At 67.9% G+C, this 56345-nt stretch carries 53 protein-coding genes (2 of these 53 cut by a window edge); 30 read left to right on the top strand and 23 right to left on the bottom strand.

The annotated features are described in order from the left end of the window. Positions 1 to 1828, top strand: partial view of a hypothetical protein gene (locus ACIBH2_RS30830; RefSeq protein WP_397123853.1) — the 3' portion only. It extends 329 nt beyond the left edge of the window; the window shows 1828 of its 2157 coding nt (coding positions 330-2157); the start codon falls outside the window, past its left edge; it ends in the stop codon at positions 1826 to 1828. A 649-nt stretch (positions 1829 to 2477) separates the two neighbouring features. On the opposite strand, the gene ACIBH2_RS30825 is transcribed toward ACIBH2_RS30830, so the two are convergent. Next, positions 2478 to 3656: a glycosyltransferase family 4 protein gene (locus tag ACIBH2_RS30825; RefSeq protein ID WP_397124297.1), complete on the bottom strand. Its 1179-nt coding sequence runs from the start codon at positions 3654 to 3656 to the stop codon at positions 2478 to 2480. A gap of 224 nt (positions 3657 to 3880) precedes the next feature. Here ACIBH2_RS30825 and ACIBH2_RS30820 point away from each other — a divergent pair, with 224 nt between their 5' ends. Further along, the gene (locus ACIBH2_RS30820; RefSeq protein ID WP_397123851.1) at positions 3881 to 4735 is read left to right on the top strand and encodes a class I SAM-dependent methyltransferase; all 855 of its coding nucleotides are present in this window, start codon (positions 3881 to 3883) and stop codon (positions 4733 to 4735) included. Here ACIBH2_RS30820 and ACIBH2_RS30815 read toward each other — a convergent pair. Next, a complete protein-coding gene (locus tag ACIBH2_RS30815; RefSeq protein WP_397123849.1) occupies positions 4732 to 5034 on the bottom strand; it encodes a hypothetical protein in 303 nt (100 codons plus the stop codon). The two genes, ACIBH2_RS30820 and ACIBH2_RS30815, sit on opposite strands and share 4 nt — an antisense overlap. A gap of 200 nt (positions 5035 to 5234) precedes the next feature. Further along, entirely contained in the window at positions 5235 to 5438 is a 204-nt protein-coding gene (locus ACIBH2_RS30810; protein ID WP_397123847.1) for a hypothetical protein, read from the bottom strand. Between the two features lie 311 nt (positions 5439 to 5749). Between ACIBH2_RS30810 and ACIBH2_RS30805 the strand changes: the two genes are divergently transcribed. After that, entirely contained in the window at positions 5750 to 7195 is a 1446-nt protein-coding gene (locus ACIBH2_RS30805) for an aldehyde dehydrogenase (protein ID WP_397123845.1), read from the top strand. A 19-nt stretch (positions 7196 to 7214) separates the two neighbouring features. Here the strand turns inward: ACIBH2_RS30805 and ACIBH2_RS30800 are convergent, their stop codons facing one another. Then, entirely contained in the window at positions 7215 to 8153 is a 939-nt protein-coding gene (locus tag ACIBH2_RS30800) for a GlxA family transcriptional regulator (protein ID WP_397123843.1), read from the bottom strand. Positions 8154 to 8238: 85 nt separating this feature from the next. Between ACIBH2_RS30800 and ACIBH2_RS30795 the strand changes: the two genes are divergently transcribed. Further along, positions 8239 to 8670: a DUF6010 family protein gene (locus tag ACIBH2_RS30795; protein ID WP_397123841.1), complete on the top strand. Its 432-nt coding sequence runs from the start codon at positions 8239 to 8241 to the stop codon at positions 8668 to 8670. 69 nt (positions 8671 to 8739) lie between these two features. Here ACIBH2_RS30795 and ACIBH2_RS30790 read toward each other — a convergent pair whose 3' ends face one another. From ACIBH2_RS30790 to ACIBH2_RS30780, 3 genes are all read right to left on the bottom strand, one after another. Beyond that, complete coding sequence (locus tag ACIBH2_RS30790; protein ID WP_397123840.1) at positions 8740 to 10566, bottom strand: phosphoenolpyruvate carboxykinase (GTP); 1827 nt, start codon at positions 10564 to 10566, stop codon at positions 8740 to 8742. A gap of 245 nt (positions 10567 to 10811) precedes the next feature. Next, the gene (locus ACIBH2_RS30785) at positions 10812 to 12692 is read right to left on the bottom strand and encodes a hypothetical protein (protein WP_397123839.1); all 1881 of its coding nucleotides are present in this window, start codon (positions 12690 to 12692) and stop codon (positions 10812 to 10814) included. A 29-nt stretch (positions 12693 to 12721) separates the two neighbouring features. Continuing rightward, positions 12722 to 13921 carry a hypothetical protein gene (locus ACIBH2_RS30780; protein WP_397123838.1) on the bottom strand — a complete coding sequence of 400 codons (1200 nt, stop codon included), beginning with the start codon at positions 13919 to 13921 and terminating at the stop codon, positions 12722 to 12724. Positions 13922 to 14270: 349 nt separating this feature from the next. Here ACIBH2_RS30780 and ACIBH2_RS30775 point away from each other — a divergent pair, with 349 nt between their 5' ends. The 4 genes from ACIBH2_RS30775 to ACIBH2_RS30760 are packed head-to-tail and all read left to right on the top strand — an operon-like array spanning position 14271 to position 20321. Beyond that, positions 14271 to 15593 carry a lipase family protein gene (locus ACIBH2_RS30775; RefSeq protein ID WP_397123836.1) on the top strand — a complete coding sequence of 441 codons (1323 nt, stop codon included), beginning with the start codon at positions 14271 to 14273 and terminating at the stop codon, positions 15591 to 15593. Positions 15594 to 15652: 59 nt separating this feature from the next. After that, entirely contained in the window at positions 15653 to 16441 is a 789-nt protein-coding gene (gene trmB, locus ACIBH2_RS30770) for a tRNA (guanosine(46)-N7)-methyltransferase TrmB (RefSeq protein WP_397123834.1), read from the top strand. Further along, positions 16438 to 17184: an NYN domain-containing protein gene (locus ACIBH2_RS30765; RefSeq protein ID WP_397123832.1), complete on the top strand. Its 747-nt coding sequence runs from the start codon at positions 16438 to 16440 to the stop codon at positions 17182 to 17184. The genes trmB and ACIBH2_RS30765 overlap by 4 nt, the downstream gene beginning before the upstream one ends. Continuing rightward, positions 17184 to 20321 (top strand): MMPL family transporter, encoded by a 3138-nt coding sequence (locus ACIBH2_RS30760; protein WP_397123830.1) that lies wholly within the window; start codon positions 17184 to 17186, stop codon positions 20319 to 20321. Before ACIBH2_RS30765 ends, ACIBH2_RS30760 begins: the two co-directional genes overlap by 1 nt. Positions 20322 to 20378: 57 nt before the next feature. Here the strand turns inward: ACIBH2_RS30760 and ACIBH2_RS30755 are convergent, their stop codons facing one another. From ACIBH2_RS30755 to ACIBH2_RS30735, 5 genes are all read right to left on the bottom strand, one after another. Continuing rightward, positions 20379 to 21209, bottom strand: coding sequence for an alpha/beta fold hydrolase (locus ACIBH2_RS30755; protein ID WP_397123828.1), 831 nt, complete (start codon positions 21207 to 21209; stop codon positions 20379 to 20381). A gap of 57 nt (positions 21210 to 21266) precedes the next feature. After that, positions 21267 to 21905: a DUF1707 domain-containing protein gene (locus ACIBH2_RS30750; RefSeq protein ID WP_397124295.1), complete on the bottom strand. Its 639-nt coding sequence runs from the start codon at positions 21903 to 21905 to the stop codon at positions 21267 to 21269. 114 nt (positions 21906 to 22019) lie between these two features. Continuing rightward, entirely contained in the window at positions 22020 to 22688 is a 669-nt protein-coding gene (locus tag ACIBH2_RS30745; RefSeq protein WP_397123826.1) for a response regulator, read from the bottom strand. Between the two features lie 11 nt (positions 22689 to 22699). Next, complete coding sequence (gene macS, locus ACIBH2_RS30740; RefSeq protein WP_397123824.1) at positions 22700 to 23875, bottom strand: MacS family sensor histidine kinase; 1176 nt, start codon at positions 23873 to 23875, stop codon at positions 22700 to 22702. After that, on the bottom strand, positions 23853 to 25061 hold the full coding sequence (locus ACIBH2_RS30735; RefSeq protein ID WP_397123822.1) for an AI-2E family transporter: 1209 nt from the start codon (positions 25059 to 25061) through the stop codon (positions 23853 to 23855). Before ACIBH2_RS30735 ends, macS begins: the two co-directional genes overlap by 23 nt. Before the next feature lie 101 nt (positions 25062 to 25162). Between ACIBH2_RS30735 and ACIBH2_RS30730 the strand changes: the two genes are divergently transcribed. Genes ACIBH2_RS30730 through ACIBH2_RS30720 form a run of 3 tightly spaced genes read left to right on the top strand, consistent with a single transcriptional unit; the run spans position 25163 to position 28245 of the window. Beyond that, positions 25163 to 26680 carry an adenylate/guanylate cyclase domain-containing protein gene (locus ACIBH2_RS30730; protein WP_397124293.1) on the top strand — a complete coding sequence of 506 codons (1518 nt, stop codon included), beginning with the start codon at positions 25163 to 25165 and terminating at the stop codon, positions 26678 to 26680. Between the two features lie 4 nt (positions 26681 to 26684). Then, positions 26685 to 27800: a YbhN family protein gene (locus tag ACIBH2_RS30725; protein WP_397123820.1), complete on the top strand. Its 1116-nt coding sequence runs from the start codon at positions 26685 to 26687 to the stop codon at positions 27798 to 27800. Positions 27801 to 27852: 52 nt separating this feature from the next. Beyond that, positions 27853 to 28245: a DUF3054 domain-containing protein gene (locus ACIBH2_RS30720; protein WP_397123818.1), complete on the top strand. Its 393-nt coding sequence runs from the start codon at positions 27853 to 27855 to the stop codon at positions 28243 to 28245. Positions 28246 to 28255: 10 nt separating this feature from the next. On the opposite strand, the gene ACIBH2_RS30715 is transcribed toward ACIBH2_RS30720, so the two are convergent. Next, positions 28256 to 29935 carry an NTF2-like N-terminal transpeptidase domain-containing protein gene (locus tag ACIBH2_RS30715; RefSeq protein WP_397123816.1) on the bottom strand — a complete coding sequence of 560 codons (1680 nt, stop codon included), beginning with the start codon at positions 29933 to 29935 and terminating at the stop codon, positions 28256 to 28258. A gap of 349 nt (positions 29936 to 30284) precedes the next feature. Here ACIBH2_RS30715 and ACIBH2_RS30710 point away from each other — a divergent pair, with 349 nt between their 5' ends. After that, on the top strand, positions 30285 to 30890 hold the full coding sequence (locus tag ACIBH2_RS30710) for a hypothetical protein (protein ID WP_397124291.1): 606 nt from the start codon (positions 30285 to 30287) through the stop codon (positions 30888 to 30890). Positions 30891 to 30967: 77 nt separating this feature from the next. On the opposite strand, the gene ACIBH2_RS30705 is transcribed toward ACIBH2_RS30710, so the two are convergent. Next, on the bottom strand, positions 30968 to 33217 hold the full coding sequence (locus ACIBH2_RS30705) for an ATP-binding cassette domain-containing protein (RefSeq protein WP_397123814.1): 2250 nt from the start codon (positions 33215 to 33217) through the stop codon (positions 30968 to 30970). 61 nt (positions 33218 to 33278) lie between these two features. Here ACIBH2_RS30705 and ACIBH2_RS30700 point away from each other — a divergent pair, with 61 nt between their 5' ends. From ACIBH2_RS30700 to ACIBH2_RS30680, 5 genes are all read left to right on the top strand, one after another. Beyond that, a complete protein-coding gene (locus ACIBH2_RS30700; RefSeq protein ID WP_397123812.1) occupies positions 33279 to 34340 on the top strand; it encodes a helix-turn-helix transcriptional regulator in 1062 nt (353 codons plus the stop codon). After that, positions 34333 to 34773, top strand: a complete 441-nt coding sequence (gene aroQ, locus ACIBH2_RS30695; protein ID WP_397123810.1) for a type II 3-dehydroquinate dehydratase — start codon at positions 34333 to 34335, stop codon at positions 34771 to 34773. Before ACIBH2_RS30700 ends, aroQ begins: the two co-directional genes overlap by 8 nt. Before the next feature lie 100 nt (positions 34774 to 34873). Continuing rightward, a complete protein-coding gene (locus ACIBH2_RS30690; RefSeq protein WP_397123808.1) occupies positions 34874 to 35803 on the top strand; it encodes an ABC transporter ATP-binding protein in 930 nt (309 codons plus the stop codon). Further along, positions 35800 to 36651: an ABC transporter permease gene (locus ACIBH2_RS30685; protein ID WP_397123806.1), complete on the top strand. Its 852-nt coding sequence runs from the start codon at positions 35800 to 35802 to the stop codon at positions 36649 to 36651. Before ACIBH2_RS30690 ends, ACIBH2_RS30685 begins: the two co-directional genes overlap by 4 nt. Beyond that, positions 36641 to 36877 (top strand): helix-turn-helix transcriptional regulator, encoded by a 237-nt coding sequence (locus ACIBH2_RS30680; protein ID WP_397123804.1) that lies wholly within the window; start codon positions 36641 to 36643, stop codon positions 36875 to 36877. Before ACIBH2_RS30685 ends, ACIBH2_RS30680 begins: the two co-directional genes overlap by 11 nt. An 18-nt stretch (positions 36878 to 36895) precedes the next feature. Here the strand turns inward: ACIBH2_RS30680 and ACIBH2_RS30675 are convergent, their stop codons facing one another. Next, positions 36896 to 37762 (bottom strand): NAD(P)-dependent oxidoreductase, encoded by an 867-nt coding sequence (locus ACIBH2_RS30675; protein ID WP_397123802.1) that lies wholly within the window; start codon positions 37760 to 37762, stop codon positions 36896 to 36898. 18 nt (positions 37763 to 37780) lie between these two features. Continuing rightward, positions 37781 to 38656 carry an NAD(P)-dependent oxidoreductase gene (locus ACIBH2_RS30670; RefSeq protein ID WP_397123800.1) on the bottom strand — a complete coding sequence of 292 codons (876 nt, stop codon included), beginning with the start codon at positions 38654 to 38656 and terminating at the stop codon, positions 37781 to 37783. A gap of 174 nt (positions 38657 to 38830) precedes the next feature. Here ACIBH2_RS30670 and ACIBH2_RS30665 point away from each other — a divergent pair, with 174 nt between their 5' ends. Then, entirely contained in the window at positions 38831 to 39154 is a 324-nt protein-coding gene (locus ACIBH2_RS30665; protein WP_397124289.1) for a winged helix-turn-helix transcriptional regulator, read from the top strand. Positions 39155 to 39162: 8 nt separating this feature from the next. Here the strand turns inward: ACIBH2_RS30665 and ACIBH2_RS30660 are convergent, their stop codons facing one another. Continuing rightward, positions 39163 to 40398, bottom strand: coding sequence for a glycerate kinase (locus ACIBH2_RS30660; protein ID WP_397123798.1), 1236 nt, complete (start codon positions 40396 to 40398; stop codon positions 39163 to 39165). A gap of 144 nt (positions 40399 to 40542) precedes the next feature. Here ACIBH2_RS30660 and ACIBH2_RS30655 point away from each other — a divergent pair, with 144 nt between their 5' ends. Beyond that, a complete protein-coding gene (locus ACIBH2_RS30655; protein WP_397123797.1) occupies positions 40543 to 40875 on the top strand; it encodes a GNAT family N-acetyltransferase in 333 nt (110 codons plus the stop codon). Between the two features lie 16 nt (positions 40876 to 40891). Here the strand turns inward: ACIBH2_RS30655 and ACIBH2_RS30650 are convergent, their stop codons facing one another. After that, positions 40892 to 41653 carry a lysophospholipid acyltransferase family protein gene (locus ACIBH2_RS30650; protein ID WP_397123795.1) on the bottom strand — a complete coding sequence of 254 codons (762 nt, stop codon included), beginning with the start codon at positions 41651 to 41653 and terminating at the stop codon, positions 40892 to 40894. Positions 41654 to 41771: 118 nt separating this feature from the next. On the opposite strand from ACIBH2_RS30650, the gene ACIBH2_RS30645 reads away from it, so the two are divergent. From ACIBH2_RS30645 to ACIBH2_RS30635, 3 genes are read left to right on the top strand one after another with little or no spacing between them, the layout of a single operon-like run. Beyond that, positions 41772 to 42386 carry a YqgE/AlgH family protein gene (locus tag ACIBH2_RS30645; protein ID WP_397123793.1) on the top strand — a complete coding sequence of 205 codons (615 nt, stop codon included), beginning with the start codon at positions 41772 to 41774 and terminating at the stop codon, positions 42384 to 42386. A gap of 50 nt (positions 42387 to 42436) precedes the next feature. After that, entirely contained in the window at positions 42437 to 42943 is a 507-nt protein-coding gene (locus ACIBH2_RS30640) for a sigma-70 family RNA polymerase sigma factor (RefSeq protein ID WP_397123791.1), read from the top strand. Continuing rightward, positions 42940 to 43659 carry an anti-sigma factor family protein gene (locus ACIBH2_RS30635; RefSeq protein ID WP_397123789.1) on the top strand — a complete coding sequence of 240 codons (720 nt, stop codon included), beginning with the start codon at positions 42940 to 42942 and terminating at the stop codon, positions 43657 to 43659. Before ACIBH2_RS30640 ends, ACIBH2_RS30635 begins: the two co-directional genes overlap by 4 nt. Before the next feature lie 62 nt (positions 43660 to 43721). Here the strand turns inward: ACIBH2_RS30635 and ACIBH2_RS30630 are convergent, their stop codons facing one another. From ACIBH2_RS30630 to ACIBH2_RS30620, 3 genes are all read right to left on the bottom strand, one after another. Continuing rightward, complete coding sequence (locus ACIBH2_RS30630) at positions 43722 to 44492, bottom strand: ABC transporter permease (protein WP_397123787.1); 771 nt, start codon at positions 44490 to 44492, stop codon at positions 43722 to 43724. Further along, the gene (locus tag ACIBH2_RS30625; RefSeq protein WP_397123785.1) at positions 44492 to 45442 is read right to left on the bottom strand and encodes an ATP-binding cassette domain-containing protein; all 951 of its coding nucleotides are present in this window, start codon (positions 45440 to 45442) and stop codon (positions 44492 to 44494) included. Before ACIBH2_RS30625 ends, ACIBH2_RS30630 begins: the two co-directional genes overlap by 1 nt. A 118-nt stretch (positions 45443 to 45560) precedes the next feature. Then, positions 45561 to 46076 (bottom strand): EXLDI protein, encoded by a 516-nt coding sequence (locus ACIBH2_RS30620; RefSeq protein ID WP_397123783.1) that lies wholly within the window; start codon positions 46074 to 46076, stop codon positions 45561 to 45563. 146 nt (positions 46077 to 46222) lie between these two features. On the opposite strand from ACIBH2_RS30620, the gene ACIBH2_RS30615 reads away from it, so the two are divergent. The 4 genes from ACIBH2_RS30615 to ACIBH2_RS30600 are packed head-to-tail and all read left to right on the top strand — an operon-like array spanning position 46223 to position 50762. Then, positions 46223 to 47941, top strand: a complete 1719-nt coding sequence (locus ACIBH2_RS30615; protein WP_397123781.1) for a thiamine pyrophosphate-binding protein — start codon at positions 46223 to 46225, stop codon at positions 47939 to 47941. Further along, complete coding sequence (locus tag ACIBH2_RS30610; protein WP_397123779.1) at positions 47938 to 48594, top strand: SRPBCC family protein; 657 nt, start codon at positions 47938 to 47940, stop codon at positions 48592 to 48594. The genes ACIBH2_RS30615 and ACIBH2_RS30610 overlap by 4 nt, the downstream gene beginning before the upstream one ends. A 9-nt stretch (positions 48595 to 48603) precedes the next feature. Then, a complete protein-coding gene (locus ACIBH2_RS30605; RefSeq protein WP_397123777.1) occupies positions 48604 to 49641 on the top strand; it encodes a 3-oxoacyl-ACP synthase III family protein in 1038 nt (345 codons plus the stop codon). After that, positions 49638 to 50762 (top strand): aminotransferase class I/II-fold pyridoxal phosphate-dependent enzyme, encoded by a 1125-nt coding sequence (locus tag ACIBH2_RS30600; RefSeq protein WP_397123775.1) that lies wholly within the window; start codon positions 49638 to 49640, stop codon positions 50760 to 50762. The genes ACIBH2_RS30605 and ACIBH2_RS30600 overlap by 4 nt, the downstream gene beginning before the upstream one ends. On the opposite strand, the gene ACIBH2_RS30595 is transcribed toward ACIBH2_RS30600, so the two are convergent. Further along, entirely contained in the window at positions 50713 to 51681 is a 969-nt protein-coding gene (locus ACIBH2_RS30595; protein ID WP_397123772.1) for a bile acid:sodium symporter family protein, read from the bottom strand. The two genes, ACIBH2_RS30600 and ACIBH2_RS30595, sit on opposite strands and share 50 nt — an antisense overlap. 107 nt (positions 51682 to 51788) lie before the next feature. Here ACIBH2_RS30595 and ACIBH2_RS30590 point away from each other — a divergent pair, with 107 nt between their 5' ends. From ACIBH2_RS30590 to ACIBH2_RS30580, 3 genes are read left to right on the top strand one after another with little or no spacing between them, the layout of a single operon-like run. After that, positions 51789 to 52085 (top strand): hypothetical protein, encoded by a 297-nt coding sequence (locus tag ACIBH2_RS30590; RefSeq protein ID WP_397123770.1) that lies wholly within the window; start codon positions 51789 to 51791, stop codon positions 52083 to 52085. A gap of 26 nt (positions 52086 to 52111) precedes the next feature. Then, positions 52112 to 52519, top strand: coding sequence for a cupin domain-containing protein (locus ACIBH2_RS30585; RefSeq protein ID WP_397123768.1), 408 nt, complete (start codon positions 52112 to 52114; stop codon positions 52517 to 52519). A 28-nt stretch (positions 52520 to 52547) separates the two neighbouring features. After that, positions 52548 to 52979, top strand: coding sequence for a GNAT family N-acetyltransferase (locus ACIBH2_RS30580; protein WP_397123766.1), 432 nt, complete (start codon positions 52548 to 52550; stop codon positions 52977 to 52979). Between the two features lies 1 nt (position 52980). Here ACIBH2_RS30580 and ACIBH2_RS30575 read toward each other — a convergent pair whose 3' ends face one another. Then, on the bottom strand, positions 52981 to 53391 hold the full coding sequence (locus ACIBH2_RS30575) for an SdpI family protein (RefSeq protein ID WP_397123764.1): 411 nt from the start codon (positions 53389 to 53391) through the stop codon (positions 52981 to 52983). A gap of 110 nt (positions 53392 to 53501) precedes the next feature. Here ACIBH2_RS30575 and leuS point away from each other — a divergent pair, with 110 nt between their 5' ends. Then, positions 53502 to 56345 carry the 5' portion of a leucine--tRNA ligase gene (gene leuS / locus ACIBH2_RS30570; RefSeq protein ID WP_397123762.1) on the top strand. It continues 24 nt past the right edge of the window, so 2844 of the gene's 2868 nt are visible here — the first part of the coding sequence; its start codon is at positions 53502 to 53504; the stop codon falls past the right edge of the window.

Below are 56345 nucleotides of genomic sequence, written 5' to 3'. Positions count from 1 at the left end.
GGCACAACTGGTCGCCGCCACGATCGCCATCTGGAACCCGTACGTGGCCGAGCGCCTGCTGCAAGGGCACTGGAGCCTGCTGACCGGTTACGCGGCGCTGCCATGGATCGCGCTGCTCGCCAACCGGATTCGCACGATGTCGGACATGGCCGCCGGTCGAACGCTCCGGGTTCATGGATTGGCTGCCGACGGTCGGACAGCGGGGAGCCGCGGGGCTGCGCACGCCACCACCGACCCGACGCCCCCGAACCACCGGACTCCACACGGCACCACCGTCCCAACAGACCCGGATCACCGTACTGCGCACACCGCCGCCGAACAGGCATCCCGGGCTCATAGGACTTCAGGTGCTTCCGACGGTGAGGCAGCCCAGCCCCAGGAGACCTCGGACACCGCCGACGATCAGACAGCCCGGAAGTGGGGGACCTCGCGCGTCGCGGGGGACCGGGTGAGTCGGGCTCGGGCGTGGTGCTTGCTCGCGGGGTTCATGGGTGCCGCGGGATTGACGCCTACCGGTTCGCTGTTGGCTGGACTGGTGGCACTGCTCCTGGTGGGTCGGCGCAATCTCCTTGGGACAGTGGCGCTGTGGGTGGCCAGCGCCGCGCCGTGGCTCATGGCTACGGCTTTGTCGGGTGCGGGTGCGGAGCCGTCGGATCCTGCGGGGGTGGCGGCGTTCGCGGCGCGTGCGGAGCCCGGGTTGGGGACGCTCGGCAGTTTGGCTGGGTTGGGGGGCATCTGGAACAGCACGGCGGTACCGGGTTCGCGCACAACCTATTTCGCGTTGTTCGCCACACTGATTCTGCTCGTCATCGTCGCCTTCGGCGTACGGCGGGTGGTAACCGGCAGCGACGAATTTCGTCGTCCCCGTCGAATCCTCGTGGCACTGGCGGTGTTCGCCATCGTCCTTCCGGCGTTGGGCGCGACCGGATGGGGTATCGCCGTCGGAGAATTCCTGGTCGCCCACATCCCCGGCACCGGGTTGCTACGCGACACCCAGAAGTACGTAGCCCTCGCCATGCCCGCCTTCGCGTTGTGCGCCGCCGCCAGCTGCCGCACCGTTGGCGAAAAACTCACCCGTGCAACCACTTCCGGTCGGGCCGCCCCGACTGATGCGGCCGATGCTCCCGCACCGTCGACCGCCACAACAGGTCTCAGCGCGACAAAGACAACCGAGACAGGCGCAGCCCCTCAGCCTGATCGCCGAACGCCCTACATCGCAGCGCTTTTCATAGCGCTCCTCATCGCCACCCTGCCGGATCTGGCATGGGGCGTCGGCGGCACGCTTCGCCCAGTCCACTATCCGCCCGCTTGGCAACGAGTCGCCGAATTGGTGGAACCCCCCGGCGATGTGGCGGTACTCCCCGGTGGAATGTTCCGCAAATTCCCCTATTCAGGTTCAGCTCCGGTCCTCGACCCGGCCCCGCGCATGCTCACCCGCGACGTGTTGCAAACCGGCGAACTCCCGGTCCGCTGGGCCACCGTCAGCGGCGAGGGCACCCGCGCCCGCGAGGTCGAACGCCTCCTCCTGCGCGGCGGATCGGCCGCCGAACTGGCCCACCTCGGCGTCGGCTGGGTCCTGGTGGAAGGCGGCACACCCGGCCCCCTCGGCGAGTCGAAAACCACACTGGCCCAACTGGAACCGGCCTTCACGGATCCGGATCTCCAGCTATACAGCGTCCCCGGCCCAATCGCCGACCACGACGCATCCCCCACCTCCCGCCGACTGGCTGGAGCCGCCCATCTACTCTGGGCGGTCCTCTTGGCGGGATTTCTCGTCACGATGACACCGAACAGGCGTACGCGCGGAACATCGAGCGCCAGAACATAACCGCGAAACAGCCAAACGTGCCACAAAGGCGAAGTCCGGATCTTCACTCCACGGCAACACCACGGGAGCTGCTGCCGCCGTGACGAATTGCGTGCACACCCGCGCGACCGACTACTGCACCGCGAACAGCGAGCTCGTCTGGATGCCACTCCGCAGAGGGCGGCGGTTCGGCCAATTGGTCCACCTTCGCACCACCAGAACGCGTATCGACGAGTGTCTCCAAGCCGCGACATCGTTGTCGAAGGCGCCGCACACAGGGACCCGCTGTGTCGAAAAGCCAACGGCGGGCGGAGGTTCCGGCCGGGGGGTTATGAGTGGTTCATCGGCGAGCTGTTGTCGCCGCCGCGACGGATTGCGTTCGCCGTCGCGACGATCGACCTCCCTAGCGCCGGGCTGACATCACGCGCGAAAATGCCTCGGGCGGCCTCTGTACTGATCCAGGAGAAGCGGGGTGAGTGGCCGCCGACCTACGGCGCTGCCGCCAGCTTCACCGGTACGACCCGGGGCGCGGGCGCTGACGCGGGGCGAACCCTCGTCTTCGGCAGGCGGAATGGCGGTTCGCTGGGCTATACGCCCACCAACAGGTGCGTTGTGCGTGCGACAAGCTGCGGCGAGAAGCCAACGACAGCAGGGGAGTCCGGCTGACGGGTTACGGGCGAGCCGCCGGGGTCGGGGTGACCAGGCCGGAGACGCGGTCGCCTCGGGAGACGGCGGCGAGGACCTCGTAGACTCCGTTTCCTGTTTGCTCCCAGGAGAATTCGCGGGAGCGGGTGCGGGCCTTTTCGCCGAGCATGGTGCGGGTTTCGGGTTCGGTGAGGAGTTCGCCCAGGGCCTCGGTCAGTTGGGTGGGGTCGTCGACGAGTAGGCCGGTGACGCCGTCGACTATCGAGTCGGTGAGGCCTCGGGAGCTGCGGTAGCCGACCGTGGGGACGCCGTGTTGGGCGGCTTCGATGACGGCCAGGCCCCAGCCCTCCTTGCGGGACGGGAGGGCGTGCACCCAGGCGCGGGAGAGCAGTTCGTGTTTGCGCTGTTCGTCGACGTGGCCGTGGAAGGTGACCGCGTCGGAGATGCCGAGGGCGGCGGCGTGGGCCTTCAGGTTGTCGGCCCACCAGCCGTCGCCGATGACATCCAGGTGCACGGCGGGAATGCTGGGTCGCAGGCTGGCGACCGCGGTCAGCGCGTCCTCGATCTGCTTGTGCGGCACCAGGCGCGAGAGCACCACGATGCTCGGATGCGCGGTCCGGGTGGCGTCGGAGCCGGGGGTGACCAGCGCGGGGACGGGTTCGGCGCCATTGCGCACCACGGCGACCCGGGACTGCTCCACGCCGAGCGCGGCCAATTCCTCCGCCGAGGGCAGCGACACCGTCAAATACTGGTTGCCGCGATGTACGCGCGGCGAGAGCCGGGACTCGATCCACCACCCGATCCGCCCGACCACTCTGCCCGCCACCGGCCACTGCTCCCGATGTCCGTGGTGCACCAGCACCACGGTCGGCGCGGCCGCGGCGGCCCGCGCGAAGAAGGGGATCCCGTTCTGGGTGTCGATCACCGCGTCGGGGCGCAGCCCCTTCAGCGGACCCACCCCGATGCGCCCGAGGGCGATGGCGGCCAGCGCCCTGGGATAGACCGTGAACCGGCCCCCACCTCGGCTGATGTCGATCCCGTCGACCTGTTCCCGCTTGGGAGCCCCGGGGTATCCGGCGGTCCGCAGGGTGACTTTCACACCTCGCGCGGCCAGGTGCGCCCCCACCTGTTCCAGGTACCGCTCGCTGCCGCCGCCCTGTGGATGCCCGGTGTCGCGCCAGCACAGCAGCAGCACTTCACGCACGGGGTTCTCCAGGTAGGTCTCACGGGGATGGGTGAACAACGGGGTCCACCATAACTGGCGGGCGGGTTTCAGGGGGTGGCAGTGGTCGGGTGACCAGGGTTGGGTGGATTTGGCCTGAACGGTCGCGGATCGCATCGACAGGGCAGAATTCCACGTCTTGACGCGAATTTCGACCGGTCAGGCCAAGCCAGCCGCCACCCACCCGTTATGCAAAACTGACCGCCATGCTCCAACCAACCCTCCACCCCGGAACCCCCCGCTTCGCCCGCCGGGCCACGCTGCGGCGGTCCCTCCGGCTGCTGGGGAGTTTCAAATTCGAGCAGACAGACCCCGCCGTGTTCTACGGCGGCGTAGCCGTGGACACGGCTGAACTGGTCGAAGACTTCTACAAGGATCTGACCGGACGGTCTTTGCAGGGCACCACGGTCCTCGATGTCGGTGGCGGACCCGGCTATTTCGCCGAGGAATTCGCCAAACAGGATTCGCGCTACATCCCGGTCGAACCCGATCCGTCGGAAATGCACGCCGCCGGATTGTCCGTCCCCGGGGCCGTGCGCGGCTCGGGCATGGCCCTGCCCTTCCGCGACAATGCCGTCGATATCTGTATTTCGTCGAATGTGGCCGAACATGTGCCGCACCCGTGGGTGATGGCCGACGAAATGCTGCGGGTGACCAAACCGGGCGGCCTGGTGGTGTTGTCGTACACCGTGTGGTCCGGCCCTTTCGGTGGGCACGAGACGGGCCCGTGGCATTACCTCGGCGGCGAATACGCGGCGCGGCGGTACCTGCGCAAACACGGGAAGGAACCGAAGAACCGGTTCGGGAAGTCGCTGTTCGCGGTGCGGGCGGCCGATGGACTGAATTGGGCGAAGGCCACTCCGGACGAGGTGGAGATCGTGGCGGTCTTCCCGCGCTATCACCCGCGCTGGGCCTGGTGGCTGGTCCGCGTGCCCGTCCTGCGTGAGCTCTTGGTCAGCAATCTCGTCGTGGTTGCCACCAAGCGGTCGGCCGCAACCGACCAGAATGCCACTTCCGGGACGAAACAGTCAGCGCCCGAACGGGATTCGCGCGCCAGCTAGCGTTCGAGCACTCCGCGCCGCCAGATGCGGCGCAATCCGCCGGTGCATTCCGGTTCGCTCCACGGTGACTCCTGGGTTGCGAGCCCAACGGTTTCCATGGCGGTGAGCCCGACTTGTCCGGCCAATGCTCGCACGGTGGCTACCGCTTCGGCGGCTTGCAATGCCGCGGTCGCCTGTTCGGTGGTGAGAGTCCGCCCGGGCAGAAAGGACACCACCCAGCCCCCGGCCCCGACGCTCTTCGCCTGATGCGGCGTGAGATCGCTGGTCATCAACGATCTGTCGATCACTTGCACCGCCATGACTCGGACTCCCCTGTGCGGTAACGGTTCATATTCAGAACGAGCTATCCACGGTAGCTATAAGCATGCTCGCCGTTATCGCAGAATGCAATAGTGCGTTTGACGAAAAGCGAACCAACAGGTCGGAATTCGCTATTCGCAATGCGAGGAGTTAGCCAAGAATGCGCGGAAGCGATTGCGCACCTTGAACTCTCGCGGCACTACTGATCCGACACCACCACCCGCAGCACCGGCTGCCCCGCCTGGCCGTTACGACGCGGACCCTCGACCACCTCCACTCGCCAGCCCGGCGGCAGCGCCCGCTGCAACTTGCCCGCAGCCCGATGCATGGGCGTACTGGCCGATACCGGGGAAATTCCGGTTATCGCCGGGAGAACGAAAGCGTCGAAGTCGAGATCCGTCATGCATCGCCTGCCTTTCGCGAGTCGGTTGCGCACCCGCCCGGCTGAACACGCATACCGAAGACGAGCGGCGACAACCTCAGTTGAAACGAACAGCTAGCCTCTAGCAACTGGGCCGACGGCCCGCGAGATCAGAAACACAGTGAGCATAAGCCACCGCTAGGCAAACCGAATCCAGAACCGCGCAGACGACCCGGCACCGGGCTGAACGAAAACCGAACTCGCAGTTGGATTTCGCGTTGTTCACATACTTCGGGACAGCAGTCCGGACCATGATCCGGACAATGGTCGGCCCGAAACTGTAACGTGTTCTCATGGAATACCAGAGTCTGTTCATCGGCGGTCGGTGGACCACGCCTGCCACCTCCGGCAGCGTCCCGGTCGTCTCCCCCGCCACCCTGGAAACCGTCGGCAGCGTGCCCGTGGTGAGTCGCGCCGACGTCGACGCGGCGGTCGCCTCCGCGCGGCGGGCCTTCGACAGCGGGCCCTGGCCCGCGACCCCGCCCGAGCAGCGCGCCGAGGTGCTCGCGCGTGTTTCACAACTGCTGGATCAGCGGGTGGGAGACCTGGTCAACGCCCTCAGCGCCGAAATGGGCGCGCCCGCCGTGACGGCCAATACGCTCAATTACTTTCCGGCCAAGGCGGCGCTCGACTTCTATGCCGGACTCGGAAAGTCGTTCCCGTGGACCGAGACTCGCACTGGCGTGTTCGGCACCAGCCGGGTATCGCGCGAGCCGGTCGGCGTGGTCGCGGCGGTCACCGCGTGGAATGTGCCGCTGTTCCTCGCCGTCAACAAACTGGCCCCCGCGCTGCTGGCCGGATGCACCGTGGTGCTCAAGCCCGCACCGCTCACACCGCTCACCGCGAACCTGCTCGCCGACCTCTTCGCGGAGGCGGGTCTGCCGGAGGGCGTGCTGTCGGTCCTGCCCGCCGAGGCCGAGGTCTCCGAGTACCTGATCGCGCATCCCGATGTGGACAAGGTGACGTTCACAGGCAGTACTGCGGTGGGCCGCAAGATCGCGGCGATCGCGGGAAGTCAGCTCAAGCGCTGTTCACTGGAGCTGGGTGGCAAATCTGCCGCTATCTTGCTGCCGGATCTGGATATCGCCGAGAGCATGCCGAAACTCGCCTTCTCCGGGCTGATGAACAGCGGCCAGGCCTGCGTGGCCCAGAGCCGCATTCTCGCGCCGCGCAGTCGCTACGACGAGATCGTGGAGGCGCTGGCCGAATCGGTGCGCGCCATGAAGACCGGCGAACCGTCCGATCCCGAGGCCACGCTCGGCCCGCTCATCTCCGAACAACAGCGTGGCCGCGTGGAGGGCTATATCGCCAAGGGCAAGGAAGAAGGGGCGCGCCTGATCCTCGGCGGCGACCGCCCCGAAGGCCTGCGCGGTTGGTTCGTGCGGCCAACGGTCTTCGCAGACGTCGCGAACAGCATGGCCATCGCCCGCGAGGAGATCTTCGGCCCGGTGCTGTCGGTACTCCCCTACGACACCGAGGAGGAGGCCATCGCCATAGCCAACGACAGCGACTACGGACTGGCCGGTTCCGTCTGGACCACCGATATCGACCACGGCGCGCAGGTCGCCGCCAAGGTCCGCACCGGCACCTACGCCATCAACTGGTACGCCTTCGACCCGTGCGCCCCGTTCGGCGGCTACAAGAACTCCGGTATCGGCCGCGAGAACGGCCCCGAGGGCCTCGACGCCTACTGCGAACAGAAATCGCTGCTCATGCCCATGGGCTACGCGGGCGAATAGGACGCGGCCGTGGCGGGTGTCAGCGGAACGTACGCCGATAGGTGTGCGGGCTGACGCCCGTCGTGCGCTTGAAACGGTCGCGAAAGGCCGTCGCGGAGCCGAAACCCGCTCGGGCGGCAATGGTTTCGACGGTGTGATCGGTCGACTCGAGCAGCTGTTGCGCGTACCGGATGCGCGCGGTGTGTAGCCAGCGCAGCGGGGTCGTGCCTGTCTGATCGCGAAAATGCCGAATCAGGGTGCGGGGACTCGTTCCAGCTCGCGCGGCGATATCGGTGAGCGTCAGCTCGCGAGACAGGTTCTTCAACAACCACTCCAGCACCGGCTCCAGCGTCGCGCCCCGCGGTGCGGGCGGATGCGGTCGCGCGATGAACTGCGCCTGTCCGCCTTCGCGCTCCAGCGGCATGACCGACAGCCGCGCCGCCTCGGCCGCCACCGCCGAGCCGTGGTCGCGGCGAATCATGTGCAGGCACAGGTCCAATCCCGCCGCGGCCCCCGCGGAGGTGAGCACCCCACCGTTGTCGACATAGAGGACATTGGGATCGACCTCGATATCGGGATGTCTGGTCGCGAGTAGTTCTGCGGCCGCCCAATGCGTGGTCGCCCGCTTGCCAGCGAGCAAGCCCATGGCGGCCAAGGGAAATGCCCCGGAGCAGATGGACGCGATGCGCGCCCCGGCCGCCGCGGCGGCGCATACCGCCTCCCGCACCGCCGCCGAGGGCACAGCCAACGGATTCGCGACGCCGGGAACGATGATCGTGTCCGCGTCCGCGAGCCCGTCCAATCCCCATGGCGCGCACAGCCGGAACGCGCCCGCGTCGACCTCCCGCGTCTCGGCACAGATCCGAACCTCGTAGCCGGGGCCGCCATCCGCCAGCCGGGTGCGCTCGAACACCTCGATCGGCGTCGCCAGATCGAAGGGAATCACCCCATCCAGGGCGAGTACCGCAACGGTGTGCACCTCCGCACCCTACCTGTCACTTTTCCGGTGCAGTATGGCGAAAATGCCACTGGGGCCGCGACAGTGCCGTGCCTAGCGTCGAGGCATGATCTATATCGCGCCGATTCTGATCGGAATCGCCTACGTTCTGCTGAATTCGGCCATCCCGCAGGAGCATCGCCGCCCCTTCAACGCCATCTTCGTCGCGGGTGCGGGAGCCGCGTATCTCAGCAGCGGCGCGGTGGGTCCGTGGGAACTGCTCATCACGGCCGCGATCACCTACTGCGCGTACCGGGGCCTGAAGTCGTGGCGGTTCATCGGGATCGCGTGGCTGCTGCACACCGCCGCCGACGTCCTGCACCACGTGAAGGGCAGTCCGATTCTCCCCTTCGCCCACGATTCATCGCTCGGATGCGCGATCTGCGACCCGGTGATCGCCCTGTGGTGCCTCACCGGCGGTCCGGACGTGATTCGCCTGGCCCGCGACCGCATTCGGCCCGCCACTATCGAAACAGCCCATCCCCCAGCGCAAATGTAGGAGTGCGCACGTAAAACGGCTGGCCCGCACCGGATTCGGTGCGGGCCAGCCGTGGTGTGACTCTGCGTATCAGCCCAGGCGCTGCTTGAGGGCCTCGAACTCGTCGCGAATGCCCGAGGGCAGCTTGTCGCCGACGAACTCGAACCACTCCTCGATCATCGGGATCTCCTTGCGCCACTCCTCGACGTTCACCGTGAGCGCCTCGTCGACATCGGCCGGGTTCACGTCCAGGCCCTCGAGGTCGAGGTTGGCGGCGTGCGGCACGGTGCCGATGGGGGTGGCCTCGCCCTCGGCGGAGCCCTCGATGCGGCCGACGATCCACTCCAGCACGCGCGAGTTCTCGCCGAATCCGGGCCACAGGAAGCGGCCGTCCGCGCCGCGCCGGAACCAGTTGACGTAGAAGATCTTCGGCAGCTTGTCCGCGTCGGCGTTCTTGCCCAGGGTGATCCAGTGGTTCATGTAGTCACCGACGTGGTAGCCCATGAACGGCAGCATGGCCATCGGGTCGCGGCGCACGGTGCCGACCTTGCCCTCGGCGGCGGCGGTCTGCTCCGAGGACATGGTGGCGCCCATGAACACGCCGTGCTGCCAGTCGAAGGACTCGGTCACCAGCGGGATGGTGGTCTTGCGGCGGCCGCCGAACAGGATCGCCGAGATCGGCACGCCCTGCGGGTCGTCCCATTCGGGAGCCAGCGTGGGGCACTGCGACATCGGCGTGCAGTAGCGCGAGTTCGGGTGCGCGGCAAGCGTTTCCGACTCCCGCTCGTACCAGTCGTTGCCCTTCCAGTCGATCAGGTGATCGGGCTGGCCCTCCAGGCCCTCCCACCACACGTCGCCGTCGTCGGTCAGCGCGACATTGGTGTAGACGGTGTTGCCCGCGTCGATGGTGGCCATCGCGTTCGGGTTGGAGGAGTGGTTGGTGCCGGGCGCGACGCCGAAGAAGCCGAACTCCGGGTTCACCGCGTACAGGCGGCCGTCCTTGCCGAAGCGCATCCAGGCGATGTCGTCGCCCAGGGTCTCCGCGCGCCAGCCGGGAACCGTCGGCTGGAGCATGGCGAGGTTGGTCTTGCCGCAGGCCGACGGGAACGCGGCGGCGATGTAGTACGCCTTGTTCTCGGGCGAGATGAGCTTGAGGATGAGCATGTGCTCGGCCAGCCAGCCCTCGTCGTGCGCCATGGCCGAGGCGATGCGCAGCGAGTAGCACTTCTTGCCCAGCAGCGCGTTGCCGCCGTAACCCGAACCGTAGGACCAGATTTCGCGGTCCTCGGGGAAGTGGGTGATGTACTTGGTGTCATTGCACGGCCACGGCACATCGGCCTGGCCCTCGGCCAGCGGCGCGCCCACGGAGTGCAGGGCCTTCACGAACGGCTTGTCGGTGCCCATCTTCTCCAGCGCGGCCTTGCCCATGCGGGTCATGACGCGCATGGAGACGACCACGTACTCGGAGTCGGTGAGCTCCACGCCCAGCTTCGGGTCCTCGGCGCCCAGCGGGCCCATGCAGAAGGGCACCACGTACATGGTGCGGCCCTTCATACAGCCGCGGTACAGCTCGGTCATGGTGGCGCGCATCTCGGTCGGGTCGACCCAGTTGTTGGTCGGACCGGCGTCGGCCTCGGTCTTCGAGCAGATGTAGGTGCGGGATTCGACGCGGGCGACGTCGGAGGGGTCGGAGAGAGCCAGGAACGAGTTCGGCTTCTTCTGCTCGTTCAGCTTCTTGAAGGTGCCCGCGGCGACCAGCTGCGCGGTGAGCCGATCCCACTCTTCGTCGGACCCATCAGCCCAGACCACGCGGTCCGGCTGGGTGAGTTCTGCGACCTCCTGTACCCAGGCAAGCAGTTCCTTGTGCTCGGTGGGCGCGGTGCCATCGTGAAGACCAGGAATGGTCGCTGAGGTCATGAAAACTCTCCTGAGATGGGTGGCTCCGGGCGGGTCGAGTGGGCGTGAGTCCCGCTCGCTACACCAGGTGCTACCAAGTGCGGTCGGGCACCCGCCCGCTGGATTGCCGATAGCGCGTCCCGGCTGGACGGCGTACAAGGACGAAGCGGACGCCCAGGTTCCTGCTATAGAGGTTAACGCCATATATCCCCAGGGCAGGAATCGGGTTGTCCAGTCGGTATCGGGTCGAGACCGCCGACCTGCGGCTATTCGAATTCGAGTGTGTCAAGGTCACGTTCGCAGGCCGCTAATTGCGCCGGTCGGCGGGCTGCGGAGGCCTTGAGAAGGGCCTCGATTTCACCGACTCGGCGGTCTGCTTCGACCACGCGACGCGTCGCCGAGCGGACCACCTGGTCGGTTAGTTGGTCTTCGGCGTCCACCAACACCGCGGCCACCCGCTGTTCCAATTGCGCCTTCACATTCACCAGGGCGTCGGCGATCCATTGGCGCAAATGCGCCCGATCCGCGAGTTGGCCACGCGCCCGCGCCAGCCACGCCGCGACGGCCGCGCCGAGTAGCAGAGTCAGCGGGACGCTGGCGTAGTCCAGCGCGGGGACGAGCGCGAAGGGGGAGACGATCAAGCGGCCGAGGCCGAACCCGGCCGACGCGCCGACCACGATCATCAGCCGGTCCTCGACGCCGGGGCGGCGGGGCTCGGGATCGGGACCGACACGCGGTGTGACGGGGCGCTGCGCGGCGCGGGAGAGGGGGCGCGGTGCGTCCCGATGGCCGTCGCCACTGTCCGGGTAGGACGAATCACGCCTGGTCACACGAGCGTCGGGCACGTCCCGCAGGCGATGGTCGAAAGCCGAGTCATGCTCCGGGTCAGGGTCGTTCGGGCGTGCGGGATCGCGGGCATCGGTCCGCGGGCGGGCAGCGGACTCGTCGCGCGCTGAGGCGGCGAGCCGGTACTCGGGAGGCAGCTGTTCGGATGATGCGGCGGCCCGCGCGGTTTCGGCGCGGGCGGAGCGGACCACCTGGTCGAACGGTTCCATGCACTGTTCGATCACCTCCGCGAGCTCGACAAGGCGGTGCAGGAACTCGGTGTCGATATCGGCGGTGAGCTGGTTGACCGAGCGTTGCAGGATCTTCGGGTAGTCGCGTTGTTCGGTGCGGCCCAGGCGCTCCACCTCCGCGCGGGCGGCGATATTGAGCGAGCGAATGCGTGCGCCGATCTCGTGCACCAGGTCCACGCGCGCCAGTTGCAGGCGGTTGTGCAGGGTGGACATGGCGATGGAGCGGCCGCCGTCGCTGACCGAGAGCAGGGTGACGCGCTCCTCGCGCAGGGCCGCCACCTCCGCGCCGGAGCGCAGGGCGGCGATCTGGGCGTGAATGCGGTGGCGGGTGTCGGCCAGCACCCGCTTCAGGACGGCGTTGGCCTGGTCGGCGGCGGTCAGCGCGCCCGTCGCGGCGGCGAGGCGGGCGTGCAGCAGTCCGATTCCGGCACGGTCGCAGAGTGCGGCATCGGCGCTGGTTCGGGCGGCGATGGCCAATTGCGGTGCTACGGGGATGATGTCGACCTCGGCATGCTGGGGGCACAGCGCGTTCAGGAGTTCGAGGTCGCGATCGCGCACCGCCTGCCAATCGGGGTGCGCGTGAATGCCATTGATCGCGAAGACCATTCGCGCACCGTCCGCCCACAGGCGAGACGCGACCCGCATGGTGTGCGTGCCCAACGGACTACCCGCGTCCAGCAGCACCAGCGCCACGCCCACCGGCCGCGTGGGCTCGACCACGGGGTCCGACAACTCGATTCGAGGTGCGAAGCGCGCCAGCTCCGCCCGCAGCAGTGCGGTATTGGCGTCGTCGACGCCGATCAGCAGCACGCGCTGCCCCACCCCGTCGTCCGCGCGAGCGGCCTCCAGAAGCGCCATACCCTGCGGATTCCAGCGCGCCACAACGGTTTCCGCCGCCTCGGGCAGACGAATCGGCACCGTGACCTCGCGCACCCCGGCCGCCGAAGGCGCGGCTCCCAGGCTCAACGGCTCATCCTCGGGCATCGCCGGGCTGACGGCGGGCGGCGACCCGGCGGCGCATTCCGGATGCGGGGCGGGCGCGGCGATGGCCGGGCGCTCCGGCTCAGGCATGAACCCACCCATCCCGCGTCCCGCGGTGGTCAGAGTCGAGCATCGGTCATCCGTTCCCAGAGCCGAACATAGCCGTCGTGCACCCGCAGCGCGGCCCGCCGCGCATCCGGCGGTAGGTCGTCCGACGCCGCCCGCCAATGCGTGGCGTGAGCCAAAGCCGCTGCGGCATCGGCGGGTTCGCCGCACGCCGGAGGTGGTAGGCCCAGGCTGGACAACCCGGCGCGCAAACCGAGTGCCCGTGCCTCATCGCTCTCCAGGTACCGAGCGATCAGCTCGCGGTCACTGGCATCGGCATCCCCGCGCGCACGCATGCCACCCGCCGCACCCGCGCCGCGGTCACGCGAGTTGGCCGTATAGGGCGGCCACTCCTCATCGGCCGCCGCCAATCGAACGAGCTCATCGAGGAATTCGCCGCCGCGCGTAGCGGTGATCCGCTCGTAGCGCCGTTGCAGTTCCCGATGCAGCGGATCTATTCCACTGGCCGCGTGGAGAATCTGCGACAGCTGCCGCGAGGTGAGGTCGCGGTCGTGCCGCAGCGCCGCGAGGGCGCACGCCACCCCGGGCAGCGTCCAATGCTCGAGAACCGCGCGCCGCTCGGGTGCGTCGGAGGCGATGGCGGGCGAGGTGAACCGTTCCGGCACAAGGCCGAACGCCGGATCGGCCTGTCCGAGGTGACGGCGCAGCGTCGCCAGATCCTCCTCCGTGACAATCCCACTGCGAGTCCGCGCGGCCAGTGACGCGACAACCGGAAAGGTCGCCACCCCGAGCTCGGACGCCCACCGTTGCGCCGCCTCCACGGCATCCGCCCACCCCGTCCCCATCGCGTCCGCTTTGTTCAGCACCAAGAGGATTCGGCCCGACGGCGACATTGGACCGGCCGCGATCGCGTCGTCGGCTACTGCGCCGCTGTCTTCCTCGTGTGGCGAGATCCCCGCCAGGGCAATGCGGTCGGCTGGGTGCAGAGTGCCGCTCAGGACGTAGAGGACTATGTCCGCGTCGAGGACCGGCGCAGGGGTGTCGGGGGCGTCTATGGGCGCGGTTTCCTCGGCCGAGATGAGCGCCAAAGCTCGTTGCAGGGTGGTCTTTCCGGCGCGGGCGCGGCCGGTGACCTGGATGTGGACCGGTTGGCGCAGCCGCTCGAAGGCGGCGGTCAGGGGATGGATGAAGGGGGACTCTCGGGCGCGGAGGATCGCCAGCAGGCGGTCCAGTTCGGTTCGACCTTCATCCATCGCGTATCTCGCTGTCGCTCAACGCAATCGCGCTACGTACGGTAAGTCGGCCGATAAGCCGTCGAACACAGCGGCATACTAGCCACGCGATCGCCGTCGCGGCGCGGGAATGGCGGCAGCCGATACCGTCCTGGAATGGAGTTCGCCGTCGGTCCCGCTCAGTGGGATAGCGAATCCCTACCGAAACCGGTTCCAGCTGTGCCACAGAACAATTCGGTGAAACCACCCTTCCCAGACATCCGCGAGTCACTTACTGTGGCGAACAAGTCGGCCGCATCGCCGATGCGCGGCGTCGACACTGCGACCTCCGGGTCCGGGCAGCCGCCCTGGACTCGATCGGGAGGTTGCGATGACCATCGTCATCGACAGTGTCGACACCACCGGGGGCCTACCGCTGCCGCCGAGCCAGGATCCGTTCTTCCGCGCACCCGCGGGCTTCGCCGCTCACTCCCCCGGCACGATTCTGCGCGGTCGCCCCGTGGAATTGGCGCTGTTCGGCCTGGTCCCGCAGCGCGTCACGGCCTGGCAACTGCTGTACCGCAGCAGCGATCTGCACGGCGATCCCGAGGTGGCCATCACCACCGTGCTGCTGCCGGAGGGCGCCGCACCCGACGACGACCGTCCGCTGCTCGCCTTCCAATCGGCGGTGGACGCCATCACCGATCGCTGCGCTCCCTCCTATGTACTGCGCCGCGGCGCGCTCGCCCCCGGCTCGGTCACCCAGCTCGAATGGCTGTTGGTCGCCAACGCGCTGCGCCGAGGCTGGGCCGTGAGCATCGCCGACCACGAGGGGCCGGGCGGCAACTTCGGCGCGGCGCGCGAACCCGGCTACCGCGCCCTCGACGGCGTCCGCGCCGCCCTGCGCTTCGCCCCGCTCGGTCTGCGCCCCGACACCAAGGTCGTGGCCTGGGGCTACTCCGGCGGCGGGATGGCCAGCTCCTGGTTGATCGAGATGGCCCCCGCCTACGCCCCGGAACTGCGCATTGTCGGCGCGGTGCTGGGCGCGCCCGTCGGCGATCCGAAGCAGGTCTTCCTCAGCTTGAACGGCGGCCTGTGGGCGGGCTTCCCCACCCTCGTCATCGCCGCTCTCCAGCGGGTCTATCCCGCGCTCGCCGACGTGGTCGGCAAGGAGATGACCCCCGAAGGCCGCCGCCTGCTCGGCCTCGCCGAGCGGCTCGGACCGATCGCGGTGCTGCCACTGCTGGTCGGCCGCGATATCGAGGATTACCTGCGCCGCCCGCTCGCCGAGATACTTCCGGATCTCGACGGCGTGTTCGACGACATCCGTCTCGGCAACACCGCCCCGGCCTGCCCGGTTCTGGTCATTCAGCCGGTCAACGACCAATGCATCGACGTGCGGGGGGTAGATGGCCAGGTCGAGCGCTACCGCGAGGCCGGTGCCGCGGTCTGGTACGTCCGCGATCGGCTGAGCGAGCACTTCTCGATGCTGCCGCTCTCCACGCCGATGAGCCTGGATTGGCTGGCCGACCGGCTGGCCGGAGTCCCGCTGGCAGCCCCCTCGACAGAGACCGTTTGGTCCGTAATCGCGGTCCCCGCCCGTTGGCGCGGTCTCCTGGAAATGGCAAGTACCGCACTGCGAGTCGCGTTCGGACGCCCCTTGACCCCGCAGACGCCACCCCAGGTCGCGGACGTGACGGAACTGGCGGCCTGAAAACCGCTCGGGATGCAAACGCGTGGTCGATTGCTGCGCTAATCATCGAATACTGGACAATGGACGCCGTGAACGACGCCGCGAACCACACTGCCGAGTCAGTTCCCGGGCCGCGGTCCGCATCAGCTCCGACCTCCGGCAACCGCCTCTACCCCCGGGTCACCAGCTTCCGGTCCCGCCGGGGCGCGCTGACGCCCTCCCAGCAGGAATCCTGGGAGCGGATGTGGCCGAAGATCGGCCGGGAAGTCTCCGACGAGCTGCTCGACGCCGACGCCTGGTTCGGCCGCAGCGCACCGCTCATCGTCGAGATCGGCTGCGGCACCGGCACCGCCACCGCGGCCATGGCGCAGGACGAGCCGGAGTACAACCTCATCGGCATCGAGGTCTACAAGCCGGGTCTGGCCATGCTGGTGAAGAACATCGAGCGCGAGGGCATCGAGAACATTCGACTGCTGCGCGGCGATGCCGTCGATGTGCTGGAGAACATGATTGCCGAGGAGTCGCTCACGGGCGTTCGGGTGTTCTTCCCGGACCCGTGGCCCAAGGCCCGGCATCACAAGCGGCGGCTGTTGCAGCCCGCCACCATGTCGCTCATCGCGTCGCGGCTGAAGCCGGGCGGTGTGTTGCATGTCGCGACCGACCATGCCGATTACGCCGAATGGATCGCGGCAGTGGGTGCGGGAGAACCGCAGCTCATCGGCCTCAATGAGGCCACGGGGGGCAATTCGGACGACTGGCGCAAAACCGCACCAATCGGTTTCGAACGTCCGATTACCAAGTTCGAAAGCAAAGGACTCCGCGCGGGTAGCGCTATCAACGAGTTCATCTGGGGGAAGATCGAATCATGAGTGTCAGCGAGATGACCCCGGAGGTCACGGATGTTGCCGAAATAATGCACGGCACCCCCTCCGCGGAAGTGCCCGGCACCCCAGCACTAGGCGTCAGCACGCCGGATGTGCGTCGTGTACTGCTCGTGTGGGACGCACCGAATCTCGATATGGGTCTCGGTGCGATCCTCGGTGGCCGTCCCACGGCCGCGTACCGGCCGCGCTTCGACGCGCTGGGCCGCTGGCTGCTGGCCCGCACCGCCGAACTGTCGGTGGGCAGTCCGCGCCGGGTCGAACCCGAGGCCACCGTCTTCACCAATATCGCGCCCGGCACCGCCGATGTGGTGCGGCCGTGGGTGGAGGCGCTGCGCAATGTGGGTTACGCGGTTTTCGCAAAACCCAAGATCGACGAGGATTCCGACGTCGACAGCGATATGCTCGCCCACATCGAGCTACGCCGACGTGGCGCGGGCCTGGCGGGCATCATGGTCGCCTCCGCGGACGGTCAAGCGTTCCGCGCGCCGCTCGAGGAGATCGCCGCGACCGGCGTCCCGGTTCAGGTGCTCGGATTCCGTGAGCACGCGAGTTGGGCGGTCACGTCCGATATCCTCGAGTTCATCGACCTGGAGGACATCCCGGGCGTGTTCCGTGAACCGCTGCCCAGGGTTAGCCTCGACTCGCTGCCCGACGAGGGAGCGTGGCTGCAGCCGTTCCGGCCGCTCACCGCCCTGCTCACCTCCCGCCCCGCTCAAGGAGTCGCTTAGTGTTCACCCGCTGGGGCGACCTGGTCTATCGGTTCCGCTTCGCCGTTCTCGGCATCGTCGGCGCTGCCATGCTCGCGCTCGGAGGTTTCGGGTTCGGGCTGGAAAACCATCTCAGCTCCAGCGGGTGGTTCGACCCCACCTCCGAGTCGGTGCAAGCCGCCGAACTCAAGGACTCCGTCTACGGCCGCGACCACAGCGCCGACATCCTGCTGCTGTTCACCGCGCCCGACGGCAAGACCATCGACGACCCGGAATTCAGCCAGACGGTCATCGACAAGCTCAACAGCCTGCCCAAGGAATATCCGGAGATCACCAAGGTCAACGGCTCGTACTGGCCGACCGAGACCGGTGAGCTGATTCCGGCCATCGCGGGCAGCAAGGACAAGAAGTACGCCTTCGCGGCGCTGTCGCTCGAGGGCAACAACGACACCGAGATGCTGCGGAACTACAAGAAGGTGGAGAACGCCTTCGAGATTCCCGGCGTCAAGGTGGAGGTCGCCGGGTTGCAGCCGATCGGCTTCACCCTCAACGACACCATCGCCAGCGACGTGAAACGCATGGAGCTGCTGGCCATTCCGGCCGTCGCGGTGCTGCTGTTCTTCATTTTCGGCGGTGTGGTGGCCGCGGCGCTGCCGCTGATCATCGGCGGTCTGACCATTCTCGCCTCCAACGGCATCATCATGGGGCTGACCAAGTTCACCGAGGTGAACTCGTTCGTCTCCGCCGTGGTGTCGATGATCGGGCTGGGTCTGGCCATCGACTACGGCCTGTTCATCGTGAGTCGCTTCCGTGAGGAATTGGCCGAGGGGTACGACACCAAGGCCGCGGTGCGACGATCCGTGATGACGGCGGGTCGGACGGTGACCTCCTCGGCGACCATGATCATCGCGGCCAGCGCGGGCATGCTGCTGTTCCCGCAGGGCTTCCTGAAGTCGGTCGCCTACGGCTGTATCGCCGCGGTGCTGCTGGCCATGATCTCCTCGCTCACCGTGCTGCCCGCACTGCTGAGCATTCTCGGTCCGCGCGTGGATATGTTGGGCCTCAAGTGGTTCCGCAAGACCAAGACCGCCGAAGAGGTGGAGAACGGCTTCTGGGGCAAGCTCACCGCGTGGGTGATGAAGCATCCGCTCAAGGTCGCGATTCCGCTGACCATTCTGTTGCTGCTGCTCATCATCCCGGTGAAGAACCTGCAGTTCGGCGGGATCAGCGAATCGTATCTGCCGCCGGACAATCCGACGCGACTGGCGCAGGAGCACTTCGACGAGATCTTCCCGCTGCGCAAGTCCGATCCGGTGCAGTTGATCATCGTCACCGACAATTCGCGCGATATCGGCGCCATTCGCGCACAGGCGAATCAGGCTCCCGGACTGGTGGAGAACTCCCAGTTCGGCATTCCCGCCAAACCGCCGAACGGATCCAATGTGTGGGTCAGCGAGGCCACCGTGGTGGACAGCGCGCACCCCGAGGAGACCGTCGACTATCTGCGGTCGATGGAGGTGCCCGAGGGCGTCGAGGTCATGGTGACCGGTCAGCCGGTCATGATGATGGACAGTATCGACGCGCTGCTCGACCTCATGCCGTTGATGATCGCGCTGGTGCTGCTCGTCACCACGATCCTCATGTTCCTGACGTTCGGTTCGCTGGTGCTGCCGCTCAAGGCGGCGCTCATGAGCGCGCTCGGACTCGGGTCCACGCTGGGCATTCTGACCTGGATCTTCATCGACGGCCACGGTGCGGATCTGTTGAACTTCACGCCGCAGCCGATCATGTCGCCGGTGCTGGTGTTGATCATCGCGATCATCTACGGCCTCTCCATCGACTACGAGGTCTTCCTGCTCTCGCGCATGGTCGAGGCGCGCACCCAGGGGGCGAGTACGACCGAGGCGGTGCGCGCCGGTACCGCGCAGACCGGGCGCATCATCACCGCCGCCGCGCTGATCTTGTTGGTGGTGACGGGCGCGTTCGCCTTCTCCGATCTGGTGATGATGCAGTACATCGCCTACGGCATGGTGGCGGCGCTGTTCATCGACGCCACGGTGCTGCGCATGCTGTTGGTGCCCGCCACCATGAAGCTGCTCGGCGATGACTGCTGGTGGGCTCCGGCCTGGATGAAGCGGATTCAGGAGAAGATCGGGCTGGGCGAGCCGATCCTGGACGACGAGCGTCCCGGTGGCGGCGAGATGGTGGACCTGGTCAAGACCACCCCGGTCACCGATCCGGTCACCTTGCAGATGCCGATCGTCACCGAGGGCTCGGAGGCCACCAAGCCGCGCTCGTTCCGTAAACCCAAGCCCGCCAGGCTCGTCGACGTCGACAGCGAAGCGCCGACCCAGCGCCTGGACGATGCCACCACGGTGCTGCCGGTGATCAAGCCGTCGGGCGCGGTGGCGCATACGAATGTGCCGTCGGCCGCGACGGGTGAGCAGCCGCGCCTGACCAAATCCGGTTCCGGCAAGGCCGACAGCTCCTCCGCCCCAACGGGTTCCGACGCCGGTTCCGCACCGCAGCCCGGCGTCGGCGTGCAGCCCAGGTCGCTGACCAACCTCGGAAGCCTGGGCGGCGACTCCGCCCCCGCCGCGACCACCCCGGTGGTTCCCCAGATCTCCCAGCCGAATTCCCCCACCGGCCAGGCTGATTCGTCCCCGGCCCCCGTCGCGGGCGCCGAACGCGTGCTCCCGCCCCCCGGCGTGGAGAAGATCCCACCCCACCCGGCCACCCGCGCCCAGCTCTACCAGCCGCACCCCGACGGCGAAACCCCCGCCGGCACACAGCCTCCGGCCCCCACCCACCGGCAGGTCCCGCCCCCGGTGCAGCCTCCGGCCCAGCAGCCGTCCGCCCCCGCGCAGCCTCCCGCCCAGCGCCCGGCCCCGGTTCGGTCCCCGGCCGACGACGCCACCGTCGAATCCCCCGCCACCCCCACCGACCAGCCCGACCCCACCCCCCAACCGACCCACCACTCCACCGAAGACCGCCCCCAGGGCGGCCGAGGCAGCATCGAACAGTGGATGTCGGACCTACGCTCCGCCCGCCGCCGCCCCAAGGAAGACCCCAAGGACGACGACGAAGGCCGCCACCGCGGCACCGAAGGCCGCACCGTCAGCGTCAACGAACTCCTCCGCCGCCAAAACCGCGACTGACCCGCGAGCCGCATCAGTGCCTCGGTGACCGCCCGACGGATGGAGTGTCGGGCGGGTTCAGGCCCGGGTGTGGGTCCGGGTGGTGGCGGTGCGGATTTCGGTTGTGAGGAGGGTGGGGGCCTCGAGCATGGGGGTGTGGCCTACGGCGGGGAGGGGGCGGACTTCGAGGGTGGGGTGGTTGGTGAAGGCGGTGGGGGAATAGAGGTGGGGTGGGATTATGCGGTCGTGTTCGGGGAGCAGGACCGTGATGGGGATGTCCAGGGTGGGGAGGTGGGCGAAACCTGTTGGGATGGCAGGGTCTTCGGCGAGATCTCGGATGATGGTGCAGTGGGCGGGGGCGGCGGCCATGGCGGTGGCGAGGCGGTTGGGGACGGCGGCGGGGTTGTGCACCAGGAGGGGGAGCAGGAGGCTGCGGAGCATGGAGGGGATGACGGGGCGATTGTCGGGGGTGCCGAGGCCGACCAGGGGGCCGAAGGCGCGGAACTTGCGGACCAGGGCGGCGGCCGCGCGGGCGTCGGGCCAGAAACCGGCGGGCGCGATGCCGGTGACCGTCCTGGCGCGGCCGCGGGCGGCGAGTTCGAAGGCCAGCCAGCCGCCGAGTGAATTGCCGACCAGATGCGCTGTGGGCCAACCGGCTTCGTCCATGCGCGCCTCGACGTAGTCGGCCAGGGCGGGAATGGTGGCCGGGTGGTCGGCGGGTGGTCCGCCGAAGTGGCCGGGCAGGGTGAGGGCGAGCACCTCGTGGTCGCGGGCCAAGCCCTCGATGACCGGTTCCCAGGACTGCCAGGTCAGCACGAAGCCGTGCAGCAGCACCACGGGCTCACCGCGCCCGGTGCGCAGGCTCGACGCGGGTGCCGGAATCGCTTCGACCGAGCCGTGTTCCACCATGAGCGTGACGATACCGGCCGGTAGAGACCGGCACCGGGTCGAGATTCGTCGCGCGAATCACATCCCGGACATCATCTTCTTCCAATGCGCCGCGAACGGGTGCTTGGCGGTGATCGAGCCGAAGCGAATGCGCCCGTGCACCACCAGGTGCAGCGGGCCGATGGGCGGTCCGGTACGAACCTTGTTGTTGATGCTGGAGCCGACCAGGTCGAGACCGTTCATGTCGACGGTCGCCTCGGGTGGCACGATCAGGGTGAGCGAGCTGAACTTGTCCTGCATGCGAATCTCCACCACCTGGGTGGACATGATCGCCTGGGTGAAGTCCAGCGTCACCCCGGAGAACAGATTGTCCAGCAGCAGCGTCGGCGGCACGTGCCAGCGCCCCTTGCGGGTCATTCCGGAGATGCGGGTGCGAATGACATTGCTGTGCCCGGAGGGCACCGGCGGCCCGGCGAAGGTCGGCGCGGCCTGCGGTTTCAGGAACCGCTGCGCCGGTGCGGGCTGCCCGACCAGCCGAATGCCGGGCAGGTCGATGAGCACGGCATTGAGCTCACCGCGCGTCTTGGCGGCCAGCGCCGTATCCATGCGTTCGGTGAACTCACCCAGCGAGAGCATGCCGAGCCCGACCGCCCGCTGCAGCAGCCGACCGACATGTTCCCGTTCGGAGTCGGACACCCGCAGGTCCCGGTCGCCCACCACATGTTCGGTACCCAGCCTGGAAACCGTTTCAGGACCACCCATGACATCGAGGCTAGCGACGAATCGGGCATCGGCGCATCAGGGCAATCCCTGAATCACCGGGTGAATTCCCTACTCCAGCCCCTGCTCGATGGCATAGCGGGTCAGCTCCACCCGATTGCCGAGTTGCAGTTTGCGCAGCGTGGACTGCACGTGGTTCTCCACGGTGCGGTGGCTGAGGCCGAGCCGGGTGGCAATCTGTTTGGCGGACAGTCCCTTCGCCACCATCCGCAACACCTCGGTCTCGCGTTCGGTGAGTGCGGGCCGATGCGGCGCGTCACTGTCCGGCGGGGTACTGGCGATCCGGCGGTATTCGCCGAGCACCAATCCCGCCAGGCCGGGGGTGAACACGGCCTGGCCGGAGGCGGTCGCCCGCACGGCGTCGATGAGTTCGGCGGCCGAGGCGCTCTTGACCAGATAGCCGGTGGCCCCGGCCTTGATGGCCTCGAGCACATCGTCGCGTTCGGCGGAGGCGGACAGGACGAGCACCCGGGTCCGGGGCGAGACGCCGAGAATCTCGGCGGTGGCGGTGGCCCCGTTGCCGTCGGGCAGATTCATATCCATGAGCACGACACTCGGCTGCACGGCGGCGGCCCGCCGGGTGGCGGTCCCGACGCCGTCGGCGGTGGCGACCACCTCGAATCCGGCTTCGGCGAGATCGCGGGCGACCCCGTCGCGCCACATCGGGTGATCGTCGACCACCATCACCGTGATCGACTGCTGCGCGGTGGTTTCCGGCATGGCTGCTCCCCTCACTTCCTATTGTGGCGCGGCACCCGGAATTCCCATTCCGTTCCGGTCTCGTCGTCGGTGAGCAGCTCGGCCCGCCCGCCGAGCGCGGCGATCCGGCCGATGATCGAGCGGGAAACCCCCATGCGCCCTTCGGCTTCGGCGGCGGCCAGTCGCCCGACCGGAATCCCCGGCCCGTCGTCGCGCACGCTCACGATCACGGCGTCGCCGGTATCCTCCACCAGCACATAGGCTTTCGCGCCGGATCCGGCGTGCTGGACGACATTCGACAGCGCCGCGCCCACGGCGGCCGCGATCTCACGCGCCGTCCACCGCCCCAGCATGACCGGATCGCCGGGCGTCGACACGAAGACCGAGGGCGTCGCCTGCGCGGTGAGCAGCGGTCGCAGATCCTCCTCCGCTCCCCCGGTGTCGGGCCGCACCACCTGCTCGGAGATGAGCACCCGCAGCGCCACCTCCTGCTCCCCCGCCCGCTGCGCCAATTCCGCTGTGGCCCCGCCGATCTCGCTGCCGCGCCGCTTGATGTAGCTGAGCACCTGCAACACCCCGTCGTGCACTTCCCGCGACAGCCGCTCGCGCTCCTGCATGGCGGCGTTCAACCGCACCGCCTCCTGCAATTGCTGCTGCGCGCGCCGCGCGGTGTTGGCGGCCAGGCCGATCGCCAATCCCACGGAGATGAGGACGGGCGTGGTGGCGTCCTTCCACACCTCCACATCCCATTGGGCGCGAACGGTTGTCGCCACCACGGAGATGAGCAGCCCCGACCCGATACCGCCGAGCGGACCCCACAGAATCGCCGCCGACATGACCGCATTGCTCGCCCACAGCGTGGTCGGCAGCGTCTGATGCCCGTGGTACCAGTCGAAGTCGGCGACCAGCCGGGTGGCGCACATGAGCGCGATGACGACCACCTGATCGCCGATCACCACCGCCGTCCGGATTCGCGGCGTGTTCCGAATCAGCCACTGCGACAACAGCGTCGACGACACGATCGACCACAGCACCATGACCCCGATGAGCGCCCAGCTCAGGCCCTCGCGGGTGTAGTACTGCACCGAGGCGACCTGCTGGCCGATGGCGTAGAGCAGGGTGATCAGCCGAAATACCTGCGCCGCCCGCCACAGCGGCGCGGCGGCGGCGAAGTCGGGGTCGAGCTCAGTCCGCGACGACGGGGTCACGGCCGGGTTCTTCGGGCTCGTCGGGCTCCGCGCTGAACATGGGTTTGTGCGGATCGCCGGTGTGCAGTTCCTGGTAGATCTCCTCCGGCGTATCGGCCAGCAGCGACCGAATGGCCGTATTCAGCACCGCCACGAAGGGAACCGCGAGCAGGCCGCCCGCGATTCCGGCCAACACCACACCCGCGGTGATCGCCAGCACCACGGCCAGCGGGTGGATCCGCACCGCCCGTCCGAGCAGCAGTGGTTGCAGCACATGGCCTTCCAACTGCATGATCGCCACGGTGATGCCCAGCACGATGAGGGCCGTCACCAGCCCCTTGGTCATGAGCGCGATGAACACCGCCACCGATCCGGCGATGAACGATCCGATGATCGGGATGAACGCGCCGATGAACACCAACGACGCGAGCGGAAGCGCCAGCGGCACACTGAGAATCGCGAGCCCCGCGCCGATGCCGATGGCATCCACCGCCGCCACCAGCACGGTCGCGCGCACGAAGCCGGTGAGGGTGCCGAAGCCGAGTCGCCCGGCATTGCGCACCCGTTCGCGCTGCACGGTCGGAATGATCCGGGTGATGAACTCCCAGATCTGGTCTCCGCCGTAGAGGAAGAAGATGAGGATGAACAGGGTGAGGAAGGTGCCGGTGACGAATTCCCCGATCACCGTGGCCGTGGTGAGCGCGCCGCTGGTGAGCGTGTCCTGATTCGCCTCGATGGTCTTGACGATGGTGTCGCCCGCATTGCGGATCTGCTCGTTGCTCAGATGCAGCGGCCCGTTGATGAGCCAGTCCTGAATCTCGGTGACGCTGTTCTTGAATTGGTCCGACAGCTGTGGCACACCGATGACGAACTGTTCCACGACGAAAGTCATGACCCCGGCCATCAGCCCGAGCGATCCGGCCAGCGCCACGAACACCCCGAGCGAGCGCGGCACCCCGAACCGCTGCATCACATCCACCAGCGGCGCCAGCAGCGCCGCCCCCAACAGCGCGATGGCCAGCGGGATCGTGACGGTCGAGAGCCGATGCGCGAGCCACGCCACCGAGAGCACCGCCGCGAAGATGAGCAACAGCCGCCACGACCACTCCGCGGCCTCGCGCACCACCGGGTGCACCGCCTCGGCATCGCGCCGCCGCCCCCGTTTCCGAGTTCCGGATAGTGCCGCCCTTGACTGCCCCTCGCTCACGTTGCCACCCTAACGGCCCGACCTGCCGCAGGTAGGGCACGGATGATCGAAACGCTAGATTGGTGGGCGTGTCAGCGCCTCTGGAAGCGGTCAAACAGACCATGCGAACCCGCTGGCCGCTGTACCTCGCATCCATGCTGGCGGCCAATGGGTTCGGCGCTGTGTTGGTGTGGGCTTTCATTCAGTACGGGCTGCCGGTGCCGGAGGGGTCCACGGCGGCGACCCGGCAGACCGGTCTGTTGATTCCGGCGACGGTGCTCGTCGTCGGCGGCATTCTGAGCCTGATCGCCTCGGCCCTCATGCTGCGCCCGGTCATGCGCTGGCAGGTGCGCGGCGGGCCGCCGAGCCGACAGGAACAGATGGCCGCGCTGCACGCGCCGCTGCGCCAGGCCATCGTGCACCTGGCGCTGTGGCTGCTCTGCGGCGGCGTACTGGCCTCGCTGATCATCGTGCGCGCACCCGAGCTGGCGGCCGCGGTGATCGTCACCGAATGTATGGCCGCCACCATTGTTTTCGGCTTCACCTACATGCTGGGCGAACGCATTCTGCGGCCCGTCGCCGCGGAGGCGCTGTCGGTCGGCGCGTTCGACCACACGCTGACCCCGGGTGTCGGCACCCGCATGGCCATGACCTGGGGAATGGGCACCTTCGCCCCCGTGATCGCCATTGTGCTGCTGTGCGTCACGCAGATCTCCTCGCGCGTGCAGTTCTCCGCGCAGTCGCTGGCGGTGTCGATCCTGTTGCTGTGCGGTGTGGTCATCATGCAGGCGCTGGCCTTGTCCATGTTGACCGCCTCTAGTATTTCCGATCCGATTCGCCAACTCAGCCAGGCCATCAACCGTGTCCAGGAGGGTGCGCGCGATGTACAGGTGGAGGTTTTCGACGGTTCGGAGATCGGTCTGCTCCAGGTCGGTTTCAACCGCATGATGGACGAGGCCGCCAAACGCCGCGAACTCCAGGAATTGTTCGGTCAGCACGTCGGTGAGGACGTGGCCCGCCGGGCTCTGGAGTACGGCACCGAACTCGGTGGTGAAACGCGATTCGTGGCGGTGCTGTTCGTGGATATGGTCGGTTCCACCGCGACCGCCGCGGAACGCCCGCCGACCGAGGTCGTCAGTCTGCTCAACGAGTTCTTCCGCATCGTGGTGGATGTGATCGACCGCCACCACGGCTTGATCAACAAATTCGTCGGCGATGCCGCATTGGCGATTTTCGGTGCGCCGCTGGATCGTCCGGACGCACCCACCGCCGCCCTGGCCGCCGCCCGTGAGCTGCGCGAAGCCCTGCGCGAGGTGCCCGGATTGGATATCGGCATCGGCGTTTCCGCCGGGCTCGCGGTCGCCGGGAATATCGGCGCGGCGAATCGCTTCGAGTACACGGTGATCGGCGATCCGGTGAACGAGGCGGCGCGTTTGACCGAATTGGCGAAGGATCGCTCCGAACGCGTGCTCACCTCGTCGAGCGCCCTGTATTTCGCCGATGAACCCGAACAGCGCCATTGGGAGACCGGGGAGGAGGTGCAGCTGCGTGGCCGTCGCCGGAAAACCCGCTTGGCCTGGCCGAAGGCCAGTGCCGCCCAGACCGACGCAGACGCGGCTGCCATCAGTTCGTTAGGCTGACCCCGTGACGGCCCAGGGTGAAACGCGCCGCCGATTCTGGTGGGTGAAATGGGTGCTGGGCGTCGCGCTGTGCGCATTGCTGATATCCGAGGGCTATTACCTATGGCCGCGTCTGCACGAATCGTGGAAGAACCTCACCGAAATTCATTGGGGATGGGTCGTCGCCTGCATCTGGATGCAGGCGATTTCCATGAGCGGGTACGGACGAATCCAGAAACAGCTGTTGAATGCCGGTGGCGTCCGGGTGAGTCAGCGCAAATCGGTATCGGTCGTCTACGGCTCCACCGGAATGGCGTTGACGCTGCCCGCCGGACAGGTGTTCTCGACGGCCTTCACCTACCGGCAGACGCGGCGCTGGGGCGCGAGTCCGATCGTGGCCTCCTGGCAGCTGGTCATGTCCGGCGTGGTGGCGACCGCGGGCCTGACACTGCTGGGTGTGCTCGGCGCGCTGCTGGTCGGTTCCCGGGTCGGCCCGGTGAAGCTGATCGTGTCGCTGGGCGCGGTGGTGCTGCTGGTGTGGGCGGGCAATTACGTCGCCAAGCATCCCGGCACCATCGAGGCGGTGGTGCGCCGAATCCTGCACCTGGTCAACCGCATTCGCCATCGCGCCGGTGACCGGGGCGAGGACAAGCTGGCCGAGATCGTGGGCCAGCTGGAGTTGGTCGATCTGGGCCGCCGCGACGGCGCGTGGGTGGCCGCCTGGGCGGTGGTGCACCGCGTCGCCGATGTCGCCTGTCTCGGCGCGGCCTGTTACGCGGTCGGCGCGGACCCCAGGATCGCGGGCCTGCTACTCGCCTTCGCCGCCGGAAAGGCCGTGGGCACCATCCCCTTCGCGCCGGGCGGCATCGTCTACGTGGACGCCACCCTCATCTACGGCCTGACCGCCTTCGCCGGGCTGCCCGCCGCCCAGGCCGTCGCCGCCGCCTTCGTCTACCGCCTGGTCAGCTTCATTCTGGTGGCCATTGTCGGCTGGATCGTCTTCGCCTTCCTGTTCCGCAAGCCGCAGGCCGACGACGCGGAGTACGAGAAGGAGTTCGAACAGCAGCGCCGCGCTCGACTGCTCGACGAGGGGCTGCTCGACGAACGCCCCAAGCCCGACCCCGAGCCCGGCCCGGCCTGACGGGCGGGTGTCGCGCGGGGGCCTCGGGAGCTGGCCCATTACCCTGTGGCCCGTGAAGAAACTGCTGCCGTTCGTCGTCGATGCCGTGCTGGTGGTCGTGTTCTGTGCGATCGGGCGGAGCAGTCACGACGAGTCGATTCTGAGCGGATTGGCGCGCACCGCCTGGCCCTTCGAGGTCGGTCTGCTGCTGGGCTGGGTGATCGCCTTCGCCGTCACCGCCTGGCAGGCCGAGCGCGATGTCGATTCGGCGGTACGGCGTTTCGACGGCTGGCTGCTGTGGCCCACCGGCGTGATCATCTGGCTGAGCACGCTGATCTTCGGCATGCTGTTGCGCGTGATCAGCGGCCAGGGCACCGCCTTCAGCTTCGTGCTGGTGGCGGCGACGGCTCTGGCGCTGTTCCTGCTCGGCCCCCGCGCGGCGCGGAAAGCCTTGAGCGGGAGCTGAATTCGAGCCGCTAGGCGCTGTCCGGGCTGGCCAGCGACTGCAGCATGCGCGCCGCCATGCGGGCGGTGGCGTCGGCGCTGTCCACATCGTCGATATGCACGGCGAAGGCCAGATCGCGCATGGTGGCGATGAGCCAGCCGCTGGATCCGGCGGTGGCGCCGAAGGCGTTGACATCCTGGTAGCGGTGCAGACTCGCGAGTTCCGGCGCGCCGGAGGAGTCGCGCAGCAGGGTGCGCAGCCTGTCGGTGACCTCGCCGGGCAGGGGTGCGAGTTCGGCCTCGACGGTGGCCGGATTGCCGACCTCGATCATGGGCTTGGGCGTCTGACCGCGCGCGATGGCGGCGGCGGCGATCGCCAGTCCCCAGGGGCTGGCCAGAATCTGGTCACCGGCCCCACCCTGTTTGACCTGTTCGCCGCGGGCGGCATTGGGTAGCCGACCGCTCACCTCGTCGAGTCCGGGCACGGTGAAATCGATGCCGACGCCCAGCATGGCCGCCGCCTCGGAGACCTCGCCGACCGAAACATCCTGCGGTGATTTGCCTTTCGCGATCGCGGCGGCCTGCTTGAACACCTCGGACACCCCGCCCACCGGGTACAGCCCGGTGAAGGCCACCGCGCCCTGGGCACTGGCCTGACTGTTCTGCGCGACCGCGACCAGCGCGCCGGTGGAGGGCTGGATGGCGACGATGGAGGCGGGCGTCCCATAGCTCACCACCGCGTCCTCGGCGGCACGCTGCAACCGCTGATCCATGGTGGCCGCGATATCCGGTCCCGGCGGACCCTGTTCCCCAGCCAGCTGCGTCACGAACTTGCCGTCCGGTTCGAACAGCTGCACGCCCCAGCCGGAGTGGTTCTCCCGGTTGGTGTCCCACACCTTGCGCAGCGCGTCCAGCATCGGCGACCACACTCGCCGGTCGGCGGAGATCAGCCGCTGCTGCTTCTCCATCACCACGCCCGGAATCGCGGCCATGCGCGGTTCGAGGATCTCGAAGTCGGGATCGCGCAGGTTGACGGCGACGATGGGTTTGCCCTGCGAGGCCGAGAGCTGTTGCAGCAGTGCCGGTCCGGTAATGAGCGGGGCGACCGGTTCGATCGCGTCGGCGAGGGCGTTGGACGATCCGACCGGATCACCGGTCTTGGTCGGATCGAGTTTGATCACATTGATGGTCTGCTCGGTCATGAGCGGAGCGCCGACGATGTCGTTGACCTTGGGCGCGGGCGTGGCGTAGGTGCGCACGAGTTTCACCGAGCGCTTGCTGTCGAGCTGCGGCATGACGATGGTGGGCTCCCAGGAAATGCGCCAGCCCAGACTGAGCTTGCGAATGGTGCCCTCGAGGTCGTACTTCCAGGTCTTGTTGTCGCCGAAGTTCCAGGTGGCGGTGAGGCTGAACAGGCCGGTGTCGCCGTCGAGATTGACGAACTGGGTCAATTCGTAGTCGGGTGTGCCCGGTTCGAGTCCGCTGAAGACTTGCTTCAGGGTTGCCGAAGCTCCGCTCGGGTAGGACGTCAGCCGCGCCGCGGCGTCGTAGTCCTTGTCATCGAGAAGTCCGGTGAACTTCTCGACCACGGCCTCGGGGCCGTTGGCCCGCTCGCGCACCGCGCACGACCCCATCCCAATCGCGAGGGCGGCGACCCCCGCGAGAGCGATCGCGGCCCGTACCCGGAAGCGGCGGGATCCCCACACATCCATATCGCCCACTCTTCACTCTTGCCACTTCAGCAACAAGACCACGGTACCGCGAAGCGGTTGCCCGCGGTGCCACCTTCACACCTGGCGTGCCACGCCGAGCACCACCACCATAGTGCCGGAAACGGTCATTCGGTAACGATTACCGGATCGCCGGTCCGTCAACGACTTCCGGCCTCGAGCCCATGCGTCCGGCCGATCGGATTACTCACCCGGGGTACCCGCCGAGGAAGATCACCAACCCTTCGCCCCAGTTCTATCACGTTCTCCGAGAGCGGAATCCAGGCGCGCGAAACAGTTGTAACGTTGTAATCAGCATTACAACTCCATGCAGCAAGAGAGTGTGACGGTCATGAAATACGGACACCGCGGCCGCGGATTCGGACGACCCGGAGGGTGGCAGCAGGCCGATCTCCCCGACCCCGCGGACGCCGCCGACTGGTTTGCCGGGCGATTGCCATCCGACTGGTTCGAGGGTCCGGCAACCCTCGAGATCGATCGCGACGAAATTGTCGTGCTCGGTGAACTCCCCCTCCCGTCAACCGAAGCCGAGCGTCCCGCCGCCGAGGCGGGCGATGACGCCGACCCCGCCGAGGTCCCCCAGGCCACCCGCGAAGGCCGCATCGCCCGCTTCCGGGAATCCACCCGCCCCGCCCGCATGCAGATCGCGGCCGAGGCCCAACACCGCTACGGCCGCAGCGTGGCCTGGGGCGTGACGGTCAATGGTGAACGAATCATGTTCACTCACCTGGCGGTTCCGGTGATGACGCGGCTGCGCCAGCCCGAACGCAAGGTTCTCGACACCCTCGTCGACGCGGGTGTCGCCCGCTCCCGCTCCGACGCGTTGGCCTGGACGGTGAAACTCGCTGGCCAGCACGCCGAGTCCTGGCTCGAGGAACTGCGCGACGCCATGCGCAAGGTCGACGAGCTGCGCGCGGAGGGCCCGCGCGACCTGTGAGGGATTCCGCTCGCACCCCGGGGCGACACCACCGGCGCGCGGACCGCGCTCAGAACTGACCGCTCAGCACTGACCGCTCAGAACTGACGCAGTGCCGCTCCGGTTTTCGACTCGGGGTGCTCGGCCAGATCCTCGGGCGTGCCCTCGTACACGATCCGACCACCGTGGCGGCCCGGGCCGGGGCCCAGGTCGATGACCCAGTCGGCCTGGCGAACGACATCCAGGTTGTGCTCGATGACGACCATGGTGTTGCCCTTGTCGACCAAGGTGCCGAGCACGCCGAGGAGGGTGTCGATATCGGAGAGGTGCAGTCCGGTGGTCGGCTCGTCGAGTACGTACAACGTGTGGTCGGAGCGGTTGGCGAGCTCCTTGGCGATCTTCAAGCGCTGGCACTCGCCGCCGGAGAGCGTGGTCAGCGATTGCCCCAGCCGCAGATAGCCGAGGCCGACCTCGGAGATATGGCGCAGCGGCCGCACGATGCCCGGTTCGCGCAGGCGAGCGGCCGCGTCGTCGATGGTGAGGTCGTCGATATCGGCGATGGTGAGCCCGTCGACGGTATAGGCGAGGACCTCGGGGGTGAACCGGCGACCGCCGCAGGTCTCGCAGACCGTTTCGTGACCGTCCATGAAGGCCAGGTCGGTGTAGATGACGCCGAGGCCCTTGCAGGTCGGGCAGGCCCCCTCGGAATTGGCGCTGAAGAGCTTGGCGCTCACGCCGTTTCGCTTGGCGAAGAGTCGACGGATGGCGGGCGCGATGCCCGTGTAGGTGATGGGCGTGGACCGGCGATTGGTGGTGACGGCGCGTTGATCGACCACGGTGGCGGGATGGCGGTCCACCAATTCGCCTACCAGACTGGACTTTCCGGATCCGGCCACGCCGGTGAGCACGGTCAGCACGCCGGTCGGGATATCCACGCTCACCTCGCGCAGATTGTTGCGGGTCGCGTTCTCGATGCGCAGCTTGCCGGTGGGTGCGCGATGCCGTCGCGGCGCGCGGCGTTCCCGTAGCCCGTGGCCGGTCGGGGTGTCCGCGGTGAGCAGCCGCTCGAACGGGCCGTCGAACACCACGGTGCCGCCCGCGGTGCCCGCGCCCGGGCCGATTTCGATGATCCGGTCGGCCAGGCGCATGACATCCGGATCGTGCTCCACCACCAGCACCGTATTTCCCTTGTCCCGCAATTGTTTCAACAGCCCGGTCAGGGCCGTCACATCGTAGGGGTGCAGGCCGACGGTGGGTTCGTCGAAGACGTAGAGCATTTCGGTGAGGCTGCTGCCGAGATGGCGCACGGCCTTGATGCGCTGGGATTCGCCGCCGGAGAGCGTGGTGGTCGGTCGCGCCAGGGACAGATAGCCCAGCCCGATGGTGTCGAGCGCGATGAGCCGCTCGCGCAGGGCCGCCACCAGCGGCGCGACACTCGGCTCCCGCACCTCCCCGACGAGTTCGGCCAGTTCGGCGATCTCCATGCGGCTCATCTCCACGATGGTGCGGTCGAGCACGCGCGCCGAGCGCGCCGCCTTGTTCAACCGTTCGCCCTGGCAGTCGGGGCAGGGCTGTGTATGGGTGAAGCGTTGCAGCACAGACTGTTTGCGCTCCGACATGTCATCGGAGGTGTGCAGGTAGATGCGTTCGAACCGCTCGACCACGCCCTCGTAGTCCTGTGGTGGCCGGGTGCCCAGCCGCGCCGCGGCCTCGCCGCCGAACAGCAGCGCCTCGCGCTCGACCTCGGTCCACTCCCGCAACGGCGTCGTGGCGTCGAAGGACCCGATATCGGCGTACTGCCGATACCAGTACTGCCCGCTACCGAAGCCGGGGAGCAGAACCGCGCCCTGCTCCAGCGATTTGTCCAGGTCCAGTATTCGGTCGACGGCCGTCGCGAGGGTCTCGCCCAACCCGGAGCAGGTGGGGCACATTCCGGCCGGGTCGTTGAACGAGAAGTGATTCGATTCGCCCACGAACGGCTCGCTCACCCGGGAGAACAACAGCCGCAGATAGCTGTAGGCGTCGGTGATGGTGCCCACCGTGGAGCGGGCATTGCCGCCCAGCCGCCGCTGGTCGATGACCACCACCGGCGACAGGCCCTCGATGAGATCCACCTCGGGTCGGCGCCAGCGCGGCAGCCGATTGCGCACGAACGGCGGGTAGGTCTCGTTCACCTCGTACCCGGCCTCGGCGGCAATGGTGTCGAAGACCAGCGACGACTTCCCCGAGCCCGAGACCCCGGCGAACACGACCAGGCTGTTGCGCGGGACATCGAGGTCGAGGCGGCGCAGGTTGTTGGTGCGCGCACCCCGGATTCGAATGACTCGGTGCTGCTCGAATGTGGTCATAACCCGACCGTACGAGCAGATGCGGTCGGATTCTGACCGCATTTGCCATGATGATGGAGTCATGGCCGATGTCACGTACCGCATGCTGGAGCTGCTGGCGCAGCTGCAGACCGGGCGGCGCTTCAGCGGGCAGGAGCTCGCCACGCGGCTCGGCGTGAGCCCGCGCACCCTGCGCCGCGATGTGGAGCGGCTGCGCGAGTACGGCTACCCGGTCTCGACCCAGCCGGGGCCGAGCGGGTTCTATCAGCTGGCGGCCGGGCGCACGCTGCCGCCCTTGGTGCTCGACGACGACGAAGCGGTGGCGACCCTGGTGGGTCTCGCGCTGCTCGGCGCGACCGAGGCTCGAGATACCGTGCGCGACAACGGCTTCGACACCGATCCGGCGGACGAGAGCATGAGCGGCCGTGCCGAGCGCGGCGACGGCATCGGCTCCGCCGCCGACCGCGCCTTCGGCAAGATCGACCAGTTTCTGCCGAAACGCTTGCGCCCCAGGGTTTCCGCGCTGCGTGAGACCGTGGAGACCGCGCCGCAGACGGCACCGCCCATCAATGCCGAGGCCCTCGCCACCCTGGGCGCGGCCGCGGCGCGACACGAACACCTCGTCTTCACCTACACCAGCCGCGACGGCACCGACTCCCGTCGCCGCGTCGAGCCGTATCGCGAAGTGCATCTGCGGCAGCGCTGGTATCTGCTCGCCTGGGATGTGGAGCGGACCGACTGGCGCGTGTTCCGCCTCGACAGAATGACCGAGATCGCGACTACAGCAACATATTTCGAGCCGCGCGCCCTACCCGCCCGCTCGGCCGCGGACTTCGTGCGCGAAGGTATGCGCACGCCTCGCTACCGAGCCGTCCTCACGGTGGCCGCACCCGCCGCGGTCCTCGGCGATGCCCTGAAATCCCTGGACTGCGATATCGCGCCGGTGGACGCGCGGCGCAGCCGCGTCACCACCCTGGTCGACTCGTTCGACTGGCTCGTCCTGCGGGTCGGCCTGCTCGGCGTGGACTTCACCATCGAGGAGCCCGCCGAATTCCGTGAGCGCGCCGTCGAACTCGCCGACCTCCTGCGTCGAGCCGCGACCGATACGGGCGGCCCCGGCCGATACAGTGTCGAGCATGGCTGAATCCGGCGGCCCGATCCTGGTACTCAACGGCCCGAACCTCAATATGCTCGGCACCCGCCAGCCCGAGGTGTACGGCGCGGCCACCCTCGACGATGTGGTGGAGCTGTGCCGCGAGACCGCGGCGCGCTTCGATCGCGAGGTCGTCGCCTTCCAGTCCAATCACGAAGGCGCGCTCATCGACCGGGTGCACGCGGCGCGCGGGGTGGAATCGGGCATCGTGATCAATCCCGGCGGGCTCACCCACACCTCGGTGGCGCTGCGCGACGCCCTGGTCATTCCGGAGGTACCGATCGTCGAGGTGCACATCAGCAATGTGCACGCCCGCGAGGAGTTCCGGCACCACTCCTTCATCTCGCCCATCGCCACCGCCGTCATCGCGGGCATGGGCGTGCGGGGCTACGCCGCCGCGATCGAATTCCTCTGCGCGCGCTGACCCCGAATCCCTCCGACAGCGGGCAAATTAAATACCTTCCATGCCTCGGTATGTAGTAGATATGCTACATACCATCGAAGAGGGACTACGGAGGGGCGACATGACTGTCGGCGACGGCGTCGTACTCGATGTCGAGAATTTACGTATGCGCTACGGCGACCGGGATGTGCTGCGCGACGTCACGTTCCAGGCCCATCAGGGCGAGGTCCTGGTGCTGCTCGGCCCGAACGGGGCAGGCAAGACCACCACCATCGAGATCCTGGAAGGGTTTCGCATGCGGTCGGCCGGACGCGTCGACGTGCTCTGGGTGGATCCGGCGCACGGTGACGAGGCCTGGCGGGCCCGGGTCGGCGTGGTGTTGCAGTCCTGGCGCGACCACGGCAAGTGGCGGGTGCGGGAACTGCTCGAGTATCTGGGCATGTTCTACGCGCCGTACTCGACCGACACGTTGCGACGACCCTGGGACACCGACGAACTCCTCGCGGCGGTCGGCCTCGCCGAACGCGCCGACGCCAAGGTGATGACGCTCTCGGGCGGCCAGCGGCGGCGCCTCGATGTCGCCATCGGCATTGTCGGCCGCCCCGAACTGCTGTTCCTGGACGAGCCGACCGCGGGATTCGACCCGCAGGCCCGCCGCGAATTCCACGATCTCGTGCACCGGCTCGCCGACGACGAGCAGACCACCATCATGCTCACCACCCACGATCTCGACGAGGCGGAGAAACTAGCCGACCGGATTCTGATTCTGGCCGGTGGGCGCATCATCGCAGACGGCTCGGCCGATCAGCTCTCCCGGCGCATCGCCGGTGAGGCCGAGGTCAAATGGACGCGCGAGGATCAGCGGTTCGTGCACACCACCACCGAGTCGACCAAATTCGTCCACGAGCTGTTCCAGCAGTACGGCGAGGCCATCGAGGAGCTCGAGGTGCGCCGGGCCTCGCTGGAGGACACCTATATGACCCTGGTGCGGCGCTTCGAATCCGGTCGGGGCGAAGCCGATGTGTTCAGCCTGGAGGAGGTCAACCGATGAACCCGATGACCATGGCGGTGCGCGCCGGACTGCTCCGCGGCTTGATCGAACTGCGGCAGGCCTTCACCAACGGCATGGATCTGTTCTCCCAGTTCTTCTGGCCGATCGCCACCCTGGTCGCGCTGTTCTTCATGCGCGACAACACCTTCCAGGGCAGCGGGGTGAGTCTGGGAGCGCTGGGGCTGCCCAGTGTGCTCGGCATGCTGGTCGCGTTCACCGGCATGTTCGGCGTCGCCCAGGGCCTCGCGCTGGACCGCGAGGACGGCACCCTGTTGCGCGCCAAGGCGACGCCCAACGGCATGGTGGGCTACCTGATCGGGAAAATCACCTCGGTCTCCGGGCTGGCGCTCACGCAGGCCGCCATCGTGCTGGCCGTCGGCATGCTCCTCATCGGCGGCGTTCACCTCGACACCGTCGGCGCGTGGCTGACCCTGGCTTGGGTACTGCTGCTGGGCCTGCTCGCGACGCTGCCGCTGGGCGCGATCATCGGCTCGCTGTTCGAGAGCCCGCGCAGTATCGGGTTCATATCGTTCCCCATCATGGGTCTCGTGGCGATCTCCGGAGTCTTCTACCCGATCACCGGCCTGCCCGGCTGGTTGCAGGCCGTCGGCCAGGTGTTCCCGATCTATTGGATCGGTCTGGGCATGCGCTCGGCCCTGCTGCCCGGTGACGCCGTGGCGGTGGAGCTCGGCCAGTCGTGGCGGCACCTGGAGACCTTCCTGGTGCTCGGCGCGTGGACGGTCGTCGGCCTGCTGCTCGCTCCGATCGTGTTGCGCCGCATGGCCCGTCGCGAATCGGGCTCCAGTGTGGCGGCGCGCCGCGAGAAGGCCATGCAGCGTGCCTACTGAGGTCATCTACAACCGGATTGCCATGCTCCGCGCGGAGCGTGGCATTTCCCGTCGGCAGCTGGCCGAGGCGCTGGGCGTGCACTACCAGACGATCGGCTATCTGGAGCGCGGCGAGTACAGCCCGAGTCTGCATCTGGCCCTGCGGATTTCGCGGTATTTCGAGGTGCCGGTGGAGGTCGTCTTCTCCACCGACCCGTTTCCCCGCCTCGGCGCGGTCTCCGAATAGCGGAACCGGTCGGCGCGGCTAGTCGGCACCGCGAATGAGGCGGTAGGTCGAGACCGGCGCTCCCGCCTGCTCGGTGGCGGCGAGCGCCTTGCGCCACAACGCCTGTGCGGCGGCGACCAGCGTGGCGTCCACGCCGACATCCGTACTGGCCTCGACGGCGTGCTGGGTGCTGGCGTCCATCATGCGCATGGTCGCGATATCGCCCCAGCCACCGGATTTCGCGAGCTCGGCGAAGGCCGTGAACGAGGTCTTCATGCTGTCGAGGAAGCGCACCGCGTACGGCACGAAATCGTCCACGGCCTGACCGGAGCGTTCGATCGTCGCCATGGCCTGCTCGTAGGCGAGGATCAGCGGGTGCATGAGGATGAGCAGGCCCTGGTAGTACAGCTGGGACAGGCCGGGGTCCGCGCCCAGGTACTCGGGCGCGCACAGTTCCCGCAGCAGCTCGGCGTGCGCCTCGAAGACCTCACGCGGACCGCTGTAGAAGATGTAGGACTCCGCGTTGTCGATGGTGTCGCCATCGGAGATCACGCCGCCGGAGAGGTACTGCGCGCCATGCTCTTCCGCCCAGATCGCGCCCTTGCGGGCATTCTCCGGTGAGTCCGAGGAGAGGTTCACGATCACCGTGCCGGGCAGTTGGCCCGCGGCCTGACCCAAGACGTCGTACATGGCGGCGTAGTGGGTCAGGCTGAGCACGGTCACCGGGGTGGCCGCGAGCGCCTCGGCGACCGTGGCGGCCCGCTTCGCGCCCAATTCGACCAGGGCATCGGCCTTTTCGGGGGTGCGGTTCCACACCGTCACCTCGATACCGGCGGCCAGAAACCGCCGCACCATGGCCTGGCCCATCGGACCCAGTCCGATCACGGTGACCGCTCGCTGAGACATACTGTGCTCCTTCGTATTTCAGCGCTGCTCGTTGCGGATGATCTCGAAGGTCGAGACCGGCTTGCCCGCCTGCTCGCTGGCGGCGATCGCCTTGCGCCAGTACGACTGCGCGAGATGGGAGATCGACGCGTCCACGCCCACCTCTTCGCTGGCGTCGATGATGTGCTGCGCACCGGCGTCCATCATCTTCAAGCTGGCCAGGTCGGCCCAGCCGCCCGCCTGGTTGGCGACCGAGAACTCCTGCATGAAATACGGGAAGGCCTCACTCGAGCGCACCGCGAACGGAACGAACTGCGCGATATCGCTGCCCGAGCGCGCGATCATCGCCGTGGCCTGGTCGAAGGCCAGCAGCCAGGGGTGGAAGATGGTGAGCAGGGCCTGGTAGAACACCTGCGCCAAGCCGTCGTCCTCGCCCAGGTACTCCTGCGGGCTCAACGGCCGCAGCAGTTCGGCGTGCGCGTCGAAGACCTCGCGCGGGCCGCTGTAGAAGATGTAGGAAGCGGGGTGCTCGATATTGTCGCCCGCCGACATGACGCCGCCCGAAATGAACTGCGCCCCATGCGATCGCACCCACTTCGCGCCCTCGCGGGCCTTCTCCGGGGAATCGGAGGAGAGGTTGGCGATGACCTTGCCGGGCAGCTGGTCGAGGGCCTGGCCGAGCACGTCGTACATGGCCGCGTAGTGGGTGAGGCTGAGCACGACGACCTCGTTGGCCGCGAGCGCCTCGGCGACGGTCGCCGCGCGCTTGGCCCCGAGCTCGACCATGGCGTCGACCTTCGGCTGGCTGCGGTTCCACACGGTCACCTCGACACCCGCCTTCAGGAAGGCGCGGACCATGGACTGACCCATCGGGCCCAGGCCGATGACGGATACGGAACGCTGCTGCTGAGACATGGTTTTCCCCTTCGGAATTCGTGCTGTCGTTTCGGTCTCGTCACCGATGGTGCTCCCGCCGACTAGGCTCGGGAAGACCGCACGTTCGAGTGGGGTTGCTTACCTCGAGGTTCGAAATCTGGTCAGGAGGACGCGGTGCGATCCAATGGTGACGCGGATCACGACATCTGCGGCATGTCGGTGGCCATCGACGTGGTCGGCGGCAAATGGAAGCTGCATCTGATGTGGGTGCTCGGCGAGGGCCCCGTGCGGTTCGGCCAGATCCGCCGCCTGCTGGACGGGGTGAGCGAGAAGGTGCTGGCCGAGAACCTCCGGCAGCTGGAGGCCGTCGGCATCGTGCACCGCGAGATCTTCCCGGAGGTGCCGCCGCGCGTGGAGTACTCGCTCACGCCGCTCGGGCAGACCCTCAACGAGGCGCTGCGCCCGCTCGAGGAGTGGGGCGACCGCCACCGTAACGAACTGCTCTGCGATCCTCGTACGCTGACCGCCGCGTCCTGACCCGCCCTTCAGGGACGGCGAAGACCGTCCGCGCCGATGCGTTCGCCGACCCGGCGCAGCAGATCGGCGGCATTGGCGATACAGCGCTCCGGATTGGGCTCCAGATCCGAAAGCGCTTGTGCGGCGGCGAAACCGGCGGCGCGCACCTGCGCCGCGGAGAGTTGGATGCGGCCCGCCACGGCCAAGACCGGAATACCGGCCGCCCGGGCGGCGGCGCAGACGCCCATGGGAGCCTTGCCGTGCAGGCTCTGGGTGTCGAGTGAACCCTCGCCGGTGACCACCAGATCGGCCGCCGCCAGATGGGCGGGGAAATCGATGAGTTCGAGCACCACCTCGATGCCCGGACGCGGGGTCGCGCCGAGCACGGCCATCGCACCGAAACCGGTGCCCCCGGCGGCCCCGGCCCCGGGTCTGTCGGCCTGTTCGGGCGCGATCAGGCGCGCCCAGTTCTCCAGTGCCGCTTCGAGAATCACCTGATCGTCCGCGCTCGCCCCCTTCTGCGGGGCATAGACGGCCACCGCGCCGTTCGGCCCGAGCAGTGGATTGGTCACATCGGAAGCGAGGGTGATGCGCGCGTGCTCCAAGGCCGGGTGCAGACCCGATCTGTCGACCTGGGCCGCGTACAGCAGTGCCGCGCCACCGCGCGGCGACGCGTCGCCGCGTACGCCCCGCGCCCGGCCCCGGCTCACACCCGCGCGATGCGCGACCTCGCGCCGTCCGGCACGGTCCTCGGATTCCCTTCCGCCGCTGGGCAATTCCACCCCGGCGTCGTCGAGAATGCGCAGGCCGAGGGCTTGCAGCATGCCCGCGCCGCCGTCGGTGGAGGCACTGCCCCCGACGCCGAGCACGATATCGCGGGCGCCTCGGTCCAGGGCGTGCGCGATGACCACGCCCAGGCCGTAGGTGCTGGCGTGCAGCGGATCCCATTGCCCGCCCAGCAGTTTCGACAGCCCGACCACGGCGGCCAGTTCGATGACGGCGGTATCGCCGCGACGGGCGTAGACGGTGGGGGTGGCGCGGCCGGTCGGGCCGGGAGCCTCGAGGGAGATGCGGTCCCAGCCCGCGGCGAGGAAGGCGTCGACGGTGCCGTCACCGCCGTCGGCCACCGGCAGCCGCACCACCTGCGTCCGGGGCGCCGAGCGGGCGATGCCCTCGGCGAGCGCGGCCGCCACTTCGGCGGCCGTGAGCGAACCCTTGAACTTGTCGGGGGCGAGTACCACCCGGCGGGGACCCTGCTGCGTCACCACCCCAGTCTGCTGCAAGCGGCGGCCGAGAGCGCGCTCGCGGTCCGAGCCGACGCGGACAATCCACACAACAGCGACACGCCCGACGAACCCCTCTGGGCGATCCGGGCAAAGCGAGCACCCCGCACCCGATAGCGTCGCAGCATGTCGAGTGAGTCGAATGAGCCGATCGAAGTCCGCAAGAACGCCGCGCTGGATCGCTTCGAACTGCTGGTCGACGGACAGGTGGCCGGACTCGCCGCCTACCAGGACACCGCCAACGAGCGCGCGTTCGTCCACACCGAGATCTATCCCCAATTCGAAGGGCAGGGCTACGGCCGCAAACTCGTGCAGGCGGCGCTCGACGCCACCCGCGACGAGGGCTACGGCATCATGCCGTTGTGCCCGATGGTCCGCCACTTCGTCGAATCCCGCCCGGCGTACCTGGCGCTGGTTCCGCTCTGGTCCCGGGAAAGACTGGGCCTACCGCAGAACTGACCTGCCGGGCACCGCCTCAGTACGCGGCGACCGCTCCGTTCAAGGCGAGCTGCAGGTCGTCCTTGACCAGGCGCGCGATCTCCGCGGGCCGAGCCGGAAGCTCCGGAATCGGGACGCCGAAGTAGAAACTGGCCGCCTTGGCCTCTTCCTTGGTGGGCTCCACCGTGGGATCCGGGCGCGGCCCGTAGCTCAGGCCCAGCGAGACCAGCGCGGGCTTCGCCCCCGATTTCATGGCGCGGAAGGCGATATGGCCGATGCCGCTGCCCACCGACTGCACCTGGGTCGGGTCCACCGTGTTGCAGGTGCCCTCCGGGAACACCGCCACGCCGTCACCGCGCCGCAGCCGCTCGGCGCAGATGTCGATCATGCGCTGCCCGGCGGCGTTCACCGCGCGCAGACCGTGGTCCTTGCCTCGGAAGACCGGGATACCGCCCATCATGTCGATGCGGCGGCGCTGCTTGGGCTCGACGAACAGCTCATCCTTGGCCAACACCCGGGTCCGCCCGATCACCGGCCGCAGCGCGCTGTTCCAGGCCGCCGAGGCCACGGTGTAGGGATCCGATTGCGAGAGATGGTTGATCGAGATGAGCAGCGGAACCCGCCGGGAGATCAATTCCCGAAGGCTTTCCCGCGCCCCTGGCGCATATGTGACGCGCGCCTGGTAGCGCCGCGCGAGCAGTGCGTACGCCGCCCAGGCCTGCCACCGATTCTGCTGATGTTCGAGGTAGAAGTCGTACACCGCGTCGCTGTTCTCGAGGACCACCTCGGGACGTTCCATGAAGTCACCCTATCCACCCCCGCAATACCGGCGCGACCGGTGAACATCAACCGCTCGGCAACCCCTGTGGCACAAACAAACAGAGCCAATTCCGGCCCGCCGGTGCGATGATGGCTCAGTGGCACGCGCAGATGAACACGGCGACCGTTCTCGACGCGAATCCCGGCACGAGGAACAGGTGGTACGGCCGGGCACGTTGTTGGTGTCCGCGACCGACCTGGTGGAACCGTCGTTCCGGCGCACCGTCGTGTACATCATCGAGCACAACGACGCGGGCAGTCTGGGCGTGGTGTTGAACCGCCCGAGCGATACCGCCGTGGTGGATGTGCTGCCGAATTGGGCCGAAGCGGCCGCGCCGCCCCAGGCGCTCTACATCGGCGGCCCGGTGAAACGCGATGCCGCACTGTGTCTGGCGTTGGTGAAGGTCGGCGTCTCCTTCGACGAGGTGGCGGGGCTGCGCCGCGTGGACGGGCGCGTGGCGCTGGTGGATCTGGATGCCGATGCCGAGCGGATCACGCCGCTGGTGGAGGGTCTGCGCGTCTTCGCGGGGTACGCGGGCTGGACCTTCGGGCAGCTGGAGGGGGAATTGGAACGCGGCGACTGGATCGTGTTGTCGGCATTGCCGTCGGACCCGATCGCGGGGCGCGGGGACCTGTGGGCGCAGGTGCTGCGCCGTCAGCCGCTGCCGCTGTCACTGCTGGCGACCCACCCCATCGAGGTGGAGCGCAACTGATCTGAACCTCGGCACGGCCTGTGTCGTGGAGGGTGCGGGAGGTGAATCCGATGCCCGATGACCAGGCCGACCTGCTGAAGGTTCTCGTCGACGAGCACGCGACGGCACTGTGGCGCTACACCTACGGCCTGGTCGGTGATCCGGGCCGAGCCGAGGACATCGTGCAGGAGACGCTGCTGCGCGCCTGGCAGCGACCCGCGGTGCTGGACCAGTCCGCCCATTCGGCACGGGCCTGGCTGTTCACGGTGGCCAGACATCTCGCGGTGGACGATCACCGCAGCGCCCGCAATCGCCGCGAATTCCGCACCGACCACCCACCCGAACAACCGGTCGCCGATCAGACCGACCGCGCCCTGGACGGCTGGCTGGTGGCCGATGCCCTGGCGCGGCTGAGCGGTGACCACCGTGCTGTCATCGTGCGCGCCTACTACCGGGGGCTGTCGACCCATCAGATCGCCGCGGAGCTCGATATCCCGGAGGGCACGGTGAAATCCCGTATGCACTACGGCATGCGGGCCCTACGGCTGGCGCTACAGGAGATGGGGGTGACCAAGTGACGGAGACGACGGCGGGGCGGGAACACTGCGCCGCCTACGACACCTGGGACGGCCCGTACGTCCTCGGCGCACTCACCCGCGAACAGCGCCGCGAGTACGAGGAGCATCTGGCCGAGTGCGCGCGCTGCCGCGCGGCGGTGACGGAGCTGGCGGGGCTGCCCGGACTGCTCGCCCTGGTGGATGCCGAGACCGCGGAATCGATCGCGCGGGAAGCGTCGTCGGAGGGGGTGCCGCCGCCGCCCGAGCGGCTGCTGTCGCGGGTCGCGGAGCGCACCGTTCGGCAGCGACGGCGCTCGCGAGGCTATGCGATCGCCGCGGCGGTGGCGGCGGCCGCGGCGGCGGTGGCGATCGCGGTGCCCGTGACAGCCGCTGTCGCACACCGTGATCCGGTGGCCGTAACGCAGGTCGTCGCCGAGGGACCGCTGCAACCGCGCACCGCCACCCCGATCGTCGCGACCTTCGAACTGCTCGCGGTGAATGGTGAATCCCGGGTGGATATGTGGTGTAGCTACCCGCCGAGCGAGTACGTCTACTCCTGGGAGCTGTCGCTGTGGGTGGTGCGCGCCGACGGCACCCAGTCGAAGCTGGCGGACTGGACCGCGGAGCCGGGGTACGAATTCACCCCGGACGGCACCACCTCGGTGCCGCCGGATCAGTTGCGCGCCATCGAGGTTCGCAACGCGGCCGGTCAGGTGCTGCTCTCCGCGACGCTGTAGCGGCACTTCTCGACCACACGACAACGGTGCGCCCCTGTCGGACGCACCGCTTCGCGCACGATTCAGCCGTTGACCTTGCGCTTGAAAGTCGTAGCGGCCCACAGGTATCCGCCCAGACCGATGACCAGGATCCAGCCCAGGGCCAGCCAGCCGTTGTTGCCGATCTCGGTGCCCATGAGCAGGCCGCGAATGGTCTCGGCGATGGGGCTGAAGGGCTGGTACTCGGCGAATTGCTTCACACCGGTGGGCATGGTGTCGGTGGGCACCAGGCCACTGCCCAGGAAGGGCAGCATGATGATCGGCATGGGCAGATTGGAGGCGCTCTCCGGATTCTGCGCGACCAGGCCGAAGGCCGCGCCCAGCCAGTTCAGGGCGAGCACCGTCACGCCGATGAGGCCGAAGGCGGCCAGCCACTCCAGCACGGTGGCGTCGTGCGAACGGAAGCCGATGAGCACCGCCACCAGCGTCATGACCGAGACGCCGAGCATGCCTTGCACCCAGGTGCCGGAGACCTGGCCGGTCAGCATGGAGGTCTGCGAAATGTGCATGGTGCGAAAGCGATTGACGATGCCCTGGGTCATATCCATGGCCACCGACACCGAGATGCCCGCGACCAGGTAGGCCGGAATCATCAACATCATGCCCGGGGTGAGGTAGTTGATGTACTTCTCACCGCCGGTGGCGGATTCGAGCGCACCGCCGAAGATGTAGTTGAACAACAGCAGCAGGCCGACCGGCATGACCAGCATGCTGATGGTCAGGGCCGGATAGCGCTTGGCGCGCAGCATATTCCGGCGGAACATGGTCGCCGAATCGGCGAATGCGGTGGACATTACACGTTCTCCTTCGCGTAGCCGCCGGTGAGGGCGAGGAAGACATCGTCGAGATCGGGGGTGTGCACGGAGAGCCCTTCGGCCTCCACGCCGATCTCGTCGAGGCGGTCGAGCACCTCGCGCACGGACTTGACCGCCCCGTCGCTGGGGATGGCCAGGGTCAGGTCGCCGTCGATCTGCGCGGCGGACCCGAATGCCCGTGCGGCGGCGTCGAAGTGGTCGCGTTCGGCGAAATCGAGCTTGATGTAGCCGCCGGGGACCAGGCGCTTGAGTTGCGCGGCGGTGCCCTGGGCCACGATGCGGCCCTGGTAGAGCACGGCGATCTGGTCGGCCAGCTGATCGGCCTCCTCCAGGTACTGCGTGGTGAGGAAGATGGTGACGCCGCCCGCCACCAGATCGCGGATGATGTCCCACATGACCCGGCGGCTGCGCGGGTCGAGGCCGACGGTGGGCTCGTCGAGGAAGATGATGCGCGGGTCGCCGACCAGGGTCATGGCCAGATCCAGGCGGCGGGTCATACCGCCGGAGAAGGTGTTGGCGATCTTGTCCGCGGCCTCCACCAGGTCGAAGCGCTCCAACAGCACCTCGGCGACGCGGGCGCTCTCACCGCGCGGCATATGGTGCAGATCGCCCATGAGGATGAGGTTTTCGCGGGCGGTGAGCAATTCGTCGACCGCGGAGAACTGTCCGGTCACACCGATGGCGGAGCGCACGCCCTCGGGCGCGTCGCCGAGATCGTAACCGCCAACGACGATTTCGCCGCCGTCGGCGCGCAGCAGCGTGGACAGGATCTGCACGGTGGTGGTCTTGCCCGCGCCGTTCGGACCGAGTAGCGAGAAGATCGTGCCCTCGGGGACCTCGAGGTCGATGCGATCGAGCACGACCTGTTCCCCGAAGGATTTGCACAGCCCGCGGACCGATATGGCCGGGGCGCGGTATCCGGTGTTCATGGGTTCCTCTCATCAATGGGTGCTAATGAATGCATGAGTCAGCTAGGCCGTGACAGCCCGGTGGGCCGGTCAAGGTTTTTCAATCTATGAATTCAGTTGTGGGGCAGGGTGGTTCGAGCTAGATATCGAGGTCTTCCACCGGCGGGCGCTCCGCGATATCGGCTACCCGCTGAAAGAGAACGTCGGGCATCTTGCCCTTCAGTTCGCCGAGGGTGTCGACGATGGTGAGGTTGTAGTCACCCCAGCTCGGATCGCCGATGCCCAGCATCTTGCGCCAGTTGGTGACGTCCTTGAGCCAGTTGGTCTCGCTGACGTACTCGTCCCAGTTGGCGAAGTGCTCGTGCAGCACGAATTTGCCCTTGCGGCTGCGGTATACGCGAATGTGTTCCTGGCGGGAGTCGGTCCAGTCGCGGTGTTCACCGAGCAGTGCGCCGGAGAACCGGACCTGGCGGACACCGTTGTGGCCGACGGGGAGGACAATCTCCTCGAAGCCCTCCTGGCGGCCCTCCTCCAGTTCGATGTATCGACGCAGCGCCGTCACGATCGCACCGGACAGATTGCCGCCGACCAGCTCCTGAGCGCGCGTGAACAGCGTCAGGTCGTCATCGGATACGTAGATCGTCTTGTTCGGCATGACTTCACTATACGTAGACGTATACGTACACACAAGCTCGGGTTTCCCTCGCGCACGATTGAACCGGTCACGGGCCGATTCCGTATCTCCCTGCACACGCGGCAAGGCCGCGGCATGCGGCGGTTCGGGCGGCGAAGGGAGCGTGTATGCGCGACGGAACGCGGGTGGTCGACCACCTGATCGAGGCGGTCGCGGCACTGGGCGTGCGACATCTGTTCGGCGTCGACGGCGCGAATATCGAGGACGTCTACGACGCGGTCTTCGACTACAACGCCGCCCACCAGGGCGAACAGCTCACCGCCGTGGTCGCCAAGCACGAGTTCTCCGCCGCCACTATGGCCGATGGTTGCGCCCGCTCCACGGCCGGACTCGGCGTGGTCATGGCCACCTCGGGCGGCGGCGCGGTGAATCTGGTGGCCGGACTGGCCGAATCCTTCGCCGCCCGGGTCCCGGTGCTGGCGATCGTCGGGCAGCCCCCGACGGTCCTGGAGGGCAAAGGCGCCTTCCAGGACTCGAGCGGTCGTGCGGGGGCCTTCGACGCGGTGCGGCTCTTCACGCCGATCACCCGCTACTGCGCGCGCGTCGAGTCCCCCGCCGACCTGCCCGCGCGCCTGCACGAGGCGGCCGCGGCCGCGCTGGGCGGTGGACCGGCGGTGTTGTTGCTGCCCAAGGACATTCAGCAGGCCGAACTGACCGACGCCCCGGTGTTCCGGCCGCCCGCGCGGCGACATCGCACCGACGACTACGGTTTGGCGCGGGTCCGGCGCGCGCTGCACCAGGCGCGGGCCACCGGCAAGATCGTGATCATCGCGGGTGATCAGGTCGCGCGCGATGACGCACGTGTCGAATTGGCGAGGCTCGCAACCCTTCTCGACGCCGCGGTTGGGGTCGGTCCGGAGGCCAAGGATGTCTACGACCACGACGCGCCCGGCTACTGCGGCGTCGCCGGAAGTATGGGCCATCCCGAACTGCTCGACGCCGTGCACCGGGCCGCGCTGTGCCTGCTGATCGGCACGCGCATGCCGGTCACCTCTCGCGCCGGGATGGAGGCCGCGTTGGGGGCGATCCCCGTGGCCAGTATCGGAGCCGAGACCCCGTTCGTCCCCGGCCTGCACGCCCACAGCACCGACCTGGCCACCGCGCTCACCGGCCTGTGCGAGGCATTGCCCTGCGGCCCAGCGGAATCCACGGATTCGATGTCCGCCACTCGATCCGAGCGCACGCCGCTCACCGTGCTGGAGGTGCCGCCCTCGGACGGGCCCGGGCTGCGGTACCGCGAGATCGTGGAGATCGTCAATTCCGTTGTGCCGGAAGGCTCCGACGTCTTCGCCGATGCGGGCAACACCGGCGCGTCGGTGGTGCACCACCTGCGGGTGCCGAGGGGCGGGCGCTTCACCGTCGCGCTCGGTATGGGCGGGATGGGTTACGCGTTCGGGGCCGGAATCGGTTCGGCCTTCGCCCGTCGGCGGCGGGCGGACGGTCGAGTGCGGCGCACCTTCGTCATCGCCGGGGACGGCGCGTTCCTCATGCACGGCCTGGAGGTGCACACCGCGATCGAGTACCGGCTGCCCGTCACCTTCCTGGTGTTCAACAACAACGCGCACGCCATGTGCGTGTCGCGCGAGCAGCTGTTCTATGGGGATCGCTACAGCTACAACCGTTTTCGGCCCGCGCACCCGGCCGCGGGCATGGCCGCCATGTTCCCGGGCCTGTGCGCCCACTCCCCCGCCACACGTACCGAACTCGCCGCGGCGCTGCGGCATTGCGTCGATACCGAGGGGCCGTCGTTCGTCGCCGTGGATTGCGATCCGGACGAGCTCCCCCCGTTCACCCCGTTCCTGACCGCGCCGAGGAGGCTCCCGTGACCACATTCCTGCCCGCACTCAGCGATATTCCGGAGGAGGTGGTGCCCGGAGTGCTGCGGATCGAGAATTCCGACCGGGAGGAGACCACCCCGATCATCATGGACATGCTGCGGTCGGTGTATCCGCACGATCAGATCTTCGGGCAGTTCTGTCCGGTCCAGGACTACATCGCCGCGCCACCGCGCGAGGTGTACGAATACCTTGCCGACACTCGATGTCTGGAGGAGTGGACCTACAGTCTGCGCGGCTTCGTGGAGACGGACGAGCCGGGACTGTGGGAGTCCTACGACCGGCTCGGACCCAATACCAAGATCTACACGCGCACCGTGGCCAATCCCGACGCCATGACGGTGGATTACCACTGCGCGTGGGATCAGGGCGAACACCTGTGGATGGTCTACCTGCTGCGCGTCGTCGACGCTCAGACGGTTCTGCACAAGCCGGGATCGGTGGTGCTGTGGACGAATTGCCACCATCCGTTCTACGACGAGAACCCCTATCCCGAGACCGCGCCGCCGGGCCGCAAGGTGTGGGTCGGCGACTTCTGGGAGATGTTCTCCGCCGGACACCGGCTCGAAATGGACAACCTCAAGGCGATCTGCGAATACCGCGCCGAACACGGCTTGCCGATCAAGCCCGACTGGATGATGTGAGGCACCGCAATGGATTTCACCGATCCCGCGCTCGCGCTGCCACCGGTCAGCCTGGTGGATGTGGCGAGCTACCTGCCCGGCGAACCCGTCGGCACCGAGTACTTCACGCGCTACTCGCGCTCGGACCGCATGGCCAAGAACGTCATGTTCCGCTCCCCGACCACCCGCCATCACCGACAGCGCGACGAGACCGCGGTGGATATGGTCGAGCGTGCCGTGCAGCCGCTGATCGAACGCCATGGCAGCGATGTCCTGTCGGGTATCGACGTCCTGCTCACCCATACCCAACTGCCGGACAATCCGGTGCTCGGCGCGGGACCGGAGGTGGCGCGACGGCTGGGGATGAAACCGGCGCACGTGATCGATGTGCACAATGGCGGCTGCGCGGCATTCGTGCACATGATGGCGCTGGCGCGAACCATATTGCGCGGCACCGCCGCCCGCACCGCGCTCATCGCGGTCACGCAGAACTGCGCCGGGCCGGTGTTCACCCAGTCCGAGATTCGCGGACTGGCCCAGGCGCCGGTCCCGGGCGACGGCTGCGGCGTCGGTTTGCTCGTCAAGAACAATTCCGCGCCCATCCTGGACATCGAATGCCGCACCTATCCCGAATTCGCCGGGGATATGGACTTTTCCACCGGCTCGGAGCGCAAGTACTGGGAGCCCGGCGCGGGTCAGGGCTGTGTGAGCTTCACCGAATCCAAGGTCACCAAGGTCTTCGCGCGCGGTAACCGCCTCGTGCCGGAGGTGGCCATGGCGGTATGCGACCGCATCGGCGTGCGCAGCGGCGAGATCGACACCTTCGTCACCAACCAGCCCAACCGACTGTTCCTGCGCAATTGGCGCGATGCGCTGGAACTGCCCGCACAGCGCCATCCCGACACCTTCGACCGGTGTGGAAATCTGTTCGGCGCGGCGATTCCCGTGACCCTCGACGCGGAACAGCGCGCCGGGCGGTTGACGCCGGGTTCGGTGGTGCTCATGGCGGCCTTCGCCCACGCCGGTGATTTCGCCGGGGCGGCGGCCGTGCGCTGGGGCGCGGTATGAGCGTGCTGCTGCCGCATCCGGAGCGGTCGTCACCCGAATGGGGGCGCGGCGCGCACGCGCCGGTGCGCTACGACCTGAGCCTCAGCGAGAACCCGTTCACGCCACTGCCTTCGGTGGTGCGCGCCTTGGAACGGACGCTGCCGCAGGCGAATCGGTATCCGGAGTTCGAGCCGCGGCGACTGCCCCGGCTCATCGCCGACCACGTGGGTGTGCGACCCGACGAGGTGGTGGTGGGCGCGGGCGCGACCGGAGTGGCCATGCAGATCATGCAGACCGTGGCCGCGCCCGGCGACCAGATGGTGTTCGCCACGCCCACCTTCGACGGCTATCCGATCATGGCGGCCATGACGCGGCTGGAACCCGTTGCGGTACCGCTGGATTCATCGGGCTGCCAGCAGCTGTGGGCCATGGCGCGGGCGGTGAGCGAGCGCACCGGACTGCTCGCGGTGTGCCGCCCGCACAATCCCACGGGCACCGTGGCCTCGGCCAGTGAGCTGAAGGCGTTTCTGCACGAGGTTCCGGCCCGGGTGCCGATCGTGCTCGACGAGGCGTACGCCGAATTCCTCGGCGCGAACGAGACTCTCGATACCGTCGAGCTGATCCGGCGGCATTCGAATGTGCTCGTCCTGCGCACCTTCTCCAAGGCGTACGGACTGGCCGGACTGCGCATCGGCTACGCGTTCGGCGCCGAGGAACTGGTGCGCCGGGTACGGCGGCTGCAATTGCCGTTCGGCGTACCAGCCAGTGCCGCGGCGGCGGTGGCGGCCTGCTACGCGGCCGAAACCGAACTGGCGGAACGGATTCTGCGCATCACGACCGAACGGGAGATGCTGCGGGCATCGCTGCGCCGCATCGGCATCCGAGTACCGCGCGGGCGTGGGAACTTTCTGTATCTCCCCGGCGACCAGGTGTCGGCGGCCTTGGGGCAGGCGGGAATCGCCGCCAAGACCTATCCGGACGGCAGTGCCCGTATCGCCGTGGGCGATTCGCGCGCCGGGCGGGCGGTACTGCGCGCACTGAGCCGCGACACGTCGCTATCGCATCGGCCCCGCGACGAGGGTCCGCGCTCGCTCACGGCGCGGTCCTGGCCCAGCGCTGAGCCAATGCGGCACACACGATGAGCTGCACCTGGTGAAAGATCATGAGCGGCAGCACGATCAGGCCGATCGGCGCGCCCGCGAACAGCACGGTGGCCATGGGCAGCCCCGTGGCCAGGCTCTTCTTCGAACCGCAGAACACCACCACGATGCGGTCGGCCCGGTCGAAGCGCAGCAGATCGGCGCAGAAGCCCGAGGCCGCCAACACGATGACGAGGATGAAGCAGCACACCGCGACCAGGCCGAGAATCCGCCACGGCGACATGGCATGCCAGATGCCCTCCACCATGCCCGCGCTGAACGCGCTGTACACGACCAGCAGAATGGAGCCGCGATCCACCAGTTTGGTCGATTCCGCGTGCCGCGCCATGAATCCGAAGATCTTGGGCCGCAAGAGCTGACCGGCGAGGAACGGCACCAGCAGTTGCAGCACGATATCCACGATGGCGGAGAGATCGACCTCGGCCTGCCCGGTGGTGTTCATCAACAGGATCACCAGTGCGGGAGTGAGGAAGACGCCCAATAGGTTCGACAGCGTGGCGCTCACGATCGCGCCCGCCACATTGCCCTTGGCGATCGAGGTGAACGCGATCGAGGACTGCACGGTCGACGGCACCAGCGTGAGAAAGAGCAGCCCGGTGTAGAGATCCTCGGTGAGCACCTGCGGCACCAATACGTGCGCGGCCAGGCCGAGCAGCGGGAACAAGACGAATGTGCAGGCCAATACCGTCAGGTGTAGTCGCCAGTGGGTGAGACCGGCGACCGCCTCGCGGGGCGCGAGACGCGCGCCGTACAGGAAGAACAGCAATGCGATGGCTATCTTCGTCAGCCAGCTCACGATCTCCGCGCCCTCGCCTCGAGCCGGAAAAACACTGGCTATGACGACGACCGCGAGAATCGACAGAATGAACCCGTCGATATAGAACTTGCTGAGAAATCGCACCAGTAGAGACTAGTCGCGGCGGCCCGCACGGGTTTGAACCAATGCGTGAGTGCTAATTTCAATATGAGTTAGCTGGAGAGTCCTGACCGTTTCGAAAGGAATGTTCCATGACCACCGCTCACGCAGTTCACGACGCCCACGAGCATGTACACGGTGCCGATTGCGGGCACGTTGCCATTCCGCACGGCGACCACACCGACTACGCCCACGACGGGCATCTGCACCGCGCCCACGACGGCCACTACGACGAATGCGAACCCACCGAGCACGTCACCCACGAGGGTCACGACCACGTGCACGGCGAGGGCTGCGGCCACCAGGCCGTCCAGCACGGTGACCACGTGGACTACATCCACGACGGCCACCGCCACGCCGCCCACGACGGGCATTACGACGACCACTGAGACCGCGCCCGCCGGATGCGACTGGAATGATGCTCGACGTGGCGTTCTTCCGGCGTGAACCACGGCGCGGCTATCGCGCGAATCCGGCCCCCGCGACGGGTACCGCCAGTCGGGTCCTGGCCCGACTGACCGTCGCGGGGCGCGAATTCGTCTTGCGGCGAACCATTGTCGAACCCGGCGGGCAGAGTGGCTGGCACTATCACGACGGCACCCTGATCGTCCTGGTGACCGGCGGCGATCTCGATCATCCCGGGCTGGACTGCGTTCCCGTCACCCATCGCCGCGGGCGGATCTTCCGGGAACCCAGCGGCCGCGACCACGCGCATCTGGCGCGCAATCTCGGCTCGAGACCGGTGACCTTGACCGTGCTGTACGTCAATCCGCAGGGCAGTCCGCTCTCGCGCGGCATCGCACCCCCGGCCTGTGCGCGATGACCGGACTCGCCTGCGGCATGCTGAGCTCATGATCGAAATCGTCACCGTCACCACCGAGGAGGAGCGGTCCGAGGCGTACTCGGTGCGCACGCGGGTCTTCGTGGACGAGCAGGGTGTACCGGCCGAGATCGAGATCGACGAACTGGATTCCACCGCCGACCACTTCCTCGCCCGCCTCGACGGACAGGCGGTGGGGGCCGGGCGGCTGGTGGCGCAGGATGGGCGCGGTGTGCTCGGGCGGCTGGCGGTGCTGGACACCGCGCGCGGCACCGGACTGGGCGCGCTGCTGGTGCGGGCCATCGAGGAGCGGGCCCGCGAACGCGGTCTCACCCGCATCGAACTGCATGCCCAGACCCAGGCACAGGGGTTCTACGAGCGGCTCGGCTACCAGGCCTTCGGGGAACCCGATTGGGAGGACGCGGGTATCGAGCACATCTGGATGCGCAAGCGGCTGGAGTGACTCAGCGCGCGGCGGGTTCGCAGGCGTCGCGCAGCGAGCACGAGCCGCAGGCACTGCCGCAGCCGCCGATCTCCTCGGCCGGGGCCAGGCCCGCGATGGCCTGCGCGGCGGCATTCGCGCCCGCGCCCAGGGTGAGGAAGCCAATGCCGAGGGCCACGATCGGGGCCACGACGGCGGCGATGCCACTGGCCGCCACGGCCACCACGCCGCCCGCGGCGAGCAGCAGGCCCGCACCGATCGAGGTGGGGGCGGCCACCCGGTTGGCGAGGACGAACGCCTCTTCCGAGCGCAGCGCCTCCTCGGTATGGACGCCGAAGTAACGGTTGCCGGGCAGCTTGCCGGTCAGCCCGAGCACCCCGGTGACGACGGCAATGGCCGCCAGCACGAACAGGATCAACGCCACAACGAACACTCATGCAGAGTAGCCGATGGACTGTACACCCCTTTTGGGTGTAGGGATGGGCACGCTTTACCCTGGTGAGCGACGTTTATCGGGGATCGGCGAGACCAGAAGGCAGGATCGTGCAGGACACTCGTGCAACCGACACCACCGGCACCATCGAGTCCGGGAGCAGCGACGTGCCCGCACACCGCTACAACGCCGACCTCGCTGGCCGGGTCGAGAAGAAGTGGCAGCGGAACTGGACCGAGCGCGGCACGTTCTTCGCGCCCAATCCGGTCGGTCCGCTGGCGGGCGATGTCCCGGCGGACAAGCTGTTCATCCAGGACATGTTCCCGTACCCGTCCGGCGCGGGCCTGCACGTCGGCCACCCGCTGGGCTACATCGCCACCGACGTGTTCGCGCGCTTCCATCGCATGCGCGGCCGAAATGTGCTTCACGCCTTGGGATATGACGCCTTCGGCCTGCCCGCCGAACAGTACGCGGTGCAGACCGGCGCGCATCCCCGCGTGACCACCGAATCGAATATCGCCACCATGCAGCGGCAGCTGGACCGCCTGGGTCTGGGCCACGACCGGCGACGCTCCTTCGCCACCACCGATCCCGAGTACTACAAGTGGACGCAGTGGATCTTCCTGCGCATCTACAATGCCTGGTACGACGAGGGTTTGGGCAAGGCGCGCCCGATCGAGGAGCTGATCGCCGAATTCGAATCCGGTAAGCGCTCGGCCAACGGCCGCGGCTGGGCGGAGATGGGCACCGCCGAACGCAATGCCCTGATCGACTCGTATCGCCTGGTCTACCAGACCGATTCGATGGTCAACTGGTGCCCGGGTCTGGGCACGGTGCTGTCCAACGAGGAGGTCACCGCCGACGGCCGCAGCGAGCGCGGCAACTTCCCGGTCTTCCGCAAGCGCCTGTGGCAGTGGATGATGCGCATCACCGCCTACTCCGATCGCCTGGTCGACGACCTGGACGAGCTGGACTGGCCGGAGAACGTGAAGGCCATGCAGCGCAACTGGATCGGGCGCTCGCGCGGTGCGCAGGTGAAGTTCGAGGCCGGGGTGGACACCATCGAGGTCTTCACCACCCGCCCCGACACCCTGTTCGGCGCGACCTACGTGGTGCTGGCCCCCGAACACGAACTGGTGGACCGCCTGACCGCCGCCGCGTACCCGGCGAATGTCGACGCGCGCTGGACCTTCGACTCCGAGACCCCGGCGGAAGCCGTTGCGGCGTACCGCAAGTCGATTGCCGCCAAGTCGGATCTGGAGCGCCAGGAGAACAAGGTCAAGACCGGCGTCTTCCTGGGCGCCTACGCCACCAACCCGGTGAACGGCGCGCGCGTGCCGATCTTCATCGCCGACTACGTGCTGAGCGGCTACGGCACCGGCGCGATCATGGCGGTGCCCGGCCACGATCAGCGCGACTGGGAGTTCGCCACCGCCTTCGGCCTGCCGATCGTGGAGGTCATCGCGGGCGGCGACATCTCGGAGAGCGCGTACTCCGGCGACGGCGTGCTGGTGAACTCGAATCACCTGGACGGCATGGGCATCGAGGCCGCCAAGGCCGCCATCATCGAGCAGCTGGAGTCCGACGGGCACGGCAAGGGCACGGTGCAGTACAAGCTGCGCGACTGGCTGTTCGCCCGCCAGCGCTACTGGGGCGAGCCCTTCCCGATCGTGTACGACGAGGACGGCGCACCGCACGCGCTGCCGGAATCCATGCTGCCGGTGCGGCTGCCGGAGATCGAGGACTTCGCGCCGGTCACCTTCGACCCCGACGACGCGAGCTCCGAACCGTCCCCGCCGCTGGCCAAGGCCACCGACTGGGTGCACGTGGAGCTGGATCTGGGCGACGGCCCGAAGAAGTACCGCCGCGACACCAATGTCATGCCCAACTGGGCGGGCAGCTCCTGGTATCAGCTGCGCTACGCCGACCCGACCAATTCCGAGGCCTTCTGCGCACCGGAGAACGAGCGGTACTGGCTGGGACCGCGCACCGCCGAACACGGGCCGAAGGATCCGGGCGGCGTGGATCTGTACGTCGGCGGCGTGGAGCACGCGGTGCTGCATCTGCTGTACGCGCGGTTCTGGCAGAAGGTGCTGTTCGATCTGGGCGATGTGAGCGGCTCCGAGCCGTACCGCCGCCTGTTCAACCAGGGCTACATCCAGGCCTACGCCTACACCGACGAGCGCGGGGCCTACATTCCGGCCGCCGAGGTGGTGGAGCGGGACGGAAAGTTCTTCTGGACCAACGACTCCGGGACCGAGATCGAGGTCTTCCAGGAGTACGGCAAGATCGGCAAATCGCTGAAGAACGCCATCTCCCCCGATGAGATGTGCGATCTGTACGGTGCCGACACCTTCCGTTTCTACGAGATGTCCATGGGTCCCCTGGACACCTCGCGGCCTTGGGCGACAAAGGATGTCGTCGGCGCGCACCGCTTCCTGCAGCGCGTGTGGCGGCTGATCGTGGACGAGGAGACCGGCGCCGTGCGCGTCACCGACGCCGAACCGTCCACCGACACACTGCGTCTGCTGCACAAGACCATCGCGGGCGTGGACGACGACTACGCCAATCTGCGCGACAACACCGCGGGCGCGAAGCTGATCGAGCTGACCAACCACCTGACCAAGCACTACCCCGAGGGCACGCCCCGCACCGTCGCGGAGCCGCTGGTGCTGATGCTGGCCCCCATGTCCCCCCACATCGCCGAGGAGCTGTGGGAACGCCTGGGCCACACCGCCTCCCTGGCGCACGGTCCGTTCCCGGTCGCGGATCCCGCACTGCTGGTGGCGGATTCGGTCGAGTACCCGATTCAGATCAACGGCAAGGTCCGCTCCCGCGTCTCGGTGCCCGCCGACGCCGACCAGAACGCGGTGGGCGACGCCGCGCTGGCCGACCCGAAGGTGGCGGAACTGTTGGGCGGCAAGGAACCCCGCAAGGTGATCGTGGTCCCGGGC

Source organism: Nocardia sp. NPDC050406, from assembly GCF_044459025.1.
Taxonomy (GTDB): Bacteria; Actinomycetota; Actinomycetes; order Mycobacteriales; family Mycobacteriaceae; genus Nocardia.
Note: the sequence above shows the minus strand (reverse complement) of the source record. Positions and strands in the feature narration are given on the sequence as shown.

Coding starts and splice junctions, on each gene's coding strand:
- ACIBH2_RS30820 (WP_397123851.1), top strand. CDS start 3,881: ATGCTCCAACCAACCCTCCACCCCGGAACCCCCCGCTTCGCCCGCCGG.
- ACIBH2_RS30815 (WP_397123849.1), bottom strand. CDS start 5,034: ATGGCGGTGCAAGTGATCGACAGATCGTTGATGACCAGCGATCTCACG.
- ACIBH2_RS30810 (WP_397123847.1), bottom strand. CDS start 5,438: ATGACGGATCTCGACTTCGACGCTTTCGTTCTCCCGGCGATAACCGGA.
- ACIBH2_RS30805 (WP_397123845.1), top strand. CDS start 5,750: ATGGAATACCAGAGTCTGTTCATCGGCGGTCGGTGGACCACGCCTGCC.
- ACIBH2_RS30795 (WP_397123841.1), top strand. CDS start 8,239: ATGATCTATATCGCGCCGATTCTGATCGGAATCGCCTACGTTCTGCTG.
- ACIBH2_RS30790 (WP_397123840.1), bottom strand. CDS start 10,566: ATGACCTCAGCGACCATTCCTGGTCTTCACGATGGCACCGCGCCCACC.
- ACIBH2_RS30785 (WP_397123839.1), bottom strand. CDS start 12,692: ATGCCTGAGCCGGAGCGCCCGGCCATCGCCGCGCCCGCCCCGCATCCG.
- ACIBH2_RS30780 (WP_397123838.1), bottom strand. CDS start 13,921: ATGGATGAAGGTCGAACCGAACTGGACCGCCTGCTGGCGATCCTCCGC.
- ACIBH2_RS30775 (WP_397123836.1), top strand. CDS start 14,271: ATGACCATCGTCATCGACAGTGTCGACACCACCGGGGGCCTACCGCTG.
- trmB (WP_397123834.1), top strand. CDS start 15,653: ATGGACGCCGTGAACGACGCCGCGAACCACACTGCCGAGTCAGTTCCC.
- ACIBH2_RS30765 (WP_397123832.1), top strand. CDS start 16,438: ATGAGTGTCAGCGAGATGACCCCGGAGGTCACGGATGTTGCCGAAATA.
- ACIBH2_RS30755 (WP_397123828.1), bottom strand. CDS start 21,209: ATGGTGGAACACGGCTCGGTCGAAGCGATTCCGGCACCCGCGTCGAGC.
- ACIBH2_RS30745 (WP_397123826.1), bottom strand. CDS start 22,688: ATGCCGGAAACCACCGCGCAGCAGTCGATCACGGTGATGGTGGTCGAC.
- ACIBH2_RS30730 (WP_397124293.1), top strand. CDS start 25,163: ATGCGAACCCGCTGGCCGCTGTACCTCGCATCCATGCTGGCGGCCAAT.
- ACIBH2_RS30715 (WP_397123816.1), bottom strand. CDS start 29,935: ATGGATGTGTGGGGATCCCGCCGCTTCCGGGTACGGGCCGCGATCGCT.
- ACIBH2_RS30710 (WP_397124291.1), top strand. CDS start 30,285: ATGAAATACGGACACCGCGGCCGCGGATTCGGACGACCCGGAGGGTGG.
- ACIBH2_RS30705 (WP_397123814.1), bottom strand. CDS start 33,217: ATGACCACATTCGAGCAGCACCGAGTCATTCGAATCCGGGGTGCGCGC.
- ACIBH2_RS30700 (WP_397123812.1), top strand. CDS start 33,279: ATGGCCGATGTCACGTACCGCATGCTGGAGCTGCTGGCGCAGCTGCAG.
- aroQ (WP_397123810.1), top strand. CDS start 34,333: ATGGCTGAATCCGGCGGCCCGATCCTGGTACTCAACGGCCCGAACCTC.
- ACIBH2_RS30690 (WP_397123808.1), top strand. CDS start 34,874: ATGACTGTCGGCGACGGCGTCGTACTCGATGTCGAGAATTTACGTATG.
- ACIBH2_RS30685 (WP_397123806.1), top strand. CDS start 35,800: ATGAACCCGATGACCATGGCGGTGCGCGCCGGACTGCTCCGCGGCTTG.
- ACIBH2_RS30675 (WP_397123802.1), bottom strand. CDS start 37,762: ATGTCTCAGCGAGCGGTCACCGTGATCGGACTGGGTCCGATGGGCCAG.
- ACIBH2_RS30670 (WP_397123800.1), bottom strand. CDS start 38,656: ATGTCTCAGCAGCAGCGTTCCGTATCCGTCATCGGCCTGGGCCCGATG.
- ACIBH2_RS30665 (WP_397124289.1), top strand. CDS start 38,831: ATGTCGGTGGCCATCGACGTGGTCGGCGGCAAATGGAAGCTGCATCTG.
- ACIBH2_RS30655 (WP_397123797.1), top strand. CDS start 40,543: ATGTCGAGTGAGTCGAATGAGCCGATCGAAGTCCGCAAGAACGCCGCG.
- ACIBH2_RS30650 (WP_397123795.1), bottom strand. CDS start 41,653: ATGGAACGTCCCGAGGTGGTCCTCGAGAACAGCGACGCGGTGTACGAC.
- ACIBH2_RS30640 (WP_397123791.1), top strand. CDS start 42,437: ATGCCCGATGACCAGGCCGACCTGCTGAAGGTTCTCGTCGACGAGCAC.
- ACIBH2_RS30630 (WP_397123787.1), bottom strand. CDS start 44,492: ATGTCCACCGCATTCGCCGATTCGGCGACCATGTTCCGCCGGAATATG.
- ACIBH2_RS30625 (WP_397123785.1), bottom strand. CDS start 45,442: ATGAACACCGGATACCGCGCCCCGGCCATATCGGTCCGCGGGCTGTGC.
- ACIBH2_RS30620 (WP_397123783.1), bottom strand. CDS start 46,076: ATGCCGAACAAGACGATCTACGTATCCGATGACGACCTGACGCTGTTC.
- ACIBH2_RS30615 (WP_397123781.1), top strand. CDS start 46,223: ATGCGCGACGGAACGCGGGTGGTCGACCACCTGATCGAGGCGGTCGCG.
- ACIBH2_RS30605 (WP_397123777.1), top strand. CDS start 48,604: ATGGATTTCACCGATCCCGCGCTCGCGCTGCCACCGGTCAGCCTGGTG.
- ACIBH2_RS30600 (WP_397123775.1), top strand. CDS start 49,638: ATGAGCGTGCTGCTGCCGCATCCGGAGCGGTCGTCACCCGAATGGGGG.
- ACIBH2_RS30590 (WP_397123770.1), top strand. CDS start 51,789: ATGACCACCGCTCACGCAGTTCACGACGCCCACGAGCATGTACACGGT.
- ACIBH2_RS30585 (WP_397123768.1), top strand. CDS start 52,112: ATGATGCTCGACGTGGCGTTCTTCCGGCGTGAACCACGGCGCGGCTAT.
- ACIBH2_RS30580 (WP_397123766.1), top strand. CDS start 52,548: ATGATCGAAATCGTCACCGTCACCACCGAGGAGGAGCGGTCCGAGGCG.